The 56725-nt window shown below is 73.1% G+C and carries 52 protein-coding genes, 1 pseudogene and 1 riboswitch (1 of these 54 only partly in view); of the genes and pseudogenes, 24 read left to right on the top strand and 29 right to left on the bottom strand.

Annotation, left to right across the window (positions count from 1 at the left end):
* The 6 genes from ACFVQ3_RS00535 to ACFVQ3_RS00510 all read left to right on the top strand — a co-directional run.
* A protein-coding gene (locus ACFVQ3_RS00535) for a helix-turn-helix domain-containing protein (RefSeq protein ID WP_387634130.1) crosses the window boundary here: on the top strand, positions 1-358 show its 3' portion. It extends 380 nt beyond the left edge of the window; 358 of the gene's 738 nt are visible here — the last part of the coding sequence; its start codon lies beyond the left edge, outside the window; it ends in the stop codon at positions 356-358.
* 214 nt (positions 359-572) lie between these two features.
* Positions 573-794 (top strand): hypothetical protein, encoded by a 222-nt coding sequence (locus ACFVQ3_RS00530; RefSeq protein ID WP_387633835.1) that lies wholly within the window; start codon positions 573-575, stop codon positions 792-794.
* Positions 795-809: 15 nt separating this feature from the next.
* Positions 810-1394: a hypothetical protein gene (locus ACFVQ3_RS00525; protein WP_387633833.1), complete on the top strand. Its 585-nt coding sequence runs from the start codon at positions 810-812 to the stop codon at positions 1392-1394.
* Positions 1391-2035, top strand: coding sequence for a hypothetical protein (locus ACFVQ3_RS00520; RefSeq protein WP_387633831.1), 645 nt, complete (start codon positions 1391-1393; stop codon positions 2033-2035). The genes ACFVQ3_RS00525 and ACFVQ3_RS00520 overlap by 4 nt, the downstream gene beginning before the upstream one ends.
* Positions 2032-2565 (top strand): hypothetical protein, encoded by a 534-nt coding sequence (locus tag ACFVQ3_RS00515; protein WP_387633829.1) that lies wholly within the window; start codon positions 2032-2034, stop codon positions 2563-2565. Before ACFVQ3_RS00520 ends, ACFVQ3_RS00515 begins: the two co-directional genes overlap by 4 nt.
* A 136-nt stretch (positions 2566-2701) precedes the next feature.
* Entirely contained in the window at positions 2702-3841 is a 1140-nt protein-coding gene (locus ACFVQ3_RS00510; protein WP_387633827.1) for a hypothetical protein, read from the top strand.
* A 137-nt stretch (positions 3842-3978) separates the two neighbouring features.
* Here ACFVQ3_RS00510 and ACFVQ3_RS00505 read toward each other — a convergent pair.
* A pseudogene (locus ACFVQ3_RS00505) lies at positions 3979-4690 on the bottom strand (CpaF family protein); the annotation flags it as partial.
* 252 nt (positions 4691-4942) lie between these two features.
* Here ACFVQ3_RS00505 and ACFVQ3_RS00500 point away from each other — a divergent pair.
* Positions 4943-6211 carry a pyridoxal phosphate-dependent aminotransferase gene (locus ACFVQ3_RS00500; protein WP_387633825.1) on the top strand — a complete coding sequence of 423 codons (1269 nt, stop codon included), beginning with the start codon at positions 4943-4945 and terminating at the stop codon, positions 6209-6211.
* Between the two features lie 6 nt (positions 6212-6217).
* Here the strand turns inward: ACFVQ3_RS00500 and ACFVQ3_RS00495 are convergent, their stop codons facing one another.
* The 4 genes from ACFVQ3_RS00495 to ACFVQ3_RS00480 all read right to left on the bottom strand — a co-directional run bounded on the left by ACFVQ3_RS00495 (position 6218) and on the right by ACFVQ3_RS00480 (position 10269).
* The gene (locus ACFVQ3_RS00495; protein ID WP_387633823.1) at positions 6218-7519 is read right to left on the bottom strand and encodes an LCP family protein; all 1302 of its coding nucleotides are present in this window, start codon (positions 7517-7519) and stop codon (positions 6218-6220) included.
* 155 nt (positions 7520-7674) lie between these two features.
* Positions 7675-8958 (bottom strand): multidrug effflux MFS transporter, encoded by a 1284-nt coding sequence (locus ACFVQ3_RS00490; RefSeq protein ID WP_387633821.1) that lies wholly within the window; start codon positions 8956-8958, stop codon positions 7675-7677.
* Positions 8959-9067: 109 nt separating this feature from the next.
* Positions 9068-9868, bottom strand: coding sequence for a hypothetical protein (locus ACFVQ3_RS00485; RefSeq protein ID WP_387633819.1), 801 nt, complete (start codon positions 9866-9868; stop codon positions 9068-9070).
* On the bottom strand, positions 9865-10269 hold the full coding sequence (locus tag ACFVQ3_RS00480) for a PadR family transcriptional regulator (protein ID WP_387633817.1): 405 nt from the start codon (positions 10267-10269) through the stop codon (positions 9865-9867). Before ACFVQ3_RS00480 ends, ACFVQ3_RS00485 begins: the two co-directional genes overlap by 4 nt.
* 128 nt (positions 10270-10397) lie before the next feature.
* On the opposite strand from ACFVQ3_RS00480, the gene ACFVQ3_RS00475 reads away from it, so the two are divergent.
* A complete protein-coding gene (locus ACFVQ3_RS00475; RefSeq protein WP_387633815.1) occupies positions 10398-11141 on the top strand; it encodes an SOS response-associated peptidase in 744 nt (247 codons plus the stop codon).
* A 36-nt stretch (positions 11142-11177) separates the two neighbouring features.
* Here ACFVQ3_RS00475 and ACFVQ3_RS00470 read toward each other — a convergent pair whose 3' ends face one another.
* Entirely contained in the window at positions 11178-12338 is a 1161-nt protein-coding gene (locus ACFVQ3_RS00470; protein WP_387633813.1) for an adenylate/guanylate cyclase domain-containing protein, read from the bottom strand.
* A gap of 40 nt (positions 12339-12378) precedes the next feature.
* Positions 12379-13323 carry a biotin--[acetyl-CoA-carboxylase] ligase gene (locus ACFVQ3_RS00465; RefSeq protein WP_387633811.1) on the bottom strand — a complete coding sequence of 315 codons (945 nt, stop codon included), beginning with the start codon at positions 13321-13323 and terminating at the stop codon, positions 12379-12381.
* 157 nt (positions 13324-13480) lie between these two features.
* Here ACFVQ3_RS00465 and ACFVQ3_RS00460 point away from each other — a divergent pair, with 157 nt between their 5' ends.
* The 7 genes from ACFVQ3_RS00460 to ACFVQ3_RS00430 all read left to right on the top strand — a co-directional run bounded on the left by ACFVQ3_RS00460 (position 13481) and on the right by ACFVQ3_RS00430 (position 21628).
* On the top strand, positions 13481-15100 hold the full coding sequence (locus ACFVQ3_RS00460) for an acyl-CoA carboxylase subunit beta (RefSeq protein ID WP_387633809.1): 1620 nt from the start codon (positions 13481-13483) through the stop codon (positions 15098-15100).
* Positions 15101-15113: 13 nt separating this feature from the next.
* Positions 15114-15791, top strand: a complete 678-nt coding sequence (locus ACFVQ3_RS00455) for a hypothetical protein (protein ID WP_387633807.1) — start codon at positions 15114-15116, stop codon at positions 15789-15791.
* Complete coding sequence (locus ACFVQ3_RS00450; RefSeq protein ID WP_387633805.1) at positions 15788-16054, top strand: acyl-CoA carboxylase epsilon subunit; 267 nt, start codon at positions 15788-15790, stop codon at positions 16052-16054. Before ACFVQ3_RS00455 ends, ACFVQ3_RS00450 begins: the two co-directional genes overlap by 4 nt.
* The gene (locus ACFVQ3_RS00445; RefSeq protein ID WP_387633803.1) at positions 16051-17028 is read left to right on the top strand and encodes a hypothetical protein; all 978 of its coding nucleotides are present in this window, start codon (positions 16051-16053) and stop codon (positions 17026-17028) included. The genes ACFVQ3_RS00450 and ACFVQ3_RS00445 overlap by 4 nt, the downstream gene beginning before the upstream one ends.
* A 51-nt stretch (positions 17029-17079) precedes the next feature.
* The gene (locus ACFVQ3_RS00440; protein ID WP_387633801.1) at positions 17080-18834 is read left to right on the top strand and encodes a DUF885 domain-containing protein; all 1755 of its coding nucleotides are present in this window, start codon (positions 17080-17082) and stop codon (positions 18832-18834) included.
* Positions 18831-19538: a Maf family protein gene (locus ACFVQ3_RS00435; RefSeq protein ID WP_387633799.1), complete on the top strand. Its 708-nt coding sequence runs from the start codon at positions 18831-18833 to the stop codon at positions 19536-19538. The genes ACFVQ3_RS00440 and ACFVQ3_RS00435 overlap by 4 nt, the downstream gene beginning before the upstream one ends.
* A gap of 272 nt (positions 19539-19810) precedes the next feature.
* Positions 19811-21628, top strand: a complete 1818-nt coding sequence (locus ACFVQ3_RS00430) for an acetyl/propionyl/methylcrotonyl-CoA carboxylase subunit alpha (RefSeq protein WP_387633797.1) — start codon at positions 19811-19813, stop codon at positions 21626-21628.
* Between the two features lie 105 nt (positions 21629-21733).
* Here ACFVQ3_RS00430 and ACFVQ3_RS00425 read toward each other — a convergent pair whose 3' ends face one another.
* Positions 21734-23134 (bottom strand): MFS transporter, encoded by a 1401-nt coding sequence (locus ACFVQ3_RS00425; protein ID WP_387633795.1) that lies wholly within the window; start codon positions 23132-23134, stop codon positions 21734-21736.
* Positions 23135-23223: 89 nt separating this feature from the next.
* Here ACFVQ3_RS00425 and ACFVQ3_RS00420 point away from each other — a divergent pair, with 89 nt between their 5' ends.
* Positions 23224-24522, top strand: a complete 1299-nt coding sequence (locus tag ACFVQ3_RS00420; RefSeq protein WP_387633793.1) for a benzoate/H(+) symporter BenE family transporter — start codon at positions 23224-23226, stop codon at positions 24520-24522.
* 163 nt (positions 24523-24685) lie between these two features.
* Positions 24686-25228 carry an NUDIX domain-containing protein gene (locus tag ACFVQ3_RS00415; RefSeq protein ID WP_387633791.1) on the top strand — a complete coding sequence of 181 codons (543 nt, stop codon included), beginning with the start codon at positions 24686-24688 and terminating at the stop codon, positions 25226-25228.
* A gap of 169 nt (positions 25229-25397) precedes the next feature.
* On the opposite strand, the gene ACFVQ3_RS00410 is transcribed toward ACFVQ3_RS00415, so the two are convergent.
* Entirely contained in the window at positions 25398-25772 is a 375-nt protein-coding gene (locus ACFVQ3_RS00410; RefSeq protein WP_387633789.1) for a DMT family transporter, read from the bottom strand.
* A gap of 1 nt (position 25773) precedes the next feature.
* Positions 25774-26088: a DMT family transporter gene (locus ACFVQ3_RS00405; protein ID WP_387633787.1), complete on the bottom strand. Its 315-nt coding sequence runs from the start codon at positions 26086-26088 to the stop codon at positions 25774-25776.
* Positions 26089-26101: 13 nt separating this feature from the next.
* A riboswitch (guanidine-III (ykkC-III) riboswitch) is annotated at positions 26102-26167 on the bottom strand.
* A 131-nt stretch (positions 26168-26298) separates the two neighbouring features.
* Here ACFVQ3_RS00405 and ACFVQ3_RS00400 point away from each other — a divergent pair.
* The 4 genes from ACFVQ3_RS00400 (at position 26299) to efeB (ending at position 30873) form a co-directional block, all read left to right on the top strand.
* Entirely contained in the window at positions 26299-27075 is a 777-nt protein-coding gene (locus ACFVQ3_RS00400; protein ID WP_387633785.1) for a methyltransferase domain-containing protein, read from the top strand.
* Positions 27076-27354: 279 nt separating this feature from the next.
* Positions 27355-28230 carry an iron uptake transporter permease EfeU gene (gene efeU / locus ACFVQ3_RS00395; protein ID WP_387633783.1) on the top strand — a complete coding sequence of 292 codons (876 nt, stop codon included), beginning with the start codon at positions 27355-27357 and terminating at the stop codon, positions 28228-28230.
* The gene (gene efeO, locus ACFVQ3_RS00390) at positions 28227-29447 is read left to right on the top strand and encodes an iron uptake system protein EfeO (RefSeq protein WP_387633781.1); all 1221 of its coding nucleotides are present in this window, start codon (positions 28227-28229) and stop codon (positions 29445-29447) included. The genes efeU and efeO overlap by 4 nt, the downstream gene beginning before the upstream one ends.
* 13 nt (positions 29448-29460) lie before the next feature.
* The gene (gene efeB / locus ACFVQ3_RS00385; RefSeq protein ID WP_387633779.1) at positions 29461-30873 is read left to right on the top strand and encodes an iron uptake transporter deferrochelatase/peroxidase subunit; all 1413 of its coding nucleotides are present in this window, start codon (positions 29461-29463) and stop codon (positions 30871-30873) included.
* Positions 30874-30886: 13 nt separating this feature from the next.
* On the opposite strand, the gene ACFVQ3_RS00380 is transcribed toward efeB, so the two are convergent.
* The 5 genes from ACFVQ3_RS00380 to ACFVQ3_RS00360 all read right to left on the bottom strand — a co-directional run bounded on the left by ACFVQ3_RS00380 (position 30887) and on the right by ACFVQ3_RS00360 (position 37472).
* Positions 30887-32008, bottom strand: coding sequence for a TIGR03842 family LLM class F420-dependent oxidoreductase (locus ACFVQ3_RS00380; protein WP_387633777.1), 1122 nt, complete (start codon positions 32006-32008; stop codon positions 30887-30889).
* Positions 32009-32024: 16 nt separating this feature from the next.
* Positions 32025-33491 (bottom strand): dihydropyrimidinase, encoded by a 1467-nt coding sequence (gene hydA, locus ACFVQ3_RS00375; RefSeq protein WP_387633775.1) that lies wholly within the window; start codon positions 33489-33491, stop codon positions 32025-32027.
* An 81-nt stretch (positions 33492-33572) separates the two neighbouring features.
* A complete protein-coding gene (locus ACFVQ3_RS00370; protein ID WP_387633773.1) occupies positions 33573-34406 on the bottom strand; it encodes a nitrilase-related carbon-nitrogen hydrolase in 834 nt (277 codons plus the stop codon).
* A complete protein-coding gene (locus ACFVQ3_RS00365) occupies positions 34403-35893 on the bottom strand; it encodes an aspartate aminotransferase family protein (RefSeq protein WP_387633771.1) in 1491 nt (496 codons plus the stop codon). The genes ACFVQ3_RS00370 and ACFVQ3_RS00365 overlap by 4 nt, the downstream gene beginning before the upstream one ends.
* Before the next feature lie 40 nt (positions 35894-35933).
* Positions 35934-37472, bottom strand: a complete 1539-nt coding sequence (locus ACFVQ3_RS00360; RefSeq protein WP_387633769.1) for a CoA-acylating methylmalonate-semialdehyde dehydrogenase — start codon at positions 37470-37472, stop codon at positions 35934-35936.
* A gap of 196 nt (positions 37473-37668) precedes the next feature.
* Here ACFVQ3_RS00360 and ACFVQ3_RS00355 point away from each other — a divergent pair, with 196 nt between their 5' ends.
* Positions 37669-40392: an endonuclease/exonuclease/phosphatase family protein gene (locus tag ACFVQ3_RS00355; protein ID WP_387633767.1), complete on the top strand. Its 2724-nt coding sequence runs from the start codon at positions 37669-37671 to the stop codon at positions 40390-40392.
* A gap of 116 nt (positions 40393-40508) precedes the next feature.
* On the opposite strand, the gene ACFVQ3_RS00350 is transcribed toward ACFVQ3_RS00355, so the two are convergent.
* Positions 40509-41948 carry an NAD(P)H-quinone dehydrogenase gene (locus tag ACFVQ3_RS00350; protein WP_387633765.1) on the bottom strand — a complete coding sequence of 480 codons (1440 nt, stop codon included), beginning with the start codon at positions 41946-41948 and terminating at the stop codon, positions 40509-40511.
* A 119-nt stretch (positions 41949-42067) separates the two neighbouring features.
* Here ACFVQ3_RS00350 and ACFVQ3_RS00345 point away from each other — a divergent pair, with 119 nt between their 5' ends.
* Both ACFVQ3_RS00345 and ACFVQ3_RS00340 read left to right on the top strand, forming a co-directional pair.
* Positions 42068-42907 (top strand): purine-nucleoside phosphorylase, encoded by an 840-nt coding sequence (locus ACFVQ3_RS00345; RefSeq protein ID WP_193719348.1) that lies wholly within the window; start codon positions 42068-42070, stop codon positions 42905-42907.
* 1 nt (position 42908) lies between these two features.
* Positions 42909-44741: a phospho-sugar mutase gene (locus ACFVQ3_RS00340; protein ID WP_387633763.1), complete on the top strand. Its 1833-nt coding sequence runs from the start codon at positions 42909-42911 to the stop codon at positions 44739-44741.
* Between the two features lie 109 nt (positions 44742-44850).
* On the opposite strand, the gene ACFVQ3_RS00335 is transcribed toward ACFVQ3_RS00340, so the two are convergent.
* From ACFVQ3_RS00335 to ACFVQ3_RS00275, 13 genes are all read right to left on the bottom strand, one after another.
* A complete protein-coding gene (locus tag ACFVQ3_RS00335) occupies positions 44851-45483 on the bottom strand; it encodes a DUF4352 domain-containing protein (RefSeq protein ID WP_387633761.1) in 633 nt (210 codons plus the stop codon).
* 221 nt (positions 45484-45704) lie between these two features.
* The gene (locus ACFVQ3_RS00330; protein ID WP_387633759.1) at positions 45705-46517 is read right to left on the bottom strand and encodes a siderophore-interacting protein; all 813 of its coding nucleotides are present in this window, start codon (positions 46515-46517) and stop codon (positions 45705-45707) included.
* A gap of 118 nt (positions 46518-46635) precedes the next feature.
* Positions 46636-47343, bottom strand: coding sequence for a deoxyribose-phosphate aldolase (gene deoC, locus ACFVQ3_RS00325; protein ID WP_387633757.1), 708 nt, complete (start codon positions 47341-47343; stop codon positions 46636-46638).
* On the bottom strand, positions 47340-48455 hold the full coding sequence (locus ACFVQ3_RS00320) for an adenosine deaminase (RefSeq protein WP_387633755.1): 1116 nt from the start codon (positions 48453-48455) through the stop codon (positions 47340-47342). The genes deoC and ACFVQ3_RS00320 overlap by 4 nt, the downstream gene beginning before the upstream one ends.
* 102 nt (positions 48456-48557) lie before the next feature.
* Positions 48558-48806 carry a hypothetical protein gene (locus ACFVQ3_RS00315; protein WP_387633753.1) on the bottom strand — a complete coding sequence of 83 codons (249 nt, stop codon included), beginning with the start codon at positions 48804-48806 and terminating at the stop codon, positions 48558-48560.
* A 28-nt stretch (positions 48807-48834) separates the two neighbouring features.
* Entirely contained in the window at positions 48835-49896 is a 1062-nt protein-coding gene (locus ACFVQ3_RS00310) for a hypothetical protein (protein WP_387633751.1), read from the bottom strand.
* Positions 49897-49939: 43 nt separating this feature from the next.
* Positions 49940-50254 (bottom strand): DUF202 domain-containing protein, encoded by a 315-nt coding sequence (locus tag ACFVQ3_RS00305; RefSeq protein ID WP_387633749.1) that lies wholly within the window; start codon positions 50252-50254, stop codon positions 49940-49942.
* Positions 50251-50688: a YidH family protein gene (locus ACFVQ3_RS00300; protein ID WP_387633747.1), complete on the bottom strand. Its 438-nt coding sequence runs from the start codon at positions 50686-50688 to the stop codon at positions 50251-50253. The genes ACFVQ3_RS00305 and ACFVQ3_RS00300 overlap by 4 nt, the downstream gene beginning before the upstream one ends.
* A gap of 1 nt (position 50689) precedes the next feature.
* A complete protein-coding gene (locus tag ACFVQ3_RS00295; protein ID WP_387633745.1) occupies positions 50690-52036 on the bottom strand; it encodes a thymidine phosphorylase in 1347 nt (448 codons plus the stop codon).
* Complete coding sequence (locus ACFVQ3_RS00290) at positions 52033-52464, bottom strand: cytidine deaminase (RefSeq protein WP_387633743.1); 432 nt, start codon at positions 52462-52464, stop codon at positions 52033-52035. Before ACFVQ3_RS00290 ends, ACFVQ3_RS00295 begins: the two co-directional genes overlap by 4 nt.
* 4 nt (positions 52465-52468) lie before the next feature.
* Positions 52469-53746 (bottom strand): ABC transporter permease, encoded by a 1278-nt coding sequence (locus ACFVQ3_RS00285; protein WP_387633741.1) that lies wholly within the window; start codon positions 53744-53746, stop codon positions 52469-52471.
* Positions 53743-55011, bottom strand: a complete 1269-nt coding sequence (locus ACFVQ3_RS00280) for an ABC transporter permease (protein WP_387633739.1) — start codon at positions 55009-55011, stop codon at positions 53743-53745. Before ACFVQ3_RS00280 ends, ACFVQ3_RS00285 begins: the two co-directional genes overlap by 4 nt.
* Positions 55008-56561 (bottom strand): ABC transporter ATP-binding protein, encoded by a 1554-nt coding sequence (locus tag ACFVQ3_RS00275; RefSeq protein WP_387633737.1) that lies wholly within the window; start codon positions 56559-56561, stop codon positions 55008-55010. The genes ACFVQ3_RS00280 and ACFVQ3_RS00275 overlap by 4 nt, the downstream gene beginning before the upstream one ends.
* Positions 56562-56725 lie beyond the last annotated feature (164 nt).

The raw sequence follows: 56725 nt of genomic DNA, 5'->3' as shown, positions 1-56725 counted from the left end.
GCGCGCGACGGACCAGGCTAGTGCGCCAGACGGACTCAACCATCTCTCTCCATCTCCCTCCAGCACGGGAGCGAAGTCCCCCCGCTTCCCTAGACAGTGCCAGCGACACCAGGACAGCGAGGACGTTCCGCCGTGCACGGCCTGCCAGCGCACACGTAAGGCACAGGAGGCCGCGGAGGCAGAGGTCCGCGCTGCAGGCGAGGAGAACCGCGGACGCCACGAGCAAGGACTCAATGCCGCGATCCGTGACGGCGAATGCTGCGAGCACGACGTTGTCGCTGGGCACATCCCGCTGCTGGCGACCGGAGAGCCCCGTTGTCGACGGTGCCGTGCCAAAGCCCGGAGGGCCGTGTCGTGACCCCGCGTGACGACCTCGACGACCCTACGGATCGTGGCGTTTCGCCACCTCCGGAGGGGCATGTCTGTGCGAGCGGATGGGCGCTCACGTCCACCGACGAGCACCCCCAGCCATGCCGCAGCTGCAAGCCGCACCTCCACCGAACCGAGCGCGACGGGATCACCGCATGGCGCGCCCTTCCAACCACCAGCACGACAACCGACAGGACTTCCCGATGACCCCTCCCCTGAACGACGCCGACCGAGACCGACTCAACGCCGCCGCCACCGACCCGACGCGACCGCTCTCGTTCGTCGAGCAGTCCGCGTTCGCCTACCGCCGCCGCTGGCTCGATCGCGACGACACCGCGATCGTCGACGCCGCCATGCGTGGCACGACGCCCCGCCGCCCCACGCCCCGTGCCGATGCCGCAGCCGCGGCACGCTTCAACCGCTGACCGAGGAGAACCCAGATGATCCGCTCCGAGATCCTTCAGTCCCTGCCCGACCACGCGATCCTCAACGAGCCGGAGTTCTCCCGGTTCCACGACAGGCTCGACGACATCGACACCCGCGAAGCCGCGTTCGACGCCCGCGAGACGGCCCGCCACGCCAAGCACAAGCGAGCGCTCACCGAGTGGGAAGAGCGGGCGAACTCCGCCGCGTTCGACGGCAGCGACCTCCCCGCGGAGCCTGCCCCCGTGTGGGCTCCGTCGCCGGGCCGTGGGGCCTTCAACGCCGCTCGTGCTGACGTCGCCCGTGAGATCGCCGACGTCTGGCGTGAGCACGGAGAGAGGATCACTGCTCAGCACCTCGACGCCGCGCGTCGTGAACACACGGCCCGGCTCGACGCGCACGCCGACGCAGTCGCGACGGAGCGTGCAACCCGTGACGCGCTGGATTCGGCTGCCGACCGGGTCACGTTCTGGTCCAGCCACGCGCGGAGCATGACGCCCAAGCCCAGCGGCACCACGCCCCACCCGGATGCCACGCACACGGCCAACCCGTCCGGCCCGTACCGCGGCGATGCAACCTGGGTTCGGCTCGCTCCGCGATGAACGACGCGTCTCAGCCGTGGGACCGGCGAACCGGGGAGACCTCCCCCGCGTTCGCCGCGTTCCGCGCCTACCTCCTCCTCGGGCCGTCTCGCTCGCTGGCGAAAGTGGGGCAAGAGTCGGGCGGGACACGGTCCCAACTCGAACGCTGGTCCTCCCGGTGGTCGTGGGTCGTCCGCACGCGCAGGTGGGACGAGGAACAGGCCCGCATCGAGGACACCGCATGGCGGGAACGTGCCAGGACCCACGGTCGCCGACAGGCCGACGCCGCCGCCCAGGTCCTCGACCGTCTCGTCGGCGCGTTCGACCAGATCGACTGGACGGAACTCGCTCCGCTCGACGCCGTCCGCGCGCTCGACCTCGCGGCGAAGGTCGAGAGTCGAGCATTCGGCGTGCCAGACCCGGCCCGTGCCCTGCACATCTCGGCACCCGACGGCGGGCCGGTCGCGGTCGCGTTCACCGACCTCACGGACGAACAGCGCGCGGAACGCATGGACGCGCTCGTCCGGGAGGTGCAGCGTCGCCGCGAGATCCACGCAGAGGATGCTGCCCGGTCCGTGGAGGACCGAGCAGCATTCCCCGGGGATGACGCCCCGGCCGTTGCACTCTGGACCGCGGACGGCCCGCAGGGAGCCGTGCTGTGAGCGCCCGCAGGATCGACCCCGCGAGAGACCTCGCCCGCGTCGCTCGCGTCCTCGACGCCGCTCGACGCGCGTTCGACGGCGGGCGCCACCGTGACGCCGCCCGGCTTGCAGCTGAGGCCGCATCCGGCCTAGCAGCAGCCACTGACGACGTCGGTGCGTGGCGAGACGGCATGACGCTCGACGAGGTAGCAGACCTGCACGGCGTCACCGTCAGTACCGTGCGTGACGCCCTCGGAGACAGCCTCGATGTCCTCGCTCTCCGCGAGCGCGGGCGCGTCATCGAGAGGTCTGCCGTCGCCTGGCGCCCGCCCCGCGAGTGGCCGGGTGACCGCGACGACCGTGCACTCGCCGTCGCCGCCTACATCGAACACGTCGGCCGGGCTACGAGCGCAGACATCGCAGCCGCATTCGGCTGCGGCGCCAACGTCGCGGGCGCGGCGCTCATGTGCGCGGTTCGGGCCGGGCTCCTCGTCCGTGTTGCCTTCACGTATACGCCTGCTGAGTCCTCCCCGGCCGCGTTCGCCACATGAGACGGGCGCCGCGAGTGCAGAAACGAGAACACGTCGACACCGCACGTCGCCGACCCGGCGAGCCGATGTGTCAGCGGCGTCTTTTCAGCGGTACGTTCGCGATTCCAGCAGGGCAGATCGAGGGCAAGGGGACAACATGGAGGACAGCAAGGGGGCGCTTCGCCTTCGAGCGTGGGTTGGCGACGTGCGGGCACTTCCCAAGGGTGAACAGCCAACCAAGATTGCCCAGCGACTAGTCCACCCGGGAACCGTTCCGCTTGCGGGCAAGGGTGTGCTGACCGCGACACCCATCGGCCCTCTGATGCAGGCGGGTGAGGGTGTGCAAGGACTCACTCTCCTCCAGTTTGTCCAGGCCGACCGATCGCAAGACGTGGATCACAACGAGCGAAACGCAATGATCGGCGCGCTTCTCACCGTTGCCGCGGATCGACGCTGCCAACTGCTCCCCGAGGGAGTCGTCGGGATCGAAGGCGGCAACCACTCGTTGTTCATCCCAGTGAATCTGCAGACCGACGACACCCTGATTGCCCCCATGCCCAAGTGGCGCCGCGTCAACAAAGAGTTCGTCGAGATCACGTCTCGCCTCCTCACGATGGACGAGGAAGATGCGGAAGCGATCATGGCGGCGATCCACATGCACTACAGTTCCGCGCTGTTGTTCGCCCGTGACATCACCGGCGCCTACGCGCTCGCGGTCGGAGGGATAGAGGCTCTGGCGGCGCGCTTCGGAACGACCGCAACTGACTGGGACCTCTGGGACAAGTCCAACAAGTGGGAGAAGTTCTTCCGGAAGGTCGACCTGACCGAGGAACAGGCTGCCGCCTTCCGAGTGCAGCTGCTCGACGACCAACACATCCGCCTGACCGAGCGGTTCACGTCCTACTTCTGCGAGAACATCCCTCAAGAGTTCTGGTCCGAAAGCGCGTCCACGTACGTCTGGAACTTCGACTACGGCACGGGCGACTCCACCGAGGGCAAGTGGTACGACAAAGGTCCGCGATCGTCTCAGTTCGCGGAGGACCCGACAGCCCTTCGGAAGGCAGTCCGCGCCGCCTACAAGCGCCGATCGGAGTTCGTCCATGCGGGCGAACGAAGTGCAGGGTTCACGGAGGAGATGTTTGGCGTCGGACCGGGGAACATCCGCAACTCGCTGTCGTACGCACAACTCCGGGCCGCGCTCCGGCGCCTGATTCAGACCGAACTCGCCGAGCGCGGCGACCCCGCCTTCCCCGACGTTGATCGGTTCTTCGCCGAGAACGTCCGGAAGACCCCCTAGTCCACCGGCAGTGACTCGCGGTGCCGCCACCTGAGCCCCGTCCGTAACAGCCGACCTGCGCGCTTCACACACCCCCGGTAGACCCGAGCGACCGACACCATGAACTCGCAAAGTCGGTAAAGTGTGTGTTCTTGCTACCTGCTGCAGCTCGAACACCTCCTCGCACGTGATGACCCTCTCGTGCGAGGGGATCGACCCGGCGAGCGCGTTGAGCATCGTCGTCTTTCCCGCCTGCGTGGCACCCGCCACGAGGACGTTGAGTCCAGCCCTGACAGAGGCGTGCAGGAACGCCGCGGCGTGCGGCGTCAGCGAACCGAGGCGCACCAGGTGCTCGAGGTGCGAGGCGCGCACCACGTGCTTGCGGATGTTCACGGCGAAGTGCTCGCGGGTCACGTCCGGGATCACCACGTGCAGGCGCTCGCCCCCGGGCAGCGCGGCGTCGACGAAGGGGCTCGAGAGGTCCAGGCGACGGCCGGAGGACTTGAGCATCTGCTCGACGAGGTCACGGACCTGGGCGGTCGTGAGGATGGTCGAGGTGAGCTCGGCCGTCCCTCCGCGCGCGACGAAGACCTGTGCGGGCGAGTTGATCCAGACCTCTTCGATCTCGGGGTCGTCGAGGTACTTCTGGAGGGGCCCGAGCCCTGCGACGGCGTCGAGGACAGACCGCACGGCGCCGGGGACGTCGGCGAGCGGGGGCACGACGCCCAGCGCGGTCCGGGTGTCGTAGTCGGCCAGCGCGTCGGCGACGAGCTGGTCGATGCCCTCCTTGTCCCGCAGCGGGTCGACGCCACGACGGCGGATCAGCTCGCGGACCTCGCGCTCGAGGATCGCCACGCCTGCGGTGCTCATCGTCGTGCCACGCTCCCCTGCGTCCCTGCGCGCCCCCCGCGCAGTCGACCACCCGGCGGGGTGGTTGCGCGCCGAGACTAGGGCACGAGGGGCCCGGTCCGCACCGGGCCTGTGGACAACCGGTCACGATCCGCGGGATCTCGCCGTTCGCACGACCGAGGATGTCCGAATTGTGGTCACCGCGCCGCTCGTTCCGGGCAGGTGCGGCGCGAGCGCACCCCGCCGGGCACCCACCCGGCATAGGGTCGGCGCATGTCCGCGAGCACCCCCGCCGTCCCCCGTCCCGCCCAGCCCCAGGTACCCGGCCGATGGCGCGCCGCGGCCGCCGCGACGGGCCTGCTGCGCCCCGACGGTTCGGTGGCCTCGACGATCTTCGCCGAGATGACGAACCTCGCGCTGCGCACGGGGGCCATCAACCTGGGTCAGGGCTTCCCGGACGTGGACGGCCCGCACGCGATCAAGGAAGCCGCGATCCGGGCGATCGAGGACGGCCACAACCAGTACCCGCCGGGCACGGGCATCCCCGTGCTGCGCGAGGCGGTCGCGGACCACCAGCGCCGCCACTACGGCCTCGACCTGGACCCGGACACCGAGGTCCTGATCACCACGGGGGCCACCGAGGCGCTGGCCGCGACGATCCTGGCCCTCGCGGGTCCGGGCGACGAGGTCGTGACCCTGGAGCCCTTCTACGACTCGCACGCGGCGTGCATCGCGCTCGCGGGCGCGACGCACGTGCGTGTCCCGCTCCACCCGACCCCGGACGGCTTCCGCCTCGATCCTGCGCAGGTGCGCGCCGCCGTCGGGCCGCGGACGCGGTTGATCCTGGTCAACACGCCGCACAACCCGACCGGGACGGTCCTGACGCGCGCCGAGCTCGAGGTGCTCGCGGACGCGGCCCGGTCCGTGGACGCGGTCGTCGTCACGGACGAGGTCTACGAGCACCTCGTGTACGACGACGCCGTGCACGTGCCCGTCGCGACCCTGCCGGGCATGGCCGAGCGCACGATCACGATCTCCTCGGCCGGCAAGACGTTCTCCTTCACGGGCTGGAAGATCGGCTGGCTGCACGGTCCGGCGCACCTCGTGGAGGCTGTGCGGACGGTCAAGCAGTTCCTGACGTACACGTCGGGGGCGCCGTTCCAGCCCGCGATCGCGCAGGCGCTGGCCGACGACGAGGCGCCGCGCGCCCTCGCCGCGTCGCTCGCGGCCCGGCGCGACCTGCTGTGCGAGGGCCTGGTCTCCGCGGGCTTCGAGGTCGTCGTGCCGCGCGGCACGTACTTCGTGGTCGCCGACGGCGCGCCGCTCGGCTTCGAGGACGGCACCGAGCTGTGCCGCCGCCTGCCGTCCCTGGCGGGTGTCGTGGGCGTGCCCGTGAGCGCGTTCTGCGCCGCGTCACCGGGTGACGGGGACCCCTCGGGCCCGACGACGGCACAGGCCCTGGCCTCGCGGGTCCGGTTCACGTTCGTCAAGCGCGAGGACGTGCTCCGCGAGGCGGTCTCCCGCCTCGCGGCCCTGCGCTGACGGGCCTCAGGGGGCGCAGACCCCTTCGAGGAGCGGAGGCGGGGTGGTGGTCGTCGTGCCGGTGTCGGCCGGCGGCGCGACCTCGCCGGTCGTGCCGGCGTCGGGGACCGTCGTGCCGGCGTCGGGGACCGTCGCGCCGGCGTCCGGCGCCGTGGCCCCCGCGTCGGGCGCCGCCGCACCGCCGTCGGCCGGGGGCGCGGGCGTCTCGTGGCCGGGCGGCGGCTCGTCCGCTGCCATGCGGTCCCAGATCGCCTGCGCGTCCTTGGTCCACACGACGCGGTTCTTGTCCTTCGGAGCCTCGACCACGGGCAACGGTGTGAAGACGATCTCGCTCGGGTCGATGCTCTTGAGGGAGAAGGCCAGCCCGGCCAGGGAGTCGAGCCCCGCGAGGTTGGGGCTCGCGCTGATCGAGGAGAGCACGGCCTTGATGAGGCCGTAGAGCTGCGGGGTGTCGGTGATGATGTTCTTCGACAGGAGCTCGCGCATCATCGAGTCCAGGAACGCCTGCTGACGGGCGATCCGGGCCAGGTCGCTGCCCATCTCCAGCCCCATGCCGCTCCCCTTGCGCGCACGCAGGAAGCTGATCGAGGTGCGGCCGTCGAGGACCTGCTCGCCCGCGGCGATGTTGAGGTCGCGCGAGTGAGCGCCACCCACGACCGGCTCCGGGAAGCACATCCGCACGCCACCGAGCGCGTCGACGACCCCGATGACCCCGGTCATCTTGACCACGACGTGGTCGGTGATGGTCAGCCCGGTCAGGTCCTGGACGGTCGTGATGGTGCACGCCGCGGCGCCCACCATGTCGTCCACGCCCCCGGACCCGATCTCGAACGCGGAGTTGAACATCGCGTCCGTCTGCTTGCGGGTCGTCCCGCCGTCGGACAGGTTGCACGAGGGGATGTCGACGAGCGAGTCGCGCGGGATCGACACGACCTCGATCCGGCTGCGGTCACCCGAGATGTGGACGACGAAGGTCGTGTCGGAGCGCATGCCGTCCTCGGCACCGGCGAGCTCGGCGTTCTCCTCGTCGCGGTAGTCCGTCCCCATCACGAGGATGTTGAGCGCCTTCCCCGCGTACGGGTCGTCCGGGTCGCGCGGCGGCTCAGGCGTCGCCGGAGGGTCGACCAGTGCCGACACGTCGCTGACCGTGACGGCCGACTGCCAGTCCATGTAGGCGGCGGCCCCACCCACGACGCCGAAGGCAAGGCCTGCGGTGGTGACGAGTCCGATGGCACGAAGGACCTTGTGCGTGCGCTGGGAGCGCGCGTGATGAGGGCCGCTCTTCGAGGCGGTCTTCGGGCTGGGCATGGGACGAGCCTAGTTCCACCGCACGCCCAAGGCCTTCGTGTCGTGCAAAGGAAGTGTGAAGTGTCCTGCCGGATCTGCTGCGGCGCGGCCTCGGACCGCCCCGTCCCGGGCCCCTCGGGAGGGCCGCCGACGGGCCGCCGACGGCCCTTCCCGGCTCAGGCGGGCAGGTGCCAGCCGCCCTTGCGGAACGCGGGCGTCGCGAGCCCGAGCACCAGGAGGGACGCCACGACGGCCCCCAGCATGACCGTGCTCATGGCGACCGCGTCGCCTCCGAGCACGCCGACCAGGGGGCTCACGAGACCGGCCACCCCGGCCTGGAAGGCCCCGATGACCGCGGCCGCCGTGCCCGCCCTCTCGCCGTGCCGGGTCAGGGCGAGCGCGGAGGCGTTGGCCGGGATGAGTCCCTGGAGCGCGAGCGTGAGCCACAGCGCGGCCAGGAGACCGATCAGGCCGCCGGCTCCCGTGAGGGCCACGACGAACAGACCCACCGCGAACACCCCCTGGAGGACCAGGGCGGCTCGCAGGATCCGCACGGGGGCGACGCGCCGCACGAGCGAGGCGTTGACCTGGGCCGAGATCACGAGGCCGATCCCGTTGACCGCGAAGAGCGCCGCGAACTGCTGGTGGGTCAGCCCGTATCCCTCCTGCAGGACGAACGGAGACCCGACGACGTAGCTCATCAGGACGGCCATGCCGAGCCCGGGCAGCACGGCCAGCGCGACGAAGTGCCGGTCCTTGAGGAGCGCCCCGTAGCCGCGGAAGACGCTGCCGACCCCACCGGCCTGGCGGCGTTCGGTCTCGAGCGTCTCGGGCATGAAGCGCAGCACGACCAGCCCCAGGACCAGGCCCAGGACCGCGAGGACCCAGAACACCCAGCGCCAGTCGCCGTGCCCGGCGACGAACGAGCCGATGGTCGGTGCCAGGAGCGGTGCGAGGCCGATGACGAGCATGAGCCGCGACAGGATCCTGGCGGCGTCCGAGCCGGTGAACCGGTCGCGGATCACGGCGATCGAGACGACCTGGGCCGAGGCGTTGAAGAAGCCCTGGAGGACGCGCAGGACGATGAGCCAGCCGATCGTCGGCACGACCGCGCACAGGACCGACGTGACGACGTGCAGCGCGAGGCCGATGATCACGGGTGCCCGGCGCCCGTACCGGTCGGACAGCGGGCCGATCACGAGCTGCCCGAACGCACCGCCGACGAGCATCCCGGCCAGGGTGAGCTGGGCGAGGGCGGGGCTGGCGTCGAGGTCCGCGGCGACGTCGGGCAGGGACGGCAGGTACATGTCGACCGTGAACGCCGGGAGCGTGGCGAGGGCGCCGAGCAGGAGGACCCACTTGACGGTGGAGCGACCGGGGCGGCGGGCCGTGGCACGCCCCTCGCTGTCCTTCGACGGGGCCGGCGGGGTGGGTGCAGTTCCTGCCGGGGGCGTCTCCATGGGTTCGATCATAACGATTCGACAGCCCGACGACCCCCGGATTCGGGTCCACCCTTCCGTGACGTGCACGACGGCGCGGCGCCCTCCGCCGCCGGACCTCGCCGCAGGGTCAGCGCCCCAGCAGGAGCCACGTGACGGCGAGGGAGGCGAGCGCGAACACCGGCACGACCCACGTGACCGTCGCCGACAGGAGACGTGACGACCGGTCCGGACCGTCCTGCGGCTCGCCGGGCAGCGGCGCGACGATCGGGTCGTCGAGCGTGCCCTTGCGCACCTGGACCGCGCTCCAGACCGTGCCCGCGGCGAGCACGACCGCACCGCAGACCGCCACGGGCCAGGCCGGGAGGGTGGCGAGCGCGGCGTCGAGGACGACGGGGAGGACGACGAGCACCGTCATGCACCCCGTCAGGGCCAGGGTGGACACTACGGGACGCTCCAGGACCCGCCGCAGCACCGTCGAGCTGAACCGGTAGAAGAGCAGGATCGCAGCCACGAAGACCGCGATCGACGCGAGCATCCCGGCCGTCACGTCGACGCTCGGTGCCATCTCTCCGGCCCGCTCGGCCAGGACCACCGCCGAGCCGCCCGCGCCGAGGACCAGGAGCCCCAGGAACTGGGCGGTGGTCGGCCCGAGCACGGTCACGACCTCCCACCGCCCGTCGGGCTCGACCGGCAGGTCGAGGCTCCGCGCGTACGCCACGGGGTCGCCGAACGCGTCGGCGGCCGGCTCCCCGCTCTCGGCGCAGTGCGACTCGACCTCGGCGAGCGCCGCTCCGAGGGCGCTTCCTGGCACGTCGAGCAGCCGCAGCTCGAGCACGAAGGCCTCGGTCCACCTCTCGTCGACGTGCGGCGCGAGGCGCCTCTCGATCTCGTAGCGCGCGGCGGTCCGCTTCTCGCTCGTGCGGGTCATCGGTTCTCCTCGGTCGGGGCGGGTCGACGGACGGGGTGGTCGGCGGGGCCGGGGCGCTCGGGACGGGCCCCGGTGCCGACGACGAGGTCGCGGGTCGTGCGGGTGAAGGCCTCCCAGAGCGCGGCGCGCTGGGCGAGCTCGTCGCGGCCCGCGTCGGTGAGGTCGTAGTACTTGCGCCCAGGACCACCGTCGCCGGCCCGCCACTCGACCGTGACGAGACCGCCGGCCTCGAGGCGCCCGAGCAGGGGGTAGAGGGTCCCACCCTTGATGACCCCGAGGCCGCCGTCGGCGAGGCGCGCGGCGATCGCGTACCCGTAGGTGGGGCCGTCGGCGAGGATGCGCAGCACGCAGACGTCGAGGACGCCGCGGAGCCACTCGCTGGGCCAGGTGTTCTCGGACATGGCTAGATCGTGTCGCTAACTAGTCAGCCTGTCAACCTAGCCGAGATCGAGGCCGACGGCGCCGCTCGCCCCGTACGCTCACCGCACCGCAGCGCGCGGCGTGGGTGGCACGAGGCATCCTGGGAGACATGTGCGGACGCTATGCCTCCTTCCGGGACGCCCAGGACCTCGCCGACGAGTTCGCGATCGCCGACCTCGCGGACGACGCACGGCTCCTGCCGCCGTCGTGGAACGTCGCCCCGACCGACCTCGTACGGATCGTGGTCGAGCGCGCGGCCAAGGACACGGGCGAGGTCCGCCGGTCCCTGCGCGTGGCCCGCTGGGGCCTGGTACCGAGCTGGGCCAAGGACCCGGGCGTCGGCGCACGCATGATCAACGCGAGGTCGGAGTCGCTGCTCGACAAGCCCGCGTTCGCCAAGCCGTTCGCCGCCCGGCGCTGCCTCGTGCCGGCCGACGGGTACTACGAGTGGCGCCGGATCGAGACTCCCCCGGCCCTCGGGTCCACCGCCCGCCGGCCCAAGGTGACCAAGCAGCCGTTCTTCATCCACCCGGACGGGCCTGCGGTCGCAGCGTTCGCGGGCCTCTACGAGTTCTGGCGGGACCCGGCCAAGGCCGACGACGACCCCTCCCGCTGGCTCGTCTCGACCACGATCGTCACGACCGCCGCGGCCCCGGCGCTCGCCTCGATCCACGACCGCATGCCGCTCACGCTCGCCCCGGACCGGTGGGACGCGTGGCTCGACCCTGCGGTCGGCAAGGACGAGGCCGCCGGGCTGCTGGTCGCGCCCGAGGTCCGGATGGAGGCTCGCGAGGTCGCGCCGCTCGTCAACAGCGTCGCCAACGACGGGCCGGAGCTCGTCCTCGCGGTCTGAGGTCCTGCTCCGGCCGTCGGGCCGGTCGGTGGGCTCTCAGCCCTTGTACGCCCACTGCAGGCGCACGGGCTCGATCACCCCGAGCCCCTGCACCTCACGCTCGGGCTGCGCGGTCAGGGCGAAGCGCGAGTCCCGCGACAGCAGGGCCGCGGTCTCGCGGTCCAGGAGCACGGTCGTCGGCTCGGCGATCTCGGTGAGCCGCGAGGCCAGGTTCACCGACGGCCCGAACACGTCGCCGAACCGCGAGAGCACCCTGCCCCAGACCAGGCTCACCCGGACCGGCGGCACCTCCATGCCCTCCCCGGCGCGCTCTCCCTCCTCGGCGAGACCGAGCGCGACCTTGGCCCCCGTCGCGACGTCGTCGGCGACGTAGAGGACCGCGTCGCCGATCGTCTTGACGACCCGCCCGCCCGCCGCGGTGATGATGTCGCGCGCACGGGTCTCGAAGAGCTGGACGAACTCCGCGAGCTCGCTCGACCCGAGGCCCGCGGTGCGCTTGGTGAACGACACGATGTCCGCGAAGCCCACGGCCCGCGGCAGCGGCAGCGCCTGGGAGTCCGTGACGTCCCCGGCCCGCGCCTCGGAGAACTCGACCGTGAACCGTGCCGCGACCGCGGCGAGCTGGCGGCGCCACGCGTGGCGCAGCTGGGTCTCCAGGACGGGCGCGAGGTCCGGCAGCCGGTCGAGGACGAGGAGCCGGGCGCTCGTGTCGTCGAGGTCGAACCGCTTGGCCATGTGCTCGACGAGCGCCTCGACCTGCCACAGCACGAGCCGCTCGGTCGTGTGCCCCATCGACCGGATCAGCGTCGTGAGCGACCGGTCGTCGAACTTCTCGTGCTCCGCGACCGAGTAGATCTCCTCGAGGGCGACCGCGTCGTCCTCGGTGAACATCTGCTCCTGCTGCTCGGTGATGGGCAGCCCCAGCGCCTGCCAGTAGGAGCGCACCTGGCGCTCGGTGAGCCCGGCCCGCTCTGCGAGCCCCTCGACGGTCAGCGCACGCGGACCGCCCAGGAGCGCCTCGTCCAGGTCCGCCTCGACCGGCGACGGGGCGGAGGGCGCCGAGGGCGGCCCGTCGGGCCTGACGCTCCCCGCGAGCGCCGAGAGCGCGGCAGCGTCCGTACGACGCTCCGGCCGGTCCCCCGCAGCCTCGGTCGTCTCGATGGTCTCGTCGGCTGCCTCAGGGATGTCGTGCGTCACAGACCGATCCTAGTTCAGGGTGCCTGACGCTCCGTCGCACTCAGCCAGCGGGGACGTCGTCACCGGCCCCGATCACGGGGGTCGGGACGGTCGTACGGGTACCGGCGGGTGTCTCGTCCCGCAGCCGCAGGTGGTGCACGTCACCGCTGTGCAGCACGCGTTCGGTCCCGTCCGTCTCCCGTACGAGCAGCGAGCCGTCCGGACCGAAGCCGTACGCCTCGCCGACCACCTGACCGCCGCCCGTGAGGTCGACCCGCACCTGCGCCCCGAGCGTCGCGCTGACCTCGGCGCACTCCTCGGCGAGCCCGGCCTCCGCGGCATCGCCCGCCGCCACCTGCCAGCGGCCCAGGGTCTGCGCGAACGACTCCTCGAGCGCGGTCAGCAGCACCTCGCGGTCCGTCGTCGCGGCACCCACCAGGGCGAGCGACGTGGCCGACGCGACGGGGAGCTCACGCTCGGTCTGCAGGACGTTGAGCCCGACGCCCACGATCGCCCCGCCGTCGGGCAGGAGCTCGCACAGGATGCCCGCGACCTTGCGGTACGCCCCCCACCCGGCCTCCTCCCGGGCCGTCCCGTCGGCCGCACCGGGCGCCGGGACCAGGACGTCGTTGGGCCACTTGACCACGGCCTCGACCCCCGCCGTCGCGCGCAGGCACCGGACGGTCGCGAGACCCGCGAGCAGCGGCAACCAGCTCAGGCGCTCGCGCGGCACGTCGGGGCGCACCAGGAGCGAGCCCGTCAGCGCGGTCCGTGCAGGCGTCTCCCACCCGCGGCCCGAGCGCCCACGCCCGGCGACCTGGTGCTCCGCCACGAGCAGAGCGGGCGCCGGCCAGGCCTGCGGGTCGGCGGCCACGGCGGCCGCGAGCTCGGTGTTCGTCGAGGGCGACTCCTCCACGACCTCGAGCCGGGCGAGCGGGCCGTGCGGGGCCACGAGCAGGTCCGCCAGGAAGCCGGGGCGCAGCGCGGGGTGGTCGGCAGTCGTCATGTGCCCATCATGCACGCGTGCACCCCCGGCGCGGCAGTGGCCGTCGGCCGCGCACACCCAGCGGGTGACACCTTGTGGGAACCCTCCAACGTGCGCGCCCACGCCGGTGCGATCCCTCGCACCCTCTTGGTCCCACCCACCAACTAGGCTCGGCTGCGTGAACGAACCTGTCGCCGGCACCACCCCGGCCCCCACCGGTCAGCTCATCGGCACCGCAGCGAAGCTGGCCGACCTCGACCGACGGCGCGCCGAGGCATCGGTCGCGCCCGAGGAGGCAGCGCGCACCAAGCAGCACGCCCGGAACAAGAAGACGGCCCGCGAGCGCATCGAGGCCCTGCTCGACGAGGGCAGCTTCGTCGAGCTCGACGCGTTCGCCAAGCACCGCTCGGTGAACTTCGGGCTCGAGAAGAAGCGGCTCGCGGGCGACGGCGTGATCGTGGGGCACGGCACGGTCGACGGCCGCCAGGTCTGCATCTACTCGCAGGACTTCACGGTCTTCGGCGGCAGCCTCGGCGAGGTGCACGGCCAGAAGATCACCAAGGTCCAGGACCTCGCGCTGCGCACGGGCGTCCCGCTCATCGGGATCTCCGACGGCGGCGGCGCTCGCATCCAGGAGGGGGTCGCGGCCCTGACGCAGTTCGCGGAGATCTTCCGCCGCAACGTCGCGGCCTCGGGCGTGATCCCGCAGATCTCCCTCATCCTGGGCCCGAGCGCGGGCGGCGCGGTGTACTCCCCCGCCCTCACGGACTTCATCGTCATGGCCGACCAGACGTCGAACATGTTCATCACGGGTCCCGACGTGATCCGCGCCGTCACGGGCGAGGACGTGGGCTTCGAGGAGCTGGGCGGGGCCCGCACGCACAACGAGCGCTCGGGCGTCGCGCACTACATGGGAACGGACGAGGACGACGCGATCGACTACGTGCGCCACCTCATCGGCTACCTGCCGCAGAACAACCTCTCGGACGCGCCGAGCTTCGCCCCCGAGGACACCGAGCTCGAGGTGACCGAGGAGGACCTCGAGCTCGACGCGCTGATCCCCGACTCCGACACGCAGCCGTACGACATGCGGACCGTGCTCGAGCACGTCCTGGACGACGGGGACTTCCTGGAGGTCCAGCCGTTGTTCGCGAAGAACGTGATCGTCGGGTTCGGGCACGTCGAGGGGCAGTCGATCGGCGTCGTCGCGAACCAGCCCCTCGCGATGGCGGGCACGCTCGACATCGACGCGGCCGAGAAGGCTGCCCGGTTCGTGCGCACGTGCGACGCGTTCAACGTCCCGGTCCTGACGCTCGTCGACGTCCCGGGCTTCCTGCCGGGCGTCGACCAGGAGCACCAGGGCATCATCCGCCGAGGCGCCAAGCTCATCTACGCGTACGCCGAGGCCACGGTCCCGCTCGTCACGCTCATCACGCGCAAGGCGTACGGTGGCGCGTACATCGTCATGGGCTCCAAGCAGCTCGGCGCGGACGTGAACCTGGCCTGGCCCACGGCCCAGATCGCGGTCATGGGGGCCGGTGGCGCGGTCAACATCCTCCAGCGCGGGGCGCTGCGGTCCGCGGCGGAGTCCGGGCTGGACGTGGACGCCGAGCGCGCACGCCTGGTCGCCGAGTACGAGGAGGCCATCGTGAACCCGTGGGACGCGGCCGAGCGCGGCTACGTGGACGCCGTCATCCGCCCGTCGGAGACGCGCGTGCAGGTCGTTCGTGCGCTGCGCGCCCTGCGCACCAAGCGGGCGAGCCTGCCCCCCAAGAAGCACGGGAACATCCCGCTGTGACCCTGGAGACCCGATGACACCCGGGTCGCCACCGGCCCTGCCCCCGACACCACCACCGAACGACGAGACCAACCGCGAGGACGACATGCCCGACGAGCAGCACGACGACCACGCAGGACACGGCCACGAGCACCCGGTCGACGGCCACGACGGCGCGGCGCACGGGACCGAGCCGCTCGGCCCGGTTGACGACGCCCCGATCCATGCCGCCGTGGACGCCCTGGCCGCGGCCCTGCACGAGTACGTCGGCACGGCGGTGGGGGTGCGCGCAGAGTTCGGCGCGTCCGAGGCCGACGAGGACCCGCGGGTCCTCGCGCTCGAGGCTGCGATCGGCGCGCTCAACGCCCAGCTCTACGACGCGCTGCACGACTCGCTGGGCATGCACCCGGACCTGAGCTCGCTCGTGTGGGGTGCGGAGGAGGACCTCGGGACCGGGACGGACGCCGACGCGCCGCCGGCCCCCGAGGTCGCCGAGCCGTTCTACCTGGGCTTCGTCGTGGGTCCGGGCCAGACTCCCGACACGTCGCTCGACGCCGTGATCGACTTCCTCGACAACGCGGGCGAGCAGGTCGTGGCCGCGCTCGTCGAGTCCGGTTTCGACGTCCCCGAGTGGGCCGCGTCGCGCGGCGAGGCCGCCGACTTCGACGGGTACGGCGACGCGGACGACGAGGCGCCGGGCGGCGACCTGTGAGCGAGTCCGGTGCGCCGTCGTCGGGCCGGGAGCTGCGCGTGGTGCGCGGCGCCCCCGACGACCTCGAGGTCGCGGCTCTCGTCGCGGGGCTCGCCGCCGCGGCGGCCGCTTCGCACGTGCCCGACGACGAGGCGCCCCTGCCCGAGTGGACCAACCGGTCGCGCGGCCTGCGCGGCACGGGGTCGGGCGCGACGGCCAAGAGCTTCGGCGGACGCTCGGGTCGGCACAACGCCGACTCCTGGCGGTGGAGCCTGCAGTCATGAGCCCGTCCACGACCGTCCTGGTCGAGCTCGCCGACGACGCCGGGGCCGTCGAACGTCCGCTCGCGGCGGACGGTGCCGCGTCGGCCCTGCCCCCGCTCCCGGCGCGTACCGGCTGGCGCCGGTGGGCGTGGGTCGTCCCGACCGTCCCCGCAGTCGCGCTCGTCGCCTACCGCCAGCTCGCACCCTCCCAGGGCTGGCCGTTGCCCGCGGCGGTGCTGGGTGTCCTGGCCGTGCTGCTCCTGCTCGTCGCGGTCCTCGCCCTCGCCCGCTACCTCGACGACCGTGACGCGCAGCGCGAGTCGCGCGCCCGCGACGCTCTGCTCGCGGACGCCGAGCGCACCACGGGCTCGGTGCTCGTGGACAGCGCGGACCAGGTCCCCTCCGGCTCTGCGCGCAGGCGGCCCGACGGCGCCACGCCCGTCAGCGGTCGGCTCACGTTCTCGGTCGACCACCTCCCCGTCCGGACGCCGTTCACCGTGTCCGTGCCTGCGGGCACGGACGGCCCGCGCTCGGGCGACCCCGTCGCCGTCTGGTACCCCCGCGGCGCCGAGGAGCGACCACGCGTCGTGCTCGTGCGCTACCAGCGCGCCTGGGCCGACGACCTGCTCCTGGCCCTGCACCCGGACCGGACCGACGGCGGGGCCGGCGCCCAGGAGGTCCCGACGAGGGCCGCTGACGGACCCTCAACGCCCACCGCGGCCGCCGCGCCCACGAACCAGGACGTCCTCACGGCGCTCGGCCGGGCCGGGGCCGAGCACCCCCGCCTGGTCGTCGAGGTCGTCGCCCCGACGGACGCGTGGCGCACCCTCCGCGTCGACCTCTCCCTCCCGGGCGGAGTGCGGTCGGTGCTCGTCTTCGAGGACGGCGACCAGCTCGTGTGCCTCGGGCCCGACGGTGGCCGGCCGGTCGCGCTCGGCCCCGCCGGACCGACCGACGTCCTCGACCTGGCGGAAGAGCTCCTGCGAGAGGACTGATCATCCTCCCGGACGACGCCCGCCCGCGTACCGCGCAGTAACCTCTACCGGGTGACCTCACCCATCTCGCCGGCCGAGCCCGGCACCGCCACCGCCCGGACCCCCCGCACGGCCACGGCGATCGATGCGATCGCCGACGCCTACGTGCGCACCGTCGCCGACCTGAACCCGCTCGCCGCCACGGCCATGGGCCTCAGCGGCTACGACCACCTCATGACCGACCTGTCGCCCGCCGGGTACCAGGCCCTCGCGGCCGCCGACCGCGCCGTGCTGGCCGAGCTCGCGGACGCCGAGCCCGTCGACGACGTCGACCGCGTCACGCTCGCCGCGATGCGCGAGCGCATCGGGCTCTCGCTCGAGCTGCACGAGGCGGGCGAGGACCTCGCGATGCTCAACAACATCGCCTCGCCGCTCCAGGAGCTGCGCGACATCTTCGACATGATGCCCACCGGCACCCTCGAGGCGTGGGAGAACGTCGCGGCCCGTCTCGCCGCGCTGCCCGGCGCCATGGACGGCTACATCGCCTCGCTCACGACCGCCGCCGAGCGCGGCAAGGTCGCCGCGGTCCGCCAGGTCCACGAGGGCGTGAAGCAGGCCCGCGAGCTCGCGGACCCCGAGTCCTCGTTCTTCCTGGAGCTCGTCCGGGGCGAGGCCGCCGCAGCCGTGCTCGACGAGTCGTCGGCCTGCTCGCTGGTCCGCAAGGAGCTCGAGCTCGGCGCGGCGGGTGCCCTGGCCGCCTACGCGCGGCTCGCCGACTTCCTCGAGAACGAGCTCGCACCGCAGGCCCCCGTCGCCGACGGCGTCGGGCGCGAGCGCTACGCCCTCGCGTCGCGCGCCTTCCTCGGTGCCGAGGTCGACCTCGAGGAGACGTACCGCTGGGGGCTGGAGGAGCTCGCGCGCGTCATCGCCGAGCAGGAGGCCGTCGCGGCTCAGATCGCCGGACCCGGTGCCACGGTCGAGGAGGCCGTCGCGGCCCTCGACGCCGACCCGAGCCGCAAGCTCGACGGCACCGAGGCGCTGCGCGCCTGGATGCAGGAGACCTCGGACGCCGCGATCGCGGCCCTGAACGGCGTGCACTTCGACATCCCGACCCCGGTCCTGGACCTCGAGTGCATGATCGCCCCGACCCAGACCGGCGGGATCTACTACACCCCGCCGAGCGACGACTTCTCGCGGCCCGGGCGCATGTGGTGGTCCGTCCCGCCGGGCGTGACCGAGTTCAACACGTGGCGCGAGAAGACGACCGTCTACCACGAGGGCGTCCCGGGCCACCACCTCCAGTGCGGCCAGGCGGTCGCCGCGCGCGACACCCTCAACTCGTGGCGCCGGCTCGCCTGCTGGGTCTCGGGCCACGGCGAGGGCTGGGCCCTGTACGCCGAGCGGCTCATGGCCGACCTGGGCTACCTCGACGACCCGGGCGACCGCCTCGGGATGCTCGACGGCCAGCGCATGCGCGCGGCGCGCGTCGTGCTCGACATCGGCGTGCACCTCGGGCTCGATGCGCCCGAGGAGTGGCGCGGCGACTCCGAGGACCCCCGCTGGGACGCCGACAAGGCCTGGGAGTTCCTCAAGGCCAACGTGAACATGGACGAGTCGTTCGTGCGCTTCGAGCTCAACCGCTATCTCGGGTGGCCGGGCCAGGCCCCGTCCTACAAGGTCGGCCAGCGCCTGTGGGAGCAGACGCGCGACGCCGCCCGTGCGGCCGCCGAGGCACGCGGCGAGGAGTTCGACGTCAAGGCGTTCCACGAGCGCGCCCTGAACCTCGGCTCCGTGGGCCTCGACGTCCTGCGCGAGGCGCTCAGGTGACGGCTACGACGTCGGCTCCAGGAGTCCGGCTGCTCCTGGCCTCCCAGTCCCCCGCACGCCTCGCGACCCTGCGGTCCGCAGGACTGACCCCCGAGGTCCGGGTCTCGGGCCTCGACGAGGACGCGGTCCTCGAGGCGGCCGCGGCCCGGTTCGGCGCGCTCGACCCCGCCGACGCGGTGCTCGTCCTCGCCCAGGCCAAGGCCGAGGAGGTCGCCCAGGTCCTCACGCGCGAGGCGCGCGAGCGTGACCAGGCGAGCGACGTCGTCGGGCCGGAGGAGGTCGCGCCCGTCGTGGTCGGCTGCGACTCCATGCTCGAGTTCGCCGGGACGGTGCACGGCAAGCCCCGGGACGCCGCGGAGGCGACCGAGCGCTGGCGCGCGATGCGCGGCCGCACGGGCGTGCTCCACACCGGGCACTGGATCGTCGACCTGCGCGACCCGCAGGACGGCGGCAGCGGCGCCACGCTCGGGGCGACGAGCTCCACGACGATCCACTTCGCCGACGTCTCCGACGCCGAGATCGCTGCGTACGTCGCGACGGGCGAGCCCCTCGCGGTCGCCGGTGCGTTCACGGTCGACGGCCTGGGCGGTGCGTTCGTCGAGAGCATCGAGGGCGACCACCACGGCGTCGTCGGGATCAGCCTGCCGCTCGTGCGCGAGCTGCTCGGCGAGATCGGCGTGACCTGGACCGACCTCTGGTCCTGAGGTCCGTCCGGCCCTCACGACTGCGGGGCCACGGCCCTCCAGGCGGCCCGGCCGCTCCTCCCGCTCGTGCGCTCCGGCGCCGGGCGGGAGGGGCGGCCGGGCAGCCTGCTTGTCGGTGCCGTACAACCATGACGCGCCTCGGCCCGGTTCGCGCCGCCGACCATGGAGGGTTCCTACAAACGGCCCCGGTGAGCCTTGGCCTGATCTCCAATCTTGTCCAGTACCGCCGGTCGGAGCGTGAACCCAGGGCGCCCGACGCGCTACCGTGAGCCGTGCCCGAGAACTCCACGAACCCCGCGACCAGCCCGACCCGACGCCTGTCGAAGGTTCTCATCGCCAACCGCGGCGAGATCGCCGTGCGCATCGCGCGCGCCTGCGCCGACGCCTCGATCGCGTCGGTGGCCGTGTACGCGGACTCCGACCGCGAGGCCCTGCACGTGCGCCTCGCCGACGAGGCCTTCGCGCTCGACGGTGCGCGCGCCGCGGACACGTACCTCGACATCGCCAAGCTGCTCGACGTCGCCCGCCGCTCGGGCGCCGACGCCGTGCACCCCGGCTACGGGTTCCTCGCCGAGAACGCCGGGTTCGCCCAGGCGGTCATCGACGCGGGCCTCGTCTGGATCGGCCCGCCGCCCGCAGCGATCGACGCGCTGGGCGACAAGGTCAGCGCGCGGCACATCGCGCACCGCGCGGGCGCTCCCCTGGTGCCCGGGACGCCCGACCCTGTCGCAGGCGCCTCCGAGGTCCACGCGTTCGCCGCGGAGCACGGGCTGCCCATCGCGATCAAGGCGGCGTTCGGCGGCGGTGGGCGCGGCCTGAAGGTCGCGCGCACGGTCGACGAGATCGACGAGATGTTCGACTCCGCGGTCCGCGAGGCCACTGCGGCGTTCGGTCGCGGGGAGTGCTTCGTCGAGCGCTACCTCGACACCCCGCGGCACGTCGAGACCCAGTGCCTCGCCGACGAGCACGGCACGGTCGTCGTCGTCTCCACGCGCGACTGCTCGCTCCAGCGCCGCCACCAGAAGCTCGTCGAGGAGGCCCCCGCGCCGTTCCTGACGGACGAGCAGCGTGCCGAGCTCTACAAGGCCTCCGAGGCCATCCTGCGCGAGGCCGGCTACGTCGGTGCGGGGACGTGCGAGTTCCTCGTCGGCGCCGACGGCACGATCTCCTTCCTCGAGGTCAACACGCGTCTCCAGGTCGAGCACCCCGTCACCGAGGAGGTCTCGGGCATCGACCTCGTGCGCGAGCAGCTCCGCATCGCCGCGGGCGAGCCGCTCGGCTACTCCTCGGTGGCCACGCGCGGGCACTCGCTCGAGTTCCGCATCAACGGCGAGGACCCCGCAGCGAACTTCCTGCCGGCCCCCGGCCGCATCTCGCGCCTGCACTTCCCCAGCGGACCAGGCGTCCGCGTCGACAGCGGCGTGATCCAGGGCGACGTGATCTCGGGGGCGTTCGACTCGATGATCGCCAAGATCATCGTCACGGGCGCCACGCGCCGCGAGGCCGTCGAGCGCGCGCGCCGCGCACTGCGCGAGACGGTCGTCGAGGGCATCCCCACGGTCCTGCCGTTCCACCGGGCCGTGCTCGACGCCGAGGACTTCGTCCCGGCCGACGACTCCGCGTTCCGCATCCACACGCGCTGGATCGAGACGGCCTTCGTCGACGAGCTCAAGCAGCTCGCACCGGCGGCCCCGGCCCAGGCCCCCGAGGAGGACGAGGCCCCCGCGACCGAGCGCGTCGTGGTCGAGGTCGGCGGCAAGCGCCTCGAGGTCGTGCTGCCCGCCGGTCTCGGCATGGCCGCCGGTCGGGCCCGCACGGCCAACGCCGCACGTCGCCCGGCACGCCGCGCCGCCGCCAAGACCAACGGGGGCAACGGCACGACGCTCGCGTCGCCCATGCAGGGCACGATCGTCAAGGTCGCGGTCACCGACGGCGCCGTGGTGGCCGAGGGCGACCTCATCGTGGTCCTCGAGGCCATGAAGATGGAGCAGCCGCTCGTCGCGCACCGCGCGGGCCGTGTCACGGGACTCTCGGCGGGCGTCGGCGCGAGCGTGAGCTCGGGCACCGCGATCTGCGAGATCGTCGACTGACGACGCGTCGGGTGCGCCGGTCGCGCCAAAGTCTCGACCCCGAGGCCGGGCGGGCGGCTCCCACGAGCCGCCCGCCCGGCCTCGTCCTCGTCCTCCCCGGTGCCGCTACGCGCCGGCGCTGCTGTGCGCGTCGGCCGCGCGCATCGCGCGGCGCCCCGAGGGGACCAGCACGGCGATCGCGATCACGAGGAACATGAGCGCCCCCGACACGATCAGGAGCGACTCGACCGAGTACCGGTCCGCGAGCGGACCGAAGATCAGCATCCCGAGCGGCATCGCGAGCGCCATCACGATGCCGACGAACCCGAAGACCCGCCCCTGCCGGTCGGGTTCGACCGTCTCCTGCAGGACCGTCATCGAGGTCGTGGCGAAGGCGGGCACGGCGACGCCGAGCAGGAACATGAACGTGAAGAAGACCCACATGTTCGTCGAGAGCCCCAGGCCCACGGAGAGCACGCCGAACACGAACGTCGCGCCCACGATCATCGCGACGCGGTTCTTGAGGCCGCCCCACGTGGCGAGCAGGACCCCACCCAGGATCGCGCCGAACGAGAACGCGAGCTCGTTGGCCGTGAGCTTCCAGACCTCCTCGCCGAACGTGCGCACGACCATGAGCGGCGTGAGGTAGGACGGCGCCACGATCAGGAGGAACACGACCGCGTACAGGCCCAGGACCCAGCGGACGAACGCGTGGCCGCGCAGGTAGCGGAGCCCGCCCACCAGGTCGTCGAAGTACCCGACCTTCTCGCCCGCCGCCACGTCGGTGCGCAGCACCTTGGTCACGGGGATCAGCGCCAGGAGGCCGATCCCGATCACGGCCGTGACGACGTCGACGAAGAAGATCGCGACGATCGAGGAGCTCGCGTAGACACCGGCCGCGACCGCGGGGGCCAGGAGCGTCATGGCCGACTGGATCGAGCCGTTGATCCCGTTGACCCGCATGAGCCTGCTCACGGGCACGAGCTGAGGCAGGAGCGAGGACACCGCGGGCATCTGGATCCCCGCGCCGATCGAACGGATCGCGAGCGCCGCGTAGATGAGCCACAGGTCGTCGGTGCCCGAGAGCATGAGCAGCGCGAGCGCGAGCGTCGTCACGGCGATCGAGGCGTCGGCCGCGATGATCAGGACCTTGCGGTTGAGCCGGTCGGCCCAGACCCCGCCGAAGATCGAGACGACCGCCTGCGGCAGGAACCCGAACACCGTGGCCAGGGCGAGCACGCCACCGGACTTCGTCTCGAGCGTCAGGTGCCACATGATCGCGTACTGCACGAGCATCGACCCGAACAGCGAGACGGTCTGGCCGCCCAGGAAGATCGTGGCGTCGCGGCGCCAGCGCGGCTTGTCGGCGGTGTCGTCGGCCGGGGCCTCCCCGGACGGACCTGCGGGGTCGGGCGAGGCGGCCGTCGGGTCGGCGGTCTCGCGGGGGCCGTAGGGCTGGGCGTCGGTGCCTGTCGAGGCATCCTCGGCGGTCGGGTCGGACACGGTGTTCGGCTCGGGATGACTCACCCGACCATGGTGCGGGGCGGGAGGTCGTGCGTCCACCGAATTCGGCGCCGTTCCCGCCTGCGGCCCCGCCGTGGTGGCAGGGTGAGGCCGTGACGTCCAGCGCTCCCTCGCCGCCCTCCGCCCGCGACCCCAGGGCCTCCCCCGCCCGGACCGTCGATCTGCTCACGGGCCCGGTGCCGGCTCCCGGTCTGGTGCGCGCCTCGTCGGTGTCGGCCGTGGTCGCGGGCCTGGTCGCCGTCATGGTGTCGTTCGCCGGGCCGTCGCTCATCATCCTGCAGGCCGCTCACGACGGTGGTCTCACGACCGCACAGACGACGTCCTGGCTGTGGGCGGTCTCGATCGGCAGCGGCCTGACGGGCGTGGTGCTGAGCCTGCTGACCCGTCAGCCGGTCATCACGGCCTGGTCGACCCCGGGGGCTGCCCTTCTGCTCGGCACGCTGGGCGACTTCGCCTTCTCGGACGTGGTGGGCGCCTATCTCGTCGCGGCCGTGGCGGCGCTCGCGCTCGGTGCGAGCGGGGTGTTCGGCAGACTCCTGGCGGCGGTCCCGCCGCAGGTCCTCTCGGCGCTGCTCGCGGGCGTCCTCCTCCCGTTCGTCCTGGGTGCTGTCGTCAGCGCGGTCGGCTCGCCCGCGATCGGGGCGAGCGTCGCGGTCGCGTTCGTCGTGGTGCGTCGCCTCGCTCCTCGCTACGCGGTCCTCGCGGCCCTGCTCTCCGGGGTCGTCGCGGCCGCCGTCACGGGTGACGTGTCGCGTCCGACGACTGCGCTCGCCCTGGCCGTGCCCGAGTGGACCACCCCGACGCTCGACCTGGGCGCGGTCGTCGGGATCTCCGTGCCGCTCCTGCTCGTGACGCTGAGCGCCCAGAACGGGCCGGGGCTGGAGATGCTGCGCGCGAGCGGCTACCGGCCGGACAGTCGTCTGCTGGTCGGCGGCACCGCGGCGGCCTGGGCCTTCCTCGCACCGTTCGGCGCGCACGGCATCAACCTGGCCGCGATCACCGCAGGTATCTGCACGGGCCCTGAGGCGCACGAGGACCGCACGCGTCGCTACGTCGCGGGGGTCGCGTGCGGCGCGGGGTACCTGCTCGTCGGGACGTTCGCCGGGAGCCTGGTCGGCCTCTTCCACGCCGTACCGAGCGCCCTCGTCACGACCGTCGCGGGAGTCGCGCTCGTCGGTGCGCTCACGGGCGCCCTCGCGGGGACGTTCGCACCGGCGGCGTCGACCGGCGCCGCCCCCTCTCCTGCGGCCCTCGAGGCGGCGGTGCTCACGCTCGTCGTCACGACCTCGGGGATCGTGGTCGCCCACGTCGGCTCGGCGTTCTGGGGCGTCGTCGTCGGGCTCGCGGCGTACGGGGTCCTCACGGTGGGGCGGCGACGGCGCGCGACGTGAGGGCTGCGGGGGCTTCCGGAGCTCCCGAGGTGCGCGGCGCCGTCGGGCCGGGCGCTCCTGCCCGACGACGCCACGCGCCGCGGGTGGGCGGGCGCCTGTCCACGACGTGGTCACCCGGGTGGTGCACTGTCCGTCACGCCCTGACGGATGGCAGGGTGGGACCGTGACGATCCCGACCGAGCCCACGCCGCCCCGCGACGCGGCCGACACCCCTCACGCACCACGCCACCTCCAGCCCGGCGACGGCTGGGTCGAGTGCACGTGCGGCAGGCGGCACTGGGGTCTCGCGGGCGCCGCGGGGCTGCTCGTCGCCCGGCGCGGCGAGGACGGCCGCGTGAGCCACGTCCTCCTCCAGCACCGTGCGCCCTGGAGCGACCAGGGGGGCACCTGGGGAGTGCCCGGCGGCGCGATCCATCCCGACGAGACGCCCGAGCAGGGCGCGCTGCGCGAGGCTCACGAGGAGGCGGGCGTCGATCCCGCGCTCGTGACGATCGTGGGAGACCGGGTCCTGGACCACGGGCCCTGGCGGTACACGACGGTGCTCGCGGAGGTCGTGCCCGGCGCGCACCTCGAAGCGCGCGCGACCGACGCCGAGAGCCTGGAGATCGCATGGGTCGCGGTCGGTGACGTCCTCTCGCTCCCGCTGCTGGAGGCGTTCCGGGACGCGTGGCCCGAGCTGGTGGGCCGCTTCGCCGAGGTCTTCTGACCGGAGCGTCGCCCGAGCATAGCGTCGCCCCGGCAGGGTGTCGCACGAGTCGAGCGTTCTCCGAGCGGGGTGCTGCCCGACCGGGGCCCCGTCGCGCCGAGCGGACGCACGGACGGCCCGCGACCGCCCCGCTGTGCGGGTTGTCACGGGCCGTACGCGTTCGTGGTTGCTAGCGGTCCGACCGGCCGGTCGCGGTCCTCTCGACCTTCGTGGACCCCTTCGCGGGCCCGTGCGGGACGAGCTTGAGCCCCACGACCGCGGCGATGATGCCCGCGATGAAGACGACCTTGCCGACCGAGGCGGACTCGTCACCGGTGAAGATCGCGTAGGACACCGTCAGGGCCGCACCGATGCCGACCCACACCGCGTACGCGGTGCCGATCGGGATGTGCTTGACGGCCCAGCCGAGCCCGCCCATGCTGATCGCGAGCGCGACGAAGAACACGATGGACGGGACGAGCTGGGAGAACCCGTCGGACTTGCCGAGGGCCGTGGCCCAGACGGCCTCGAAGACGGCGCTGACGAGCAGGACGATCCACGGCACGTCAGCTCACCACCTTGAGGCCGACCACGGACCCGACGAGCAGGACCAGGAGCAGCCCGCGCAGCCAGGTGAAGGTCTCGGAGCCGTTGAAGAATCCCCAGACCACAGTGAGCGTGGCCCCGATGCCGACCCACACCGCGTAGGCGGTGCCGGTGGGCAGGGAGGTCATGGCCCAGGCGAGGCCGACCATGCTCAGCGTCAGGGAGACGAGGAAGACGACCGTCGGCCGTCTGCGCGTGAAGTTCTCGGATGCGGACAGCGCCGTCGCCCAGACGGCCTCCAGCATCCCGGAGAGAACGAGGACAACCCAAGCCATGACAAGTAACCCCTCTGAGTCAGTCTTGTCCGTGCGGGTACTGCTCCCTCGTCCGCGCGTCCCTCGTCGGAGGAACTTGGTACCAGCGTACCGACATCGTGTCATCTTGGCCAGGGATGGACCCTCCTGCGCCACGGGCTTCACACGATCCACCCCGTCGCTCCCTACCGACCTCACCCGTGCGCAGGGCTCCGCCGCCAGGATCGTCGGATGTCCGCATCCTTCGAGCCCGCTCCTCCCGAGGACTACCTGATGCGCCTCGCTGCCTCCGACCTGGGCCGGGGCTACAAGGCCCTCGCGACGGCCGAGCTCGACCTGCACGAGGGCCTCGACGTGCTCGACCTGGGCTGCGGCCCGGGCGCCGACCTGCCGGCGTACGCCCGGGCGGTCGGGCCGTCCGGGACCGTCCTCGGCCTCGACCACGACGCCGAGGCGGTGACCCGGGCCCGCGCGCTGGTGCGCGACCTGCCCACCGTCCGGGTCGAGGAGGCGGACGTCCACCACCTCGACCTCGCCGGCAGCAGCATCGACCGCGCGCACACCGACCGGGCGCTCCAGCACGTGGCCGACCCGGGACGCGTCCTCGCGGAGACGTTCCGGGTCCTGCGACCAGGGGGGCGTGCGGTGCTCGCCGAGCCGGACTGGGGCACGCTCGTCGTCGACGGCCCCGACGCCGCGACGAGCGACGCCTACGGGCGCTTCGTCGTCGAGCAGGTCGTCCGCAACGGCAGGATCGGGCGCCGGCTCGCCGGGCTCGCCGAACGCACGGGCTTTATGGTCGAGCGCGTCGTCCCCGTGACCGCGGTCTTCCGTGACGTCCGGGCGGCGGACCAGGTCCTGGGCCTGGCCCGGGTCGCCCGCCGGGCCGTCGAGGCGGGCTACCTGCGCGAGCGCGCCGAGGCACGGTGGACCGAGCACCTCGCGACGCAGCCGTTCTTCGCGTCGGTGACGCTCTTCGTCGTCGTGGCCGACCGGCCGCCGGCGTAGCCGCCGAGAGCCACGGGCGGAGCAGGGGGGCCGAACCCGACGACGGGCCGGCCCCACACCCGCCCGCGACGGGCCCGACGACCGGCCCCGTGTGGGGCGGGTCACGCGGGCGCGGGTTCGCACACCCCGACGACAGGAGTACTGTTCTCGCGGAGGAAGGCAAGCCTTACCAAACTAGGACGCGAGTCCCAGTTCAACGAGGCCCCACCGCTGCGACCACCGGCCGCCCCGGCCTCCGGCTCCCGGGCTCCCCCGCCCCGCGACCGTCGAAGGACTCCCGTGTTCGCCAACTTCCTCATCGGCCTGCGTGAAGGCCTCGAGGCCGCGCTCGTCGTCAGCATCCTCGTCGCGTACCTGGTCAAGACCGGCCGGCGCGACCTGCTCCCGTTCCTCTGGCTCGGCGTCGGCATCGCCGTGGCCGTCTCGATCGGCTTCGGCGCGGCCCTGACGTACGGGCCGCAAGGCCTGACGTTCGAGGCCCAGGAAGCCATCGGCGGCACGCTGTCGATCGTCGCCGTCGGCCTCATCACGTGGATGATCTTCTGGATGGGCAAGACCGCCCGCCACCTCAAGACCGACCTGCAGCACAAGCTCGACGACGCCGTCGCCGCCGGGAGGTGGGCCGTCGTCGTCATGGCGCTGCTCGCCGTCGGGCGTGAGGGCCTCGAGACCGCGCTCTTCCTGTGGGCGGGCGCCCAGGCGACGGGCACCACGACCAGGCCCCTCCTCGGAGCCGTGCTCGGGCTGGCCGTGGCCGTCCTGCTCGGCTGGGCCGTCTACCGGGGCGCCGTCAGGCTCAACCTGCGCGTCTTCTTCGCCTGGACCGGGCTCTTCCTCGTCGTGGTGGCCGCGGGAGTCCTCTCCTACGGCGTGCACGACCTCCAGGAGGCCGGCATCCTGCCCGGGCTGCACAACCTCGCGTTCGACGTGAGCGCGCAGATCCCGCCGTCGAGCTGGTACGGCACGGTCCTCAAGGGCGTCTTCAACTTCTCCCCCGCGACCACCTGGCTCGAGCTCGCCGCCTGGTGGCTCTACCTCGTCCCCACGCTGTTCTTCTTCGTCCGGACCGTCTGGTTCAGCGCGCCTCGCAGCAGTGCCCCCGCGCAGGCCAGCACCCCGGCAACCACCGTCACGACTCCCGGAGGAAACCGATGACCCGCTCACGGGCCACCCGCGTCGCAGCGCCGCTGCTCGCTGCCGCACTGCTCGTCCCCGTCCTGGCCGCCTGCACGCCCAACGACCCTGCCCCCGCCGGCGCGAGCGGCTCCGCGGCCGGTTCCGCGAAGCTCACGGTCGACTCGTCGGCCGACGCGTGCACGCTCTCGGCCGCCGAGGCACCCTCGGGCAACATCGTCTTCACCGTGACCAACACGGGCGACGACGTGACCGAGTTCTACCTGCTCGCCGAGGACGGCCTGCGGATCGTGTCCGAGGTCGAGAACATCGGCCCGGGCATCAGCCGCGACCTCGTGCTCACGGCCAAGCCCGGGCAGTACGTGACCGCGTGCAAGCCCGGCATGATCGGCGACGGCATCCGCTCCGACTTCACCGTGACCGACTCGGGCAAGGACGTCGAGCCCACGGGCGCGGTCGCCGACCAGGTCGCGCTGGCCTCGACCAACTACGTCGCGTACGTCAAGGACCAGACCGAGCAGCTCCTCGCGGGAACCCAGGAGTTCGTGGCCGCGTACAAGGCGGGCGACGACGAGGGCGCCAAGGCCCTCTACGCACCCGTGCGCGTCCACTGGGAGCGCATCGAGCCCGTGGCCGAGTCGTTCGGCGACCTCGACCCCAAGATGGACCTGCGCGAGGCCGACCTCGAAGAGGGCCAGGAGTGGACCGGCTGGCACCTGCTCGAGAAGGACCTGTGGCAGCCGGCGCCCGAGGCCAACGGCGGAGAGACCTACGTGGCCCTGACCCCCGAGCAGCGCACGCAGTACGCCGACCAGCTCCTCGCCGACACCCAGGAGCTCTTCGACCGCACGCACGAGGCGTCCTTCGCCGAGGGCATCGACGCCCCCGCGATCGGCAACGGCGCCAAGGGCCTGCTCGACGAGGTCGCGACGGGCAAGGTCACGGGCGAGGAGGAGATCTGGTCGCACACCGACCTGTGGGACTTCCAGGCGAACGTCGACGGCGCCAAGGTCGCCTACGACGGCCTGCGCGACGTCGTCGCGGCCAAGGACGAGAAGCTCGCCGCGACGCTCGACGAGCGCTTCACGACGCTCCAGGGCCTGCTCGACGAGCAGAAGCAGGGCGACGGGTTCGTGCTCTACACCGACCTCACGCCCGAGCAGGTCAAGGCGCTCTCGCAGGCCGTCGACTCGCTGAGCGAGCCGCTCTCGCAGCTCACCGCCGCCGTGGTGCTCTGAGGACCGACGCACCATGACGACCACGCCCGACCAGCCCGACGCCGGATCGCCCGCCCCCGAGGTCCCCGGCGGACCGCGGGGGGCCACCGGTCCTGCAGACCCCGCGGGACCGACCGAGCCACCGCAGGAGGCACGCCGCATCTCGCGGCGCGCCCTCCTGGGGATGGCCGGCGTCGGGCTGGCCGGGGCGGGGCTCGCGGGCGGGTTCGCCGCGGGGACCGCCGCGGCCCGTACCGCGACGCCGAGCGCGGGCCCTGCGGAGGGCGACGGCGCGTTCGCGTTCACGGGCGAGCACCAGGCCGGGATCACGACCCCGGTCCAGGACAGCCTGCACTTCGCGACGTGGGACGTCACGACCCAGGACCGCGACGAGGTGGTCGTGCTGCTGCGTGCGTGGACGCTCGCGGCCTCGCGCATGACGCAGGGCCTGCCCGCCGGGGAGTTCGGGCCCATGTCCGGGCCGTACGACGCCCCGCCGGACGACACGGGCGAGGCCGAGGACCTGCCCGCGTCGGGCCTGACGATCACGTTCGGGTTCGGCCCGTCGTTCTTCACGGCGGCGGACGGTTCGCCGCGGTTCGGCCTCGACGGCCGCAAGCCGGACCTCCTCGCCAACCTGCCGCACTTCCCGGGCGACATGCTCGAGGACGCGCGCTGCGGCGGCGACCTCGCCGTCCAGGCCTGCGCGAACGACCCGCAGGTTGCGGTCCACGCGATCCGCAACCTCGCGCGCATCGCGTTCGGGACGGCGTCGGTGCGCTGGAGCCAGCTCGGCTACGGGCGCACGTCGTCGACCACCACGGCCCAGCCCACGCCCCGGAACCTGTTCGGGTTCAAGGACGGCACCGCCAACATCACGTCCGAGGAGTCGGCGGCGACCGACGAGCACGTGTGGGTCGCGCCGGGCGACGGGGCCGACTGGTTGGCAGGCGGCTCGTACCTGGTCGCACGCCGCATCCGCATGACGATCGAGACGTGGGACCGTGCGCCCCTGCGCGAGCAGGAGACCATCGTGGGCCGCACCAAGGGCTCGGGGGCCCCGCTGTCCGGTGGCGAGGAGCGGACCGAGCCCGACTTCGAGGCGACGGGCCGCGGCGGCGCCCCGCTCATCGACGCGGCCTCGCACGTGCGCCTCGCGCACCCCACGAGCAACGGCGGGGCGCGCATGCTGCGCCGCGGCTACAACTACACCGACGGGTCGGACGGGCTGGGCAGGCTCGACGCGGGGCTGTTCTTCCTCGCGTACGTGCGTGACCCGGCCACGCAGTACGTGCCCATGCAGAACGCGCTCGCCAAGCACGACCTCATGAGCGAGTACCTGCGGCACACGGGCTCGGGGATCTGGGCCGTGCCGCGCGGCGTCCCGGCCGGGGCGACGCTGGGCGGCGACGACGGCGCGTTCGTGGGCCAGGACCTGTTCGCCTGACCCGTGCGCTTGCTCAGTCCTTGACCCGGCCCGCCTGCTGCACGGCCGGGCGGACCAGCTCGCCGTACGCCTGGAGCGTCTCGTCGTTCGCGTCGTGCTGGAGGTAGAGCGCGAACTGGTCGACGCCGAGCGCCTTGAGCTCGAGCAGCCGCTCGACGTGCCGCGCGGGCGGCCCGACCAGGCAGAACCGGTCCAGGATCTCGTCGCTCACGAACGCGGTGTGGGTGTTCCCTGCGCGCCCGTGCTCGTTGTAGTCGTAGTCGACGCGGCCCGCGACGAAGTCGGTCAGGGCGCGCGGGATGCTCGGCCCGTCGCCGTCGACGCCCGTCCCCGTGCCCTCCCCCGCCCCGTAGCGCGCGACGATCTCCGCGACGTGGTTGCCGACCATGCCGCCGAACCAGCGGCACTGGTCGTAGGCGTGGGCGAGCGACCGACCGCCCCCGTTCGCGTGCCCGTCCCCGCCCGACGGCGCCTCGTCCGTCACGTACGCGGGTGCCGCCACGCAGATGGTCACCTCGGCCGGGTCGCGGCCCGCTCGCTCGGCGGCCCGGCGCACCGCGTCGATCGACCAGGCAACGATGTCGGGGTCGGCGAGCTGCAGGATGAAGCCGTCCCCGACCTCGCCCGCGAGCGCCAGCGCGCGCGGGCCGTAGGCCGCGACCCACACGGGGGTGCGGCTGTCGGGGGCCCAGGGCAGGTGGAGCGTCGACCCGTGGTGCTCGACCGCCTGCCCTCCTGCGAGCCCCCGGATGGTCGTGACGGCCGTCCGCAGCTCGGCGAGGGTCACGGGCCTGCCGTTGGTCACCCGGACGGCGGAGTCCCCGCGGCCGATCCCGCAGACCGTGCGGTTGCCGAACATCTCGTTGAGGGTCGCGAAGGTGGACGCGGTCACGGTCACGTCGCGCGTCGCGGGGTTGGTGACCATGGGCCCGACGGTCACGCGGTGGGTCGCGGACAGGATCTGGGAGTGGATGACGTACGGCTCCTGCCACAGCAGGTGCGAGTCGAAGGTCCACACGTGGCTGAAGCCGTGGAGCTCGGCGCGTCGTGCGAGGTCGACGACGCGCCACGCGGGCGGGTTCGTCTGCAGGACGACGCCCAGGTCGAGGCGCTCGGCCGTGCCGGTCGCGGTCATGGCTGGCTCCTGCCCGTCATCGGAGGTACGCCGAGGTGCTGCGGCGCAGGTACCGACCGTGCCCGGGGTGGCCGTGGTACTCGCCGTCGGAGACCAGGACCGTGCCGCGCGAGATCACGACGTCGACGTGCCCGTCGATCTCGAAGCCCTCCCACGCGGAGTGGTCCATGTTCATGTGGTGGGTCCTGCGGTTCTCGTGCGCGGCGTCCGTGCCCGAGGTGTACCCGATCGAGGTGTGCCCGGCGGGGTCGTAGACCACGACGTCGGCGTCGGCCCCCGGGGTGAGCACGCCCTTGCGGTCGCCGAGGCCGAACATGCGCGCCGGCGTCGTGCAGCACAGCTCGACCCAGCGCTCGAGCGAGATCCTCCCGTCGACGACGCCCTGGTAGACGAGGTCGAGGCGGTGCTCGACGCCGCCGATCCCGTTGGGGATCTTGGAGAAGTCACCGAGACCGAGCTCCTTCTGCTCCTTCATGCAGAACGGGCAGTGGTCGGTGCTCACGACCGACAGGTCGCCCGTGCGCAGGTAGCGCCACAGCTCGTCCTGGTGGCCCTCGGCCCGTGCGCGCAGCGGCGTCGAGCAGACCCACTTGGCGCCCTCGAAGTCGCCCCACTCCTCGCTCCGGGCCCCGAGCTGTTCCTCGAGCGAGAGGTACAGGTACTGCGGGCACGTCTCGCCGAACACGTTCCAGCCGTCGTCGCGGGCCCGTGCGAGCGTGGCGACGGCCTGCTTGGCCGACATGTGCACCACGTAGAGCGGGGCGCCCGCGAGGCGCGCGAGCATGATCGCGCGGTGCGTGGCCTCCTCCTCGGTCTCCCAGGGGCGCGTGGTGCCGTGGAAGTACGGGGCCGTGTCGCCGCGGTCGATGGCCTGGCGCACGAGGACGTCGATCGCGATGCCGTTCTCGGCGTGCATCATGACCATCGAGCCGTTGGTCGCGGCCTTCTGCATGGCCCGCAGGATCTGCCCGTCGTCGCTGTAGAACACCCCGGGGTAGGCCATGAAGAGCTTGAAGCTCGTGATGCCCTCGGCCACGAGCTCGTCCATGGCCTTGAGCGAGTCGTCGTCGACGCCGCCGAGGATCTGGTGGAAGCCGTAGTCGATCGCGCAGTTCCCCTCGGCCTTGGCGAACCAGGCGGCGAGCGAGTCCTGGACCCGCTCGCCGGTGCGCTGGACCGCGAAGTCGACGATCGTCGTCGTGCCTCCCCAGGCTGCGGCGCGCGTCCCGGTCTCGAAGGTGTCCGACGCGGCCGTGCCGCCGAACGGGAGCTCCATGTGGGTGTGCGGGTCCACCGCGCCCGGGATGACGTACTTGCCGGTCGCGTCGATCACGGTCTGCGCGACCGAGGCGAGGTCCACGCCGAGCGACGTGTCGCCCGGGCGCAGCAGCGCGGCGACCTGCTCGCCGTCGAGCAGGACGTCGGCGCGCGAGCGCCCCGTGGGCCCGACGACGGTGCCACCCGTGATGAGGGTCAGTGCCATGGTGTGCGTCCTCTCGTTCGTGGGTCGGTGCGGGTGCTGGCCGTGCGGTCCGGGCGGGCACGTGGGCCGGCCACGACGCCGTCAGGGCGCCGTGAGCGGGCCGTACGCGTCGGGGCGGCGGTCGCGGTAGAACTGCCACCGGTTGCGGACCTCCGTGAGCAGGTCGAGGTCGAGGTCGCGCACCACGAGCTCCTCGTCGTAGGCGTCGGCCGTCTCGCCCACGAACGCCCCTTCGGGGTTCACGAAGTAGCTCGTGCCGTAGAAGTCGTTCGATCCGAGCTCCTCGAAACCGACGCGGTTGATGGCCCCGACGTAGTACTCGTTGGCCACGGCCGCCGCGGGCTGCTCGAGCCGCCACAGGTAGTTCGACAGGCCACGGCTCGTGGCGCTCGGGTTGAACACGACGGTCGCTCCGGCCAGGCCCAGGGCCCGCCACCCCTCGGGGAAGTGCCGGTCGTAGCAGATGTAGACCCCGATGCGCCCGACCGCGGTGTCGAAGACGGGGTAGCCCAGGTTGCCGGGGCGGAAGTAGAACTTCTCCCAGAACCCGGGCAGGTGCGGGATGTGGGTCTTGCGGTACTTGCCGAGGTAGCGGCCGTCGGCGTCGATCACGGCTGCGGTGTTGTAGAGGATCCCGGGCTGCTCGAGCTCGTACACGGGCAGGACGACCACGATGCCCAGCTCCTTGGCGAGGGCCGCGAAGCGCTCGGTCGTCGGGCCCGGCACGGACTCGGCGTAGGAGTAGAACGCGGCGTCCTCGACCTGCGGGAAGTAGGGCGCGTTGAACACCTCCTGGAAGCAGATGACCTGGGCCCCCTGGTCGGCGGCCTGGCGGGTGTACCGCTCGTGGGCCGCGACCATGGACTCCTGGTCGCCGGTCCAGCGGACCTGGGTGAGGGCGGCGCGCACGATCATGGGTTCTCCTCGGGTGGGGCGGGGGCGGGGGCGGGCCGGGGACGGTGGCCGTCGTGCGCGGCCCTCGGCGCAGACGGTGCAGGCGGTGCAGGCGGCACCGGTCGCACGGGGCGGCGTCCGCGCGGGGCCGGGGCGTCGACGTACCGGTCGGCGACGTCGAGCGCCGCGTCGACGACATCGAGGCCGTGCTCGAGGTCCTCGACCGACGTGACGAGCGGCGGGGCGAGGTGCAGGCGGTTGACCTGCGGGAAGGGCCAGACGCCGCCCGCGGTCACCGCGGCGACGACCTCGGCCATGGGGGCGTTCTGCTCGGGCGTGCCCTGGAACGGCACGAGGCGCTCGCGCGTGAGGGGGTCGCGGACGAGCTCGATCGCCCAGAGGAACCCGAGCCCGCGGACCTCGCCCACGCTGGGGTGCCGCGCGGCCATGTCGCGCAGCCGCTCGCCCAGGACCCGCTCGCCGAGCGACCGTACCCGGTCGAGGATGCCCTGCTCCTCGATCACGTGGATGCTCGCGACACCGGGCGCGCACGCGAGCGGGTGGCCCGAGTAGGTGAGCCCGCCGGGGAACGGCGTGCGGTCGAAGCTCGCGGCGACGCGCTCGGACACGATGACGCCGCCGAGCGGGACGTAGCCCGAGTTGACGCCCTTGGCGAAGACCACGAGGTCCGGGACGACGTCCCAGTGGTCCACGGCGAACCACTCGCCCACCCGGCCGAAGCCGACCATGACCTCGTCCGCGACGTACAGGATGCCGTGCTCGTCGCACAGCTCGCGGACACCTGCGAGGTAGCCGTCGGGGGGCACGAGCACGCCGTTGGTCCCGACCACGGTCTCGAGCAGGATCGCGGCGATCGTCGCAGGTCCTTCGAGCTCGACGACCTCGCGCAGGTGGCGCAGCGCCGCGACGCACTCGTCGGCATCGGTCGCCGCCCCGAACGACGACCGGTACGTGTACGGCCCGAAGAAGTGCCGGACGCCCGGGTCCACCTCGTTGGGCCAGCGACGCGGGTCGCCCGTGGCCGTCACGGCCGTGCCCGTGTTGCCGTGGTAGGACCGGTAGGCGGCCAGGACCTTCTGGCGGCCCGTGTGGCGCCGGGCGAGGCGCACGGCGTTCTCGACGGCGTCGGCACCACCGTTGGTGAAGAACACACGGTTCAGCCCGCCGTCGGCGCCGCCCGGCGCGCGTTCGACGATCAGGCGCGCGAGCTCGCTGCGCACGGGGTTCGCGAACGACGGCGCGACGGTCGCGAGGCGTCCGGCCTGCGCCTGGATCGCGCCCACGAGCGCGGGGTGCTGGTGCCCCAGGTTGAGGTTGATGAGCTGCGAGGCGAAGTCGAGGTAGCGGCGCCCGTCCGCGTCCCAGAACCAGGCCCCTTCGCCGCCGGCGATCGTCACGGGACGGATCAGCTCCTGCGCCGACCACGAGTAGAAGACATGGGCGTCGTCCCGTCCGGCCCGTCCCGTGCCCTGCGCTGCGTCCGTCATCCGGCTCGCCGTCCCTTCGTCCGTCGGCTCGTCCGCCTCGTCACCGGGTCCGGGGGAATCCCAGGTCGATGCTGCTGGTCGCGGGGTCCGGCCACCGCGACGTCACGACCTTGGTCCGGGTCGCGAAGTGGATCCCCTCGGGGCCGTACATGTGCGAGTCCCCGAACAGCGAGCCCTTCCAGCCGCCGAACGAGTAGTAGCCGACGGGCACCGGGATGGGGACGTTGACGCCGACCATGCCGGCCTGCACCTCGACCTCGAAGCGTCGGGCGGCTCCTCCGTCGCGCGTGAAGACGGCCGCGCCGTTGCCGTAGGGGTTCTCGTTGACGAGCCGCAGGGCGTCGTCGAACGTCTCGGCGCGCACGACCGAGAGCACCGGTCCGAAGATCTCCTCCCGGTACACGGTGTGCTCGGGCCGCACGTGGTCCACGAGGCTCGGGCGGAGGAAGAACCCTCCGCTCGTGTCCTGTCCCGCGGGCCCCGGCCCGACGGGCGGTCCGTCCCGCCCGTCCAGGACCAGGAGCGCGCCCTCGTCGACGGCGCTGCCCACGCGCGCCGCGACACGGTCGCGGTGCTCGGCCGTGATGAGCGGCCCCATCTGGGAGGCGGGGTCGCTCCCCGGCCCGACGACGAGCCCCGCCACGCGCGTGCGGATCGCCTCGACGAGGGCGTCGGCGACGTCGCCCACCGCGACCACGACCGAGATCGCCATGCACCGCTCCCCCGCGGACCCGTACCCCGCCGAGACCGCAGCGTCCGCTGCGGCATCGAGATCGGCGTCGGGCAGGACGACCAGGTGGTTCTTCGCACCGCCCAGGGCCTGGACCCGCTTGCCGTGGCGCGTGCCCGTCTCGTAGACGTGGCGCGCGACGGGCGTGGACCCGACGAAGCTGATCGCGGCGACGTCGGGGTGCTCCAGGAGCCGGTCGACCGCGACCCGGTCACCCTGCACCACGTTGACGACGCCGTCGGGCAGCCCGGCCTCGGTCAGGAGCCGGGCGACCAGCAGCGACGCCGACGGGTCGCGCTCGCTCGGCTTGAGGACGAACGTGTTGCCGCACGCGATCGCCGTCGGGATCATCCACAGCGGTACCATGGCCGGGAAGTTGAAGGGCGTGATGCCGGCCATGACGCCCAGCGGCTGCTTGACCTCGTGGACGTCCACCCCGGTCGAGACCTGCTGGCTGAAGCCCCCCTTGAGCAGGTGCGGGATGCCGGTCGCGAACTCGACGTTCTCGAGCGCTCGCGCGACCTCCCCCTCGGCGTCGGACACGACCTTGCCGTGCTCGGCCGAGACGACGTGGGCGATCTCGTCCCGGTGCGCCCGCAGCAGCTCGTGGAACGCGAAGAGGATCTCGACGCGCCGTGACAGGCCCGTCCGGGACCAGCCCGGGAAGGCCGCGAGCGCCGCCGCGACGGCCGCGTCCACGTCCGCCGCCGAGGCGAGGGCCACCCGCCCCGTGACGCGTCCGGTCGCCGGGTCGTGGACGGGTCCGTACCGTTGCGCCTCGTCCACGCGGCGGCCACCGACGACGTGCCCGATCACCCCTGGGGTCTGCTCGGGGGTGCTGCTCGTCATGCTGGCCTCCCTCCGGGGCAGGCACGCGGAGCGGCGGCCCGGGTCGTCGACGACTGAGTCTCAGTGTGGCACGAGGACGCCTTTCGTGTGAGGTCGGTCACAGCGTCCGGGATCGGCCCGGGTGAAGCGGCCCGGGGCGACTCCCCGACGTGCGTGCCGCTGTCGTCGCGCCACCGGGCCCGGGTACGGTCGGCCCGTGACCGACGAGCACCGCACGAGCAGCCACGACCCGGGCGACCGCCGAGCCCCGGCAGGTCCCCCTCCTCCCGGACCGGACCCCGTTCCCGCGCGGCCCCTGACCCGCGCCGAGCGGCGCGCTGCCGAGCAGGCCGCCCTGGAGCGCCAGGCGGACACCTCGTGGCACTCGTCGCCCGTCACCGGTGCGCTCCCGACGGCGCGCCCCCGGACCTCTGCCCTGCCCACCACGCCGGCACCGCCCGCCCCGGCCCCGGCCCCGACCGGTGCCTCCGCCTGGGAGAGGGTCGAGGTCTCGCCCGAGACCTCTCCCGCCCCGACGGCCTGGCGCGAGCGCGCGGCACGCTTCGCCCCGAACCTGTCGCAGGCACCGGGTGCCACCGCGGCGGCGGGGCCGGCGACCCCGGCCGGGTCGACCGCTCCGCCGCGGACCGCGCCCGCCGAGGCTCCGACCGAACCGTCGGGCCCACGGTCGACGCCCCCGGTACCGGCTGCCTCCCAGGCCGCTGCCGACGCCGGGCTCGCCGACGCCGCTGCCACGACCACAGCAGGTTCGTCGAACCCGTTCCCGACCCGTCGACAGCTCTCCCACGCGGCCCGGCACGTGACACGCCTCGGCCGCGGCAACGCCGCCCGCCTGCTCCTGCTCACCGTGGTCACGGCGCTCGCCGTCGAGATGATCCGGGCGAGCGGCCCGCTGCTGGACCGCGCCTTCTCCGCGAGCGTGACCGTCGCCGCCGGGACGGCCCTGGTCACGTACGCGGCTCCCGCGCTGGCCGTGACGATCATCGCCGCGCGCCTGCCGGTCTCGGGGCGGGTCACGCTCGGCGCCGTGCTCGCGCTGGTCGGGTGGCGACTGGGGCTGCAGGGTCTCGGGATCGCCGCCGGCTCCGAGGGAGCCCTCGGGTCGGCTCGCTACGGGCTGGGGCTCGGGGGCGCCTCGCTCGCGGTGGCCACGCTCGTCATCGTCGTCGCGTTCGTGAGCGGCGTCCGACCGGGGCCCGCCGACGACTCCCCCGAGCGGGTGGGAGGCGCCTGGACGCCGCTCGCGAACGGCCGCATGGTCGCCCTGGGGGTCTCGCTGGGCGTCCTGGGCGCCGCGGGCGTGAGCCTGCTCCACGGGACGTGGGACGCGTACTGGCGCACCGGCCTGCTCTCCTGGGTGGCGCCCCTCGCGCTCGGCGGCCTGGCCGTGGTCTCGGCCTGGCTGCTGCGCCGTGACGCCGCCGCTCCCGGGGCCCGCGGGATCTGGGTGCTCGGCCCGTACCTCGCGCTGGGTGTCATGGTCTTCGGCAACCCGGCCTTCGTCGCGTCGCAGACGGGCCTGCCCCTGTCCGTGGCCGCGGGAGCCGTCGCTCTCATGGCCCTCATGGTCGGGCTGACGACCGTCCGCGGTACCGCACGGTCGAGCCGCCCCGGGGGCAACGCCGTCCTGTCGGTCGTGGGCCGCTGGGCCGACCTCGTGGCCCTCGTCGCCTTCGCCCTGGTCGTCTTCGTGCTGCCCGGTCGGACCGAGGTCCTCGACGACCTGCTCGCCTGGGCGATCCTGGTCTGCGTCGTCGGTCTCGCCGTCGCCTCGACCGACGCCGTCGTGCACGCCCTGACCCGACCTGCCCGGGAGATCGGCTGGCTGCGCCTGGCCGGGGCGAGCACCGCCGTCGGGCTGGGGCTCATCCTGCCGCTCCTGGTCTACCAGCTCGACTACGACGTCCCCCTGCCCGTGCCCAACGCCTCCGTGCCGGTCCTCGTCGCCCTCGTGATCGGGGTCGCCGGGCTGCGTCGCACCCGCCCGCTGCCGCAGGCCGCCGCGGGCACCCTCGCAGCCGCACGCGTCGCCCCGCCGAGCGTGCGGGTCGCGCTGCCCGTCGTGGCCGCGGTCGTCGCCCTGACCGCAGGAGGTGCCGTCGCACAGCTCCTCGACCTGCCGGACCGGGACGGTCCGGCGGGCGGTGCGGCCGCCGACGAGCAGGGCCTCGTCGTCCTCGACTGGAACCTGCACTACGGGGTCAGCGCGACACCGTCGGTCGAGCTCGACGACGTCGCCGCCACGATCCGTGACTCGGGCGCCCACGTCGTGACGCTCCAGGAGGTCTCGCGCGGCTGGGTGCTGGGCGGCGGCATCGACATGGCGACCTACCTCGCGCGCGCCACCGACATGGAGGTCGCGTTCGTCGGGGCGGCCGACCGCCAGTTCGGGAACGCGATCCTGTGGGACCCGGACACGGTCACGGTGTCCGACGTGTCACGGACGTCGCTGCCCTTCGGCGCGGGCCCGCAGCACAGGTCCGCGATCTCCGCGACCGTCACGCCCACGGAGGGGACCGCCCTGCGCACCGCCTGGGCCGACGGGCTGCGCGTGACCTCCGTGCACCTGCAGCACCGCCGCGAGAGCACCCCGACCCGCCTCGACCAGCTCGACACGCTCTTCGCGGCCGAGCCGGTCGAAGGGGCGTACCTGCTCGCGGGCGACCTCAACGCCGAACCCGACTGGGACGAGATCACCCTCGTCGAGTCCCAGGGGCTCGTCAGCGGGCAGGACCAGGCGGGGAACGCGGACGACCTCACGTCGCCCGCCGACGCGCCGCGCCACCGCATCGACTGGATGTTCGGTGCAGGTGTCGGCTTCGAGCGCTTCCGGGTCCTGGACGACGTCTCGTCCGACCACCGCCCGCTCGTGACGGTGGTGCGCCCGGCGCAGGAGCCGGAGCCCGCGCCGGCCGGGTAGCGGGCGTCGGGTCCGGGTCCAGCGTGCCGCGTGCGGCGACCCAGCGATCCGCCAGGCCCCGAGGCCGCCGGGCCGCCTCGGGGAGACGATCGTCGGGCGGCCCGAGGGCCCGCGCCTCAGTCCTCGCGGTGGTGGAGCATGCGCGCGACCTCGGCGATCGAGCCGGACAGCGACGGGTAGACCGTGAAGGCCTCCGCGACGTCGTCGACCGTGAGGCGGTGCGCGACCGCGAGCGTGATGGGGAAGATGAGCTCGCTCGCACGCGGGGCCACGACGACGCCGCCCAGGACGACGCTCGCCTCCGGGTGCGCGAACAGCTTGACGAACCCGTCGCGCATGCCGAGCATCTTGGCGCGCGGGTTGCGGGCCAGCGGGAGCGTCGTGGTCACGTACCGCGACCCCTGCTCCTTGAGCTTCTCCTCGCTGTACCCGACGGTCGCGATCTCCGGGGCCGTGAAGATGTTCGCGGCGACCGTGCGCAGCTTGATGGGGCTCACGGCGTCGCCCAGGGCGTGGGACATGGCCACACGGCCCTGCATCGCGGCGACCGAGGCGAGCGGCAGGATGCCCGTGCAGTCGCCCGCCGCGTAGATGCCGCGCACCGAGGTGCGCGAGACCTTGTCGACCTGCACGTGGCCGCTCGGGGTCAGGCGGACGCCGGCCTCCTCGAGCCCGATGCCCGCGGTCGAGGGGATGGACCCGACGGCGAGCAGCACGTGCGAGCCCTTGACCACGCGCCCGTCGGCGAGCGTGACCTCGACGCCCTCGTCGGTGCGCACCGCGGCCTCGGCGCGCGTGCGCGACATGACCGTCATGCCGCGCGAGCGGAAGACCCCCTCGATGAGCTCGGCCGCGTCGGCGTCCTCGCCCGGCAGCACGCGGTCGCGGCTCGAGACGAGCACGACGTCGGAGCCCAGCGCGTTGTAGGCGCCCGCGAACTCGGCGCCCGTGACGCCCGAGCCCACGACGATCAGGCGCTCGGGGAGCTCCTTGAGGTTGTAGAGCTGGGTCCACGTGAGGATGCGCTCCCCGTCGGGGATCGCGGTCGGCAGCACGCGGGGCGTCGCGCCGAGCGCGAGGAGGATCACGTCGGCGTCGACCGAGACCTCTGCCGCGTCCTCCTGGAGCGTGACGTGCACGCGCGACGGGCCGTCGAGACGCCCCTCGCCGATCAGGACGCGCACGCCCTCGCGCTCGAGACGCGCGTGGATGTCGGCGGACTGTGCGGCCGCGAGCGCCATGACACGGGTGTTGACGGCGTCCAGGTCGACCATGTGGCGACGCATCGCGGGGTGCGCGGCCTTGGCGGTGTCGACGGGCAGGCGGATGCCGAGGTCGGCGGCACGGTCGGCGATCGTCATCCAGTCGGCCGTCGCGATGAGGGTCTTGGACGGCACCACGTCGGTGAGCACGGCGGCGCCGCCGAGCCCCTGGCGTTCGACGACGGTGACGTCGGCACCGAGCCGACGGGCGACGAGAGCCGCCTCGTAGCCTCCGGGTCCACCGCCCAGGATCACGATGCGGCTGGCCTGCAGGTCGGGGTTCTCGTTCGTCACAGGTGCCATTCTGTCAGCATCCGAGGGGCATCCGTGTCAGCATGCGGACACGACGACGCGCTGACGCGAGGACGGGCGTTCCGCGGGGCGCGGCGCCCCAGAACGGATAGCCTCGTCCTATGACGACGACCTTGTCTCTCGACGACCCCACGACCGACCCGTTCCTCGTGGCCCGCGCCGCCGCGGACCACATCGCCGAAGCCACCGGGATCGAGGGCCACGACGTCGCCCTCGTGCTCGGGTCGGGCTGGGGCGGGGCGGCAGAGCTCCTGGGCGACGTCGTCGCGGAGATCCCCACGAACGAGATCCCCGGCTTCTCGAAGCCCGCCGTCGCCGGCCACGTCGCGACGACGCGCTCGATCCGCATCGAGCGCGCCGACGGCTCGGTCCGCCACGCGCTCGTGCTCGGCTCGCGCACCCACCTGTACGAGGGCAAGGGCGTGCGCCACGTCGTCCACGGTGTGCGGACCGCGGCGGCGACCGGCGCGCAGACCGTGATCCTCACCAACGGGTGCGGCGGCCTGAACCTCGACCACGGGCCGGGCACCCCGGTCCTCATCCGCGACCACATCAACCTCACGGCCACCTCGCCCCTGGAGGGCGCGACGTTCGTCGACCTGACGGACCTGTACTCCCCCCGCCTGCGGGACCTGGCCCGTTCGGTCGACGGCTCGCTCGGCGAGGGCGTGTACGCCCAGTTCCCCGGCCCGCACTACGAGACCCCGGCCGAGGTGCGCATGGCGGGCATCCTCGGCGCGGACCTGGTCGGCATGTCGACCACGCTCGAGGCCATCGCCGCGCGTCACGCGGGGCTCGAGGTGCTGGGCATCTCGCTGGTCACGAACCTTGCCGCGGGCATCAGCCCCACCCCGCTGTCGCACGGCGAGGTCATCGAGGCCGGTCAGGCGGCCGGGCCCCGGATCAGCTCCCTGCTCGCCGAGATCGCGAAGCTGGTGTGACATGACGAACCCACAGGACTTCCTCGACGTGGACGACCCCGGCTACGAGGCAGGGCAGGGCCACGCGTCCTTCCTGGCGCAGGTCGAGGCCTGGATCGAGGCGGACCCCGAGCCCGCCGACCAGGCCGAGCTGCGCACCCTCCTCGCGGAGGCCGACTCCCCCGACCCCCGTGACCACGAGGTGCGTGCCCGGGCACGGGCCGAGCTGCGCGACCGCTTCGTCGGCACGCTCCAGTTCGGCACCGCGGGCCTGCGCGGCGAGATGGCGGCGGGCCCCAACCGCATGAACCGCGCGGTCGTGATCCGGGCCGCGGCGGGCCTCGCATCGTTCCTGCGCGACGCCCTGCCGGGGCAGACGCCGCGCGTCGTCATCGGGTACGACGCCCGGCACCACTCGCACACGTTCGCCCTCGACAGCGCCGCGGTGTTCACGGCCGCGGGCGTCGAGGCGTCCATCCTGCCCTCCGCGCTCCCCACGCCGGTGCTCGCCTACGCGGTGCGCCACCTGGGCGCCGACGCGGGCGTCATGGTCACCGCGAGCCACAACCCCCCGGCGGACAACGGCTACAAGGTGTACCTCGGCGGCCGGGTGGTCACGGACTCGGGTCAGGGCGCGCAGATCGTGCCCCCGTACGACGCCGAGATCGCGGCCGCGATCGACCGCTCGCCCGTGGCCGTGCAGGTTCCCCGCGCGACCGACGGCTGGACGGTCCTGGGGCGCGACCTCGCGCTCGGCTACGTCGAGTCGGTGGGCCGCCTGTCCGACGGCGCCGCGCGCGACCTGCGCATCGTCGCCACCCCGCTGCACGGCGTGGGAGGCGAGGTGCTCGACCGGGTCCTCCGGAACGCGGGCTTCACCGACGTCATCAGCGTCGCCGAGCAGTTCGAGGCGAACCCGCTGTTCCCGACCGTGGCCTTCCCCAACCCGGAGGAGCCCGGCGCGATCGACCTCGCGCTCGCGTACGCGCAGGACGCCAAGGCGGACCTCGTGATCGCGAACGACCCCGACGCGGACCGGTGCGCCCTCGCGGTGTACGACCCGCGCGTCGGGACCTACCAGGGGGCCGAGACCGCCCGGTCGAACGGGTGGCGCATGCTGCACGGCGACGAGGTGGGCTCGCTGCTCGGCGAGGAGATCGGCCGACGTGCGGCACAGGACCCGCCCGACCCCGCCGGCCGCAGGACCCCGTTCTTCGCGAGCTCGATCGTGTCCTCGCGGCTCCTGCGCAAGATCGCCGACAGCCACGGGCTGGGCTACTCCGCGACCCTCACGGGGTTCAAGTGGATCTCCCGGGTCGACGGCCTGGTCTACGGCTACGAGGAGGCGCTCGGCTACTGCGTCGACCCGCAGGTCGTGCGCGACAAGGACGGCATCAGCGCCGCGCTGCTCCTCGCGCAGCTCGCGAACCGGCTCAAGGCCGAGGGGCGCACGCTCGTCGACGCGCTCGACGACCTCGCCCGTGCTCACGGTCTGCACGTGACCGACCAGCTCTCGGCCCGCTTCACGGACCTCGACCAGATCCCGGCAGCCATGTCGAGGCTGCGTGCGGCGCCTCCGCGCACGCTCGCAGGCTCGGGCGTGAGCGACGTCGTCGACCTGTCCGAGGGCCTCGACGGGCTGCCGCCGACCGACGGCGTCCGGCTGCTGTCCGCGGACGGCACCCGGGTCATCGTCCGCCCCAGCGGTACCGAGCCCAAGGTCAAGTGCTACCTCGAGGTGATCGTCCCGGTCGCTCCCGACGCGAGCTACGACGACCTCACCGCGGCTCGCGCCTTCGCGCGGACCCGCCTCGACCAGGTGCGAGCGGACGTCGCAGCCGCGCTCGGCATCTGACCGCGGACGGTCCGGGCGACCTGCCCCGCACCGCGCACGACGCAGGCCGTCGCCCCCTCCACATGGAGCGGGCGACGGCCTGCGTCGTGCCCGGAGAGCCCTCCGGCGGTCAGTCGAGCGCGACCGTCGTGCCGCCCGACATGAACGAGTCGTGCAGCTCGACGCTCGCCGGCACGACGTCGGCCGGGACGTCGAACACCACGACGCCCTCGATCGAGCTGCCGGGGCCGACGTCGTCGAGGAAGCTCTCGGCGTCGCCGAGGTGGCCCCCGGCGGTGGGGTCGGCCGAGTGCTCGCGCCCCTGGGTGTCGACCAGCCTCTGCGCGCCTGCGTCGACCCTCCGGGCTGCGTCCCCGACGTTCGTCACCACGACGTGCAGCAGGACGAACTGCCCCTGGGGGTCAGCGCCCAGCAGCTCGTCTCCCACGTGCGTGACCCCCGGCTCGACGGCCATGACCGTGAACTCGAGCTTCCCGTCGCGCACGGCCGCGCCGAGGCCCGGGGCCCCCTCGTCGGGGTCGGCGGCGCCTCCCGCACCCACGGCGCCCACGGCACCTGCGGCCCCAGCGGGCGTGGCACGACCCACGAGGTTCGACGCGACCGCCATGACGACGACCAGTGCGAGGCTCGCCAGGAAGACCGTGAGGAGCCGGTGCCGGGCGAAGAACGACCTCCACGCGGCGGGGTCGGCGGGGTCCGGCTGCGCCGGGGTGGGCCGCCCGGGGTACGGCTGGTTCTGCACGCGAGGGCCTCTCGTGGTTCCGGATCGGTACGGAGCCACTCCATCGCGTCGGACCGGGTGGGCGCATCGGCTGACCGGCCATGGTCTGCGCATCGAAAGTCGCAGGCGCGCCTCGGACCGCGGACCGGTCGGGGGCGCCGCGTCGGTCGGGGGCACTCGTGACCGCGGTCGAGCGCGCCCGCCGAGCGCACCCCGGTCGCCCGCCGAGGGCGCGGGGCCCGTCAGCCCCTGAGCACGGGCTCCTCGTCGCGGGCGACGGCGGCCTTCCAGTCGGCCTTCTCGGCGCGCCAGCCCTCCTCGGTGCGTCCGCGGCGCCAGTAGCCGGACGCGGAGAGCGCCGTGACGGGCACGCCCCGGTCGAGGCGCACGTGACGACGCAGCGTGCGCACGAACCCGGCGTCGCCGTGCAGGAACACCTGGGGCTGCCCGGGCAGGAACGTGAGCGACTCGACGGCCGCGACGAGGACGTCGCCGGGCGCGCTGTCGGGGTGGGCGTCGCGGTGGACCCAGCGCAGGTCGAGCGCCCCGGGCGACGTGAGGGCCTGCTCCTCCGCCGCGGAGGCGACCTCGACCACCGCGAGGACGGGTGCGCCGTCGGGCACGGCCTCGAGAGCCGCCGCGATGGCGGGCAGGGCGCTCTCGTCGCCCACGAGCAGGTGCCAGTCGTAGTCGCCCGACGGCGCGTAGTCGCCGCCCGGGCCGAAGAAGGACAGCGCGTCGCCGGGCTGGGCGGCGGCCGCCCACGGACCTGCGAGGCCCTCGTCGCCGTGCGCCACGAAGTCGATCGCGAGCTCGCGCGCGACGGGGTCCCACGAGCGGATCGTGTAGGTGCGCATCGGCACGCGCCCCTCGGGGCCGGCCGCGTCCGGGAAGAGCAGCTTGACGTAGCGGTCGGTGTACGGGCCGGCCTCGAAGCCGTCGAGCCCCTCTCCCCCGAGGACCACGCGGATCATGTGCGGCGTGAGGCGCTCGGTGCGCACGACCACGGCGTGGGTCGCGACGCGCTCGGGCTTGCGGGGGGCAGGGTCGGTCATTCGGTCCTCCAGGGTGCGCTCCGCCCGCGATGGCGAAGTGAGGCTAGCCTAACCCCGGAGACGCCGAGAGGTGACCGCCCGTCCGGGCACGGTCACCCCTCGATCCGTCGGGTACGGGTCAGTAGCCCGCTGCGCCGCCCTCGGCCGGCTCGACGCCGTCGAAGCCCGCGAGCACCGCGGCGGTGCCCGACAGGCCCAGGCGCGTCGCACCGTGCTCGATCATCGCGAGCGCGTCGGCGAGCGTGCGCACGCCCCCCGAGGCCTTGACCCCGAGGCGTCCGCCGACCGTCTCGGCCATGATGGACACCGCGTGCGTCGAGGCGCCGCCTGCCGGGTGGAAGCCCGTGGACGTCTTGACGAAGTCGGCGCCGGCGGCCTCCGAGGCGCGGCACGCCTCGACGATCTCGTGGTCCGTCAGCGCGGCGGACTCGATGATGACCTTGAGGACCGTGGGGGCCGGGACGGCCGCACGGACGGCTGCGATGTCGGACTGGACGTACGCCCAGTCGCCCGCCTTGGCGGCACCCAGGTCGATGACCATGTCGACCTCGTCGGCACCGTCGGCGACCGACCGCGCGGCCTCGGCGGCCTTGACGTCGCTGTGGTGCGTCCCGGACGGGAACCCGCACACGGTCGCGATCTTCAGGCCCTTGCCGTCGAGCGGCAGGACCGACGGCGAGACGCACACCGAGTAGACGCCGAGCGCGACGCCCTCGTCGACGAGCGCCTCGAAGTCGGCGCGGGTCGCCTCGGGCTTGAGCAGGGTGTGGTCGACGAACTGCGCGAGGGACGCGCGGTCCAGCGGGGACGTGCCGGGGGTGCTCACAGCTGTGCTCCTTGGATCTCCTGGTAACCGGGAAGGATGACGTCGTCGACGAGCGCGCGGCGCTCGTCGTGGTGGATGAAGGCGCTCCACGCGGCCGTGGCCGTGACGTCGTAGAGGTCCTCGAGCGTCCAGCCGGCCTGCTCGACGAGCAGCGTCATCTCGTGCGTCATGGACGTGCCGGACATGAGGCGGTTGTCCGTGTTGAGCGTTACCGCGAAGTCGAGCTCCTTGAGGCGCGTGATGGGGTGCGCCGCGATCGAGGTCGCCGAGGCCCCGGTCTGCAGGTTGGAGACCGGGCACAGCTCGAGCGGGATCTGGTGGTCGCGGACCCAGTGGGCGAGCTGGCCCAGGGCCGCGGTGCCGTGGTGCTCGTCGAACGAGATGTCCTCGACGAGGCGCACGCCGTGCCCGACGCGCGAGGCCTGGCCCAGGTGGACGGCCTCGGCGATCGACGAGACGCCCGAGGCCTCGCCGGCGTGGATCGTCACGGGGAAGTTCTGGTCCGCGAGGTAGCGCCACACGTCGGGGAAGCGCGAGGGCGGGAAGCCGTCCTCGGCGCCCGCGATGTCGAACCCGACGACGCCGTTGCCCCGGTTGGCCACGGCGAGCTCGGCGATCTCCTGCCAGCGGTCGGCGTGCCGCATCGCGGTCACGAGCTGGCCCACGCGGATCGTGCGACCCTGCGCGGCGGCGAGGGCGACGCCCTCCTCCAGGCCTGCCTGGACGGCGTCCACCGTGTCCTGCAGGCTCAGACCGCCGCGCAGGTGCTGCTCGGGGGCCCACCGCTGCTCGGCGTACACGACGCCGTCGGCCGCGAGGTCCAGCACGGACTCGCGTGCGACACGCACGAGAGCCTCGCGCGTCTGCATCACGGCGATCGTGTGGTCGAAGGTCTCGAGGTAGCGCACGAGCGAGCCCGAGTCGGCCGACTCGACGAACCAGGCGCCCAGGGCGTCGGCGTCCGTCGCGGGCAGGTCGTGCCCGATCTCGGCGGCGAGCTCGATGATCGTCCGGGGCCGCAGCCCACCGTCGAGGTGGTCGTGCAGGACGACCTTGGGGAGCGCGGCGATCGCCGCGACGGTCTCGCTCACGGAGGAGGGTGTGGAGGTCATGGGGCTCACGCTACCGGGCCCGGGGCGGGCGCACGCGACGGCGGTGCGGGTCCCGAGGTCACGGGTGCGTCACGGGTGCGTCGGGCCTGGCTCAGGCCCGGCTCACTCGCCGGTCGCGTCGTCGCCCTCGTCGAGCGGCACGACCGACGCCTGCTCGACGACGTCGGCCTCGTCCGCCTCGCCGTCGAGGTCCGGGCGGGGCGTCCGCGGGCTGTAGTCCTCCGCGTCGTCCGCGTCGGAGGACTCGACCGGGGGCGTCAGCTCCTCCTCGACCAGGTTCTTCGGGGCGTCGTCGTCGGGTGCGACCAGGCCGGCGTCTCGCCAGGAATCGGTACCGGGGACCGTGCTCATGGTGAGCTCCTCTCGTCTCTCCCCATCGTCACCCGACGCGGCGCGACCCGCCAGCCCGTCCCGCGGGCACGACCGCCCAGGTGACGTGCGACCAGCCGCCGAGCGCGCGCCGCACGCCCCGGCCGGGCTCGCCGTCCTCGCCGACCCCGGCCAGGAGGTCGGCGACGCGCAGGCGGTGCAACGTCCCGGACGACGGCTCGTACACCGAGCACGACCGACCGCCGAACGGTGCGGCGGCGTCCGTCCGCGGCTCCTGCGGGCCGCTCACGCCCGCGAGCAGCACGACGTGGCGCGGCACGGCCGTCGACCACCCCGTCCCGACGTCCCCACCCGTGTACAGGGGCACGGGCACGCCCGCGGCGGCCGAGCGCAGCGCGCTCGCGAGCACCCGGTCCGTCGTGCCCTCGCCCGCCACGATGCGGTGGGTGTACCGCACGTCGGCGTAGCGGGCGTCGCGGGCGGCCGTCCAGGGCGGCGTGCCGAGCCCGGTGGGCCACGGGAGGGGGCCGAGCGCCGCGTGCGTCGTGCGCGCCTGGAGGAGGCGCTGGAGCGCGGCGAACCTGCCCGACGACGTCTCGAGCTCCCGGGCGGTCGCGTCGACCTCTCCCTCGGTCACCACGTGCGCGCTCGCCCCTCGGGAGACGTCGGCACCCGCGACGAGCCACAGCCCGACCACGGGGTCGCCCGCCGCGGCGAGGACCGCGAGCACGGCCGAGCCGCACGTCGTCCCGTCGACCTGGACCGCGCGGGCGCTGCCGAGCACGAGCGGCTCGCCGAACCGCGCATCAGGTCCTGGCGCGGGTGAGCCGTCCCCGGGCGCACCGGGCGCCGGCGGGGCGGGGACGGCCCGGCGCAACGGGTCGAGCACGTGCGCCCGCTCCCACGGTCGCAGCGTCGAGAGCGCGTCGACGAGGCGGTCGGCGACCTGGTCGGGGTGACCCGCGCGGCGCGCGAGCCGACGGACGACGGGTGCGGCGCCGTCGAGCCCGGGGACCGCGTAGCGGCCCGACGGCGGCGCGGGCGGCAACGGCCCCCGCCCGGCTCCGACAGCACGCAGGACCTGGGTCAGCTGGAGGTCGGCGAGGATCATCCGGACAGCCTGCCATCCCCTCCGCTCCTGCGACGACCCGCCCTCACAGCAGGCTCGCGAACGCGCTCGCCGCCCCCAGGACCCCGAGGAGCCCCACGAGCGACGCGACCCGCGCGAGGAAGCCCCAGGAACGCAGCCGACCGTCCCGCGGGAGACCGCCCGACGGCGGCCGCAGCACTGCGGGCACGAGGGTCGCGACCGCGAGGGCGCCCGCGAGCACGGACAGGACGGGCTGACCCACCCGCAGGTTCACGGCGGCCAGCAGGACCGACCCGATCACGACGCCGAGGACCGTGCGCTGCCAGGCGAGCGCGGTGCGCTCGGGCTGCAGGCCGGGGTCGCGGGCCGGCGACGTCACGCCCGCCAGACCTCGGTGACCGCGTACCCGGCCACGAGCAGCGCGAGGACGAGCACGCCCGCGACGAGCACCGGGAGCCCCGTCGGCGCGGGCAGGGGCTCCCCGCGCCGGATGGCCCGTTCGTTGCGCCGCCACGCGAGCAGTGCGTAGGCCGCGAAACCCGCCCCCGCGAGGCACGCGACCGCCGCGATCACGTCGACGAAGCCCGACATGCTCGCGAGCGACGCGAACGACGTGAGCGCGACACCGCCCGCGACGAGACCGAGCCCCGTGCGCACCCAGGCCAGCGCGGTGCGCTCGTTGGCCAGGCTGAAGCGGATGTCGGGCTCCTCGCCCACGCCGTACACCGAGCGCGGACGACGGCCGTCAGACGGGGGAGCCCCCGGGCCACGCGTCGCCGCGTCGTCCGAGGGCTCCCCCGCCTGCGCCGTCATCTCAGCTCAGCCGGTCGAGGATCAGGGCCGGGGTCTCGACGACCGTGCCCGGGTCCGCGACGCCCCACGCCCCGTCGAGCGCCTCGACCGCACGGTCGAACCGCTCGGGGGTGTCGGTGTGAAGGGTCAGCAGGTGCTGCCCCTTCGTCACGACGTCCCCCGGCTTGGCGTGGATCTCGATCCCAGCACCCGCCTGCACCGGGTCCTCCTTGCGCGCACGCCCGGCGCCCAGGCGCCAGGCCGCGACGCCGACGCCGAACGCGTCGAGGTGCGAGAGCACGCCGTCGCGGTCCGCGACCACGTGCTCCTTCTCGCGTGCGACAGGCAGCGGTGCACGCGCGTCGCCACCCTGCTCCGCGATCATCTCGCGCCACTTGTCCATGGCCCGGCCGTTGGACAGCGCGTGCCGGACCTCTTCCTCCGGGACGGGCTTGCCCGCAGCGGCGAGCATCTCGACCGCGAGCGCGACCGTGAGGTCCACGACGTCACGCGGGCCACCGCCCGAGAGCACCTCGAGGGTCTCGCGGACCTCGAGCGCGTTGCCCGCCGTGAGGCCGAGCGGCGTCGACATGTCGGTCAGCAGCGCGACCGTGCGCACGCCCGCGTCGGTGCCCAGGTCCACCATGGTGCGCGCGAGCTCGCGCGCCTGGTCGAGGTCCTTCATGAACGCCCCGGAACCGACCTTGACGTCCAGGACCAGAGCCCCTGTGCCCTCGGCGATCTTCTTGCTCATGATCGACGACGCGATGAGCGGGATCGCCTCGACCGTGGCCGTGACGTCGCGCAGCGCGTACAGCTTGCGGTCCGCGGGCGCCAGCCCGGAGCCCGCCTGGCAGATGACCGCGCCCACGTGCTCGAGCTGGTTCATCATCTGCTCGTTGGTCAGCGCAGCACGCCAGCCCGGGATCGACTCGAGCTTGTCGAGCGTGCCGCCCGTGTGCCCCAGACCACGCCCCGAGAGCTGCGGCACGGCCACGCCGAAGACTGCGACGAGCGGCGCGAGCGGCAGCGTGATCTTGTCGCCCACCCCGCCGGTCGAGTGCTTGTCCGCGGTGGGCCGCGAGAGCGCCGAGAAGTTCATGCGCTCGCCCGAGGCGATCATCGCGGCCGTCCACCGGCCGATCTCCGTGCGGTCCATGCCGTTGAGCAGGATCGCCATGTTCAGGGCGGCCATCTGCTCCTCGGCCACGACGCCACGGGTGTAGGCGTCGATGACCCAGTCGATCTGCTCGGCCGACAGCCGGCCCTTGTCCCGCTTGGTGCGGATGACGTCGACCGCGTCGAACGACTCGGTCTGCTTGTCGGGCAGCGCGCCGGAAGCGCCTGCCGGGATGCTCTGCGTGCTCATGCTCGCTCCACCAGATCCTCGGGCCCGAACGCATCGGGCAGTACGTCGCTCATGGGCTTGATGCCACGGGTCGTCTCGACGAGCAGCGCGGGGCCGCCGTGCTCCCACAGGAGCTGGCGGCACCGCCCGCACGGCATGAGCGTGTTGCCGTGACCGTCGACGCACGCGAACGCCACCAGGCGACCGCCCCCGCTCCCGATCAGGTCGCTCACGAGCGAGCACTCGGCGCACAGCGTGACGCCGTACGCGGCGTTCTCGATGTTCGCGCCCGTGACCAGGCGGCCGTCGTCGACGAACGCCGCCGCACCGACCTTGAAGGACGAGTACGGCGCGTACGCCTTCTCCATCGCGCCCCGCGCGGCGACGCGCAGGGCCTGCCAGTCGAAGCGGTCGCCCGCGTCGGTCGTCGTGCCGCTGCTCTCGCTCACGCGCTCACCCCTTCACGTACGGCTGGCCCGCGGCCGCAGGGCCACGGACGCGGCCGACGAGGCCGGCCACCGCGAAGATCGTCACGACGTACGGGAGCATCAGCATGAACTGGTTGGGGATCGGCGTCTCGAGGACGCCGAGCACCTGCTGGAGCTTGTCGGCGAAGCCGAAGAGCAGCGCGGCGCCCAGGGCACCCCACGGGCTCCACCGGCCCAGGATCATCGCGGCGAGCGCGATGTACCCCTTGCCGGCCGTCATCTCCTGCCCGAAGGCACCCACGGAACCGATCGTGAAGAACGCACCGCCGAGGCCCGCGACCATCGACCCGAGCAGGACGTTGCGCCAGCGCGTGCGGTTGACGTCGATGCCGACCGTGTCCGCAGCCTGCGGGTACTCGCCGACCGAGCGGACACGCAGGCCCCACTTGGTACGGAACAGCGCGATGCTGATCACGACCACCGCGACGTAGAGCAGGTAGACGATGATCGACTGGCGGAACAGCACCGGGCCGATGATCGGGATCTCCGACAGCAGCGGGATCGGGAGCGTCGGCAGGCGCGGCGGGGTGTTGAGCGTGGCCGCGTCGTTCTTGAGGACCGAGCTGAACAGGAAGCTCGTCAGACCGACCGCGAACACGTTGAGCACCACACCGACGATGATCTGGTTCACGTGGTACTTCACGGTGAACAGCGCCAGCATCGCTCCGATCAGCAGCCCGGCGAGCGGGGCGGCGACGAGCCCGACGTACGCGTTGCCCACGACCGAGGCGAGCACCGCGGCACCGAAGGCGCCCGTCAGGAGCTGCCCCTCGATCGCGATGTTCACGACGCCGGCCCGCTCGTTGAGCAGACCACCGAGGGCGCCGAACGCGAGCGGGACCGCGAGGAGCAAGGACCCCTGGAGGAGGCTCACGATCGACGTGCTCTTGTCCGCCACGGCCCAGACCAGGAACGTCAGGACCCACAGGACACCGAAGACCGCGAGCACCCAGCGGCCGACCGGCTGGTCCGCGCGGACCCGGACGTACGCGTAGCCCGCGAGCAGGAGGCACAGGACCGAGAGCACGATCGCGGTCGCCCGGGTCGGGACGGCGACCGGGTCGAACTGGAGCAGGTCGGCGCCCGTCGAGATGCCGAACGTCGTGACCGAGCCGGCAGGCCCCAGGAGGCCGAAGAGGACGAACGAGAGGAGCCCGAAGACGCCCAGCGTGATGGGGAGCTTCCAGCTGCGGGCCGCGGTGACGGCGGCGACCTGGGTAGCGGGTGCAGCGACGGCGCTCATGCGCTGACTCCCTTCATGATGACGGGGTTCGGGGCAGGCAGACGGAAGATCGCCCGCACGAGCGGCGGCGCCGCGATGAAGAGCACGACGAGCGACTGGATCACCAGGACGATGTTGATCGAGGTCCCTGTCGAGGCCTCCATCGCGCGCCCGCCCACGTTGAGCCCGGCGTACAGCAGACCGGCGAAGAAGATGCCGAGCGGCTTGGACCGTCCCAGGAGCGCGACCGTGATCGCGTCGAACCCGATCGAGCCCGCGATACCTCCCGTGAGGGCCTTCTCGGTGCCGAGGATCTGCACTGCGCCCGCCAGCCCGGCGAGGGCGCCGGAGACGACCATGACCAGGACGAACGACGACGCGACGCCCATGCCCGCGGTGCGTGCGGCCTGCTGGTTCGAGCCGACGGCCCGGAAGCGGAAGCCCCAGGTCGAGCGCGTCATGAGCCACCACACGAAGACGGCGGCGAGGATCGCGACCAGGAAGCCCGCGTTGAGGCGGAACTGGTCACCGAGGAGCAGCGGGAGCTGCGCGGTGTCCTTGACCCCGGGGCTCTTGGGCTGGTTCGACCCGGGCCGGGTGAAGGCGCTCGTCGTGAGGAACCACGCCACGAGGTAGAGCGCGACGTAGTTGAGCATGATCGTCACGATCACCTCGTGGGCCCCGGTGCGTGCCTTGAGGAAGCCCGCGATGCCGGCCCAGAAGCCGCCGGCGAGGATGCCGCCCAGGAGGGCGAGCAGCAGGTGCAGCACGGGCGGGAGGTTCCACGCGAAGCCGACGTAGCCGCCGATCGCGGCCCCCATGATGACCTGGCCCTGGGCGCCGATGTTGAACATCCCGGCGCGGAAGCCGACCGCCACGCCGAGCGCGGCGATGATGAGCGGGGTCGAGACCGTCATGGTCTCCGTGAGGGAACGGATGCCGCGTGCGAACGTCGGGGCGTCGTAGTTGTAGACCGCACCGCGGAACATGGCCGCGTAGGCCTCGCTCACCGCGGTCCAGGCCGCACCGAAGAAGTCGGCGGGCTTGGCGAACAGGTAGCTCGCCGCGGCGGTCACGTCGGGGTCCGTCACGATGATCAGGAGCCCACCGATGACCAGTGCCAGGACGAACGCCAGGACGGTCACGCCGAACGGGCCGGTCGTGATCTCGCGGAACGTCGCGGTCCAGCGCGCGGACTCGGAGCCCTCGGGCTGAGGCGTGGCCGCGCCGGCCGGCTCGGGCGCCGGCTCTCCCGTCGGTGGCGGGGCGGGCTGCTGGTCGGTCACTGGGTTGCTCCCGTCGTGTCGGTCTGGTCGTGCACCTGTGCGATGGCCTCGTCGTGCGGGACCCCGGCCATCATGAGACCGAGCACCTCTCGCGACGTCGTCGGCGGCACCACGCCGACGATCCCTCCCCGGTACATCACGGCGATGCGGTCGGCGAGCTCGACGACCTCGTCGAGCTCGGTCGACACGATGATCACGGGCGTGCCGTTGTCGCGCTCCTGCACGATGCGCCGGTGCAGGAACTCGATCGAGCCCACGTCGACGCCTCGCGTCGGCTGGCTCGCGATGAACAGCTTGAGCGGCCTCGAGAGCTCGCGCGCCAGCACAACCTTCTGCTGGTTGCCGCCCGAGAGCCGACCGACCTCCTGGCCGGGGCCCTGGGTGCGGATGTCGAACTCAGTGATGCGCTGCTCGGCGTTGCGGCGGATCGCCCCCAGGTCGAGGCCGATGCCCTTGGCGTAGGGCGGCTTGTCGTAGAGGTCGAGCACGAGGTTCTCGGCGACCGAGAAGTCGAGCACGAGCCCGTCGACCTTGCGGTCCTCGGGGACGAAGCCGATGCCGGCCTCGAGCGCCGCGTCGGGCGTCAGGCCGCGCAGCTCCTGCCCGTGCAGGGAGATCGACCCCTCCGCGGAGGGAAGCAGCCCGAGGATGGCCTCGGTGAGCTCGGTCTGCCCGTTGCCCTGCACGCCCGCGACGGCGAGGATCTCGCCCTCGGCGACGGCGAACGACACACGGTCCACGACGGCCTGACCGTTCGGCGCCAGGACCGTGAGGTCCGAGACGACGAACGTCTCCGCGCCGCGCTGCGGCGGGGCCTTGTCGAGACCGAGGGAGACGGCACGTCCCACCATGAGCGAGGCGAGCTCGCTCTCGGAGGCGGTCGGCTCCGCGGTGCCGACGACGGCGCCCCGGCGGATGACCGTGATGACGTCCGCGACGGCCTTGACCTCGCGCAGCTTGTGCGTGATGAACACGATCGAGGTGCCGGACTCGCGGAGCTGGCGCATGATCTCGATCAGCTCGTCGGTCTCCTGCGGCGTGAGCACCGCGGTGGGCTCGTCGAGGATGAGGACCTTCGCCTCACGGGCGAGGGCCTTGACGATCTCGACGCGCTGCTGCACGCCGACGGGGAGGTCCTCGACGACGGCGTCCGGGTCGAGCCCGAACCCGAACCGCGCGGACAGCTCGCGCACGCGCTTGCGGGCGGCCTCCAGGTCCAGGAAACCCCCGGCCTTGGTGTCCTCGTGGCCCAGCATGACGTTCTCGGCGACGGTGAAGACGGGCACGAGCATGAAGTGCTGGTGCACCATGCCGATACCGGCCGCCAGGGCGTCTCCCGGGCCTCGGAAGGCGCGCTCGACGTCGTCGAGCAGGATCTCGCCCGAGTCGGCCTGGTAGAGGCCGAACAGCACGTTCATCAGCGTGCTCTTGCCCGCGCCGTTCTCCCCGAGCAGGGCGTGGATCTGCCCCGGTTCGATGACGAGGTCGATGTGGTCGTTGGCGACGAGCGGTCCGAACGACTTGGTGATTCCGCGGAGCTCCAGCTTCACGTACGGTCTCCTTCGATGCACAGGCAGCCTTGCCTGCGACGTTAGCCCAAGACTGGTCGAGCCGGCCCGGCGAGGTGCCGGGCCGGCCGCCCCCCCAGGGTAAGGGGGAGGTGAACGCGCGCGCCGGGGCGGCACCACCAAAGTTCCGGCGGTTATTTTAATTA

The organism is Oerskovia sp. NPDC057915 (assembly GCF_042887685.1).
Lineage (GTDB): Bacteria > Actinomycetota > Actinomycetes > Actinomycetales > Cellulomonadaceae > Oerskovia.
The sequence above is the reverse complement of the archived record's forward strand: the minus strand, read 5'-3'. Positions and strand labels throughout refer to the sequence as shown.

Excerpts from the sequence above, each read along its gene's own strand:
- ACFVQ3_RS00530 (WP_387633835.1), top strand. The coding sequence starts at position 573 with ATGACCCCTCCCCTGAACGACGCCGACCGAGACCGACTCAACGCCGCC.
- ACFVQ3_RS00525 (WP_387633833.1), top strand. The coding sequence starts at position 810 with ATGATCCGCTCCGAGATCCTTCAGTCCCTGCCCGACCACGCGATCCTC.
- ACFVQ3_RS00520 (WP_387633831.1), top strand. The coding sequence starts at position 1,391 with ATGAACGACGCGTCTCAGCCGTGGGACCGGCGAACCGGGGAGACCTCC.
- ACFVQ3_RS00510 (WP_387633827.1), top strand. The coding sequence starts at position 2,702 with ATGGAGGACAGCAAGGGGGCGCTTCGCCTTCGAGCGTGGGTTGGCGAC.
- ACFVQ3_RS00500 (WP_387633825.1), top strand. The coding sequence starts at position 4,943 with ATGTCCGCGAGCACCCCCGCCGTCCCCCGTCCCGCCCAGCCCCAGGTA.
- ACFVQ3_RS00495 (WP_387633823.1), bottom strand. The coding sequence starts at position 7,519 with ATGCCCAGCCCGAAGACCGCCTCGAAGAGCGGCCCTCATCACGCGCGC.
- ACFVQ3_RS00490 (WP_387633821.1), bottom strand. The coding sequence starts at position 8,958 with ATGGAGACGCCCCCGGCAGGAACTGCACCCACCCCGCCGGCCCCGTCG.
- ACFVQ3_RS00485 (WP_387633819.1), bottom strand. The coding sequence starts at position 9,868 with ATGACCCGCACGAGCGAGAAGCGGACCGCCGCGCGCTACGAGATCGAG.
- ACFVQ3_RS00480 (WP_387633817.1), bottom strand. The coding sequence starts at position 10,269 with ATGTCCGAGAACACCTGGCCCAGCGAGTGGCTCCGCGGCGTCCTCGAC.
- ACFVQ3_RS00475 (WP_387633815.1), top strand. The coding sequence starts at position 10,398 with ATGTGCGGACGCTATGCCTCCTTCCGGGACGCCCAGGACCTCGCCGAC.
- ACFVQ3_RS00465 (WP_387633811.1), bottom strand. The coding sequence starts at position 13,323 with ATGACGACTGCCGACCACCCCGCGCTGCGCCCCGGCTTCCTGGCGGAC.
- ACFVQ3_RS00455 (WP_387633807.1), top strand. The coding sequence starts at position 15,114 with ATGACACCCGGGTCGCCACCGGCCCTGCCCCCGACACCACCACCGAAC.
- ACFVQ3_RS00445 (WP_387633803.1), top strand. The coding sequence starts at position 16,051 with ATGAGCCCGTCCACGACCGTCCTGGTCGAGCTCGCCGACGACGCCGGG.
- ACFVQ3_RS00405 (WP_387633787.1), bottom strand. The coding sequence starts at position 26,088 with ATGGCTTGGGTTGTCCTCGTTCTCTCCGGGATGCTGGAGGCCGTCTGG.
- ACFVQ3_RS00400 (WP_387633785.1), top strand. The coding sequence starts at position 26,299 with ATGTCCGCATCCTTCGAGCCCGCTCCTCCCGAGGACTACCTGATGCGC.
- efeO (WP_387633781.1), top strand. The coding sequence starts at position 28,227 with ATGACCCGCTCACGGGCCACCCGCGTCGCAGCGCCGCTGCTCGCTGCC.
- efeB (WP_387633779.1), top strand. The coding sequence starts at position 29,461 with ATGACGACCACGCCCGACCAGCCCGACGCCGGATCGCCCGCCCCCGAG.
- ACFVQ3_RS00380 (WP_387633777.1), bottom strand. The coding sequence starts at position 32,008 with ATGACCGCGACCGGCACGGCCGAGCGCCTCGACCTGGGCGTCGTCCTG.
- hydA (WP_387633775.1), bottom strand. The coding sequence starts at position 33,491 with ATGGCACTGACCCTCATCACGGGTGGCACCGTCGTCGGGCCCACGGGG.
- ACFVQ3_RS00370 (WP_387633773.1), bottom strand. The coding sequence starts at position 34,406 with ATGATCGTGCGCGCCGCCCTCACCCAGGTCCGCTGGACCGGCGACCAG.
- ACFVQ3_RS00365 (WP_387633771.1), bottom strand. The coding sequence starts at position 35,893 with ATGACGGACGCAGCGCAGGGCACGGGACGGGCCGGACGGGACGACGCC.
- ACFVQ3_RS00360 (WP_387633769.1), bottom strand. The coding sequence starts at position 37,472 with ATGACGAGCAGCACCCCCGAGCAGACCCCAGGGGTGATCGGGCACGTC.
- ACFVQ3_RS00345 (WP_193719348.1), top strand. The coding sequence starts at position 42,068 with ATGACGACGACCTTGTCTCTCGACGACCCCACGACCGACCCGTTCCTC.
- ACFVQ3_RS00340 (WP_387633763.1), top strand. The coding sequence starts at position 42,909 with ATGACGAACCCACAGGACTTCCTCGACGTGGACGACCCCGGCTACGAG.
- ACFVQ3_RS00330 (WP_387633759.1), bottom strand. The coding sequence starts at position 46,517 with ATGACCGACCCTGCCCCCCGCAAGCCCGAGCGCGTCGCGACCCACGCC.
- ACFVQ3_RS00320 (WP_387633755.1), bottom strand. The coding sequence starts at position 48,455 with ATGACCTCCACACCCTCCTCCGTGAGCGAGACCGTCGCGGCGATCGCC.
- ACFVQ3_RS00315 (WP_387633753.1), bottom strand. The coding sequence starts at position 48,806 with ATGAGCACGGTCCCCGGTACCGATTCCTGGCGAGACGCCGGCCTGGTC.
- ACFVQ3_RS00310 (WP_387633751.1), bottom strand. The coding sequence starts at position 49,896 with ATGATCCTCGCCGACCTCCAGCTGACCCAGGTCCTGCGTGCTGTCGGA.
- ACFVQ3_RS00300 (WP_387633747.1), bottom strand. The coding sequence starts at position 50,688 with ATGACGGCGCAGGCGGGGGAGCCCTCGGACGACGCGGCGACGCGTGGC.
- ACFVQ3_RS00295 (WP_387633745.1), bottom strand. The coding sequence starts at position 52,036 with ATGAGCACGCAGAGCATCCCGGCAGGCGCTTCCGGCGCGCTGCCCGAC.
- ACFVQ3_RS00285 (WP_387633741.1), bottom strand. The coding sequence starts at position 53,746 with ATGAGCGCCGTCGCTGCACCCGCTACCCAGGTCGCCGCCGTCACCGCG.